Origin of the sequence: Streptomyces sp. NPDC048254 (assembly GCF_043201895.1) — a bacterium.
Classification (GTDB): domain Bacteria; phylum Actinomycetota; class Actinomycetes; order Streptomycetales; family Streptomycetaceae; genus Streptomyces.
In genome coordinates, this window is sequence record NZ_JBICZJ010000017.1 from 168408 (window position 1) to 224805 (window position 56398).

The 56398-nt window shown below is 71.8% G+C and carries 48 protein-coding genes, 1 pseudogene and 1 riboswitch (1 of these 50 running past the window's edge); of the genes and pseudogenes, 24 read left to right on the forward strand and 25 right to left on the reverse strand.

What is annotated here, in order from left to right:
* Nucleotides 1–13: 13 nt before the first annotated feature.
* From ACGFZQ_RS37855 to ACGFZQ_RS37880, 6 genes are all read left to right on the forward strand, one after another.
* The gene (locus ACGFZQ_RS37855) at nucleotides 14–2458 is read left to right on the forward strand and encodes a SpoIIE family protein phosphatase (RefSeq protein ID WP_393844201.1); all 2445 of its coding nucleotides are present in this window, start codon (nucleotides 14–16) and stop codon (nucleotides 2456–2458) included.
* Between the two features lie 69 nt (nucleotides 2459–2527).
* Complete coding sequence (locus ACGFZQ_RS37860) at nucleotides 2528–2803, forward strand: hypothetical protein (RefSeq protein WP_393844202.1); 276 nt, start codon at nucleotides 2528–2530, stop codon at nucleotides 2801–2803.
* Nucleotides 2804–2965: 162 nt separating this feature from the next.
* Nucleotides 2966–4033, forward strand: a complete 1068-nt coding sequence (locus tag ACGFZQ_RS37865) for a glucose-1-phosphate thymidylyltransferase (RefSeq protein ID WP_382537034.1) — start codon at nucleotides 2966–2968, stop codon at nucleotides 4031–4033.
* Nucleotides 4030–5028, forward strand: a complete 999-nt coding sequence (gene rfbB / locus ACGFZQ_RS37870) for a dTDP-glucose 4,6-dehydratase (protein WP_393844203.1) — start codon at nucleotides 4030–4032, stop codon at nucleotides 5026–5028. The genes ACGFZQ_RS37865 and rfbB overlap by 4 nt, the downstream gene beginning before the upstream one ends.
* Nucleotides 5028–5909, forward strand: a complete 882-nt coding sequence (gene rfbD / locus ACGFZQ_RS37875; protein WP_351744862.1) for a dTDP-4-dehydrorhamnose reductase — start codon at nucleotides 5028–5030, stop codon at nucleotides 5907–5909. Before rfbB ends, rfbD begins: the two co-directional genes overlap by 1 nt.
* Before the next feature lie 280 nt (nucleotides 5910–6189).
* The gene (locus ACGFZQ_RS37880; RefSeq protein WP_393844204.1) at nucleotides 6190–6927 is read left to right on the forward strand and encodes a hypothetical protein; all 738 of its coding nucleotides are present in this window, start codon (nucleotides 6190–6192) and stop codon (nucleotides 6925–6927) included.
* Between the two features lie 51 nt (nucleotides 6928–6978).
* Here the strand turns inward: ACGFZQ_RS37880 and rfbC are convergent, their stop codons facing one another.
* From rfbC to ACGFZQ_RS37905, 5 genes are all read right to left on the reverse strand, one after another.
* Nucleotides 6979–7572, reverse strand: coding sequence for a dTDP-4-dehydrorhamnose 3,5-epimerase (gene rfbC, locus ACGFZQ_RS37885; protein WP_393844205.1), 594 nt, complete (start codon nucleotides 7570–7572; stop codon nucleotides 6979–6981).
* Nucleotides 7573–7577: 5 nt separating this feature from the next.
* Nucleotides 7578–9605 (reverse strand): glycosyltransferase family 2 protein, encoded by a 2028-nt coding sequence (locus ACGFZQ_RS37890; RefSeq protein WP_393844206.1) that lies wholly within the window; start codon nucleotides 9603–9605, stop codon nucleotides 7578–7580.
* Between the two features lie 161 nt (nucleotides 9606–9766).
* Nucleotides 9767–10351 (reverse strand): hydrolase, encoded by a 585-nt coding sequence (locus ACGFZQ_RS37895; protein ID WP_382537020.1) that lies wholly within the window; start codon nucleotides 10349–10351, stop codon nucleotides 9767–9769.
* 8 nt (nucleotides 10352–10359) lie between these two features.
* Complete coding sequence (locus tag ACGFZQ_RS37900) at nucleotides 10360–11772, reverse strand: MFS transporter (RefSeq protein WP_393844207.1); 1413 nt, start codon at nucleotides 11770–11772, stop codon at nucleotides 10360–10362.
* On the reverse strand, nucleotides 11769–12206 hold the full coding sequence (locus ACGFZQ_RS37905) for a MarR family transcriptional regulator (RefSeq protein ID WP_351744879.1): 438 nt from the start codon (nucleotides 12204–12206) through the stop codon (nucleotides 11769–11771). Before ACGFZQ_RS37905 ends, ACGFZQ_RS37900 begins: the two co-directional genes overlap by 4 nt.
* A 90-nt stretch (nucleotides 12207–12296) precedes the next feature.
* Here ACGFZQ_RS37905 and ACGFZQ_RS37910 point away from each other — a divergent pair, with 90 nt between their 5' ends.
* Nucleotides 12297–12809, forward strand: a complete 513-nt coding sequence (locus ACGFZQ_RS37910) for a metallophosphoesterase family protein (protein ID WP_393844208.1) — start codon at nucleotides 12297–12299, stop codon at nucleotides 12807–12809.
* Between the two features lie 30 nt (nucleotides 12810–12839).
* On the opposite strand, the gene ACGFZQ_RS37915 is transcribed toward ACGFZQ_RS37910, so the two are convergent.
* Nucleotides 12840–14291, reverse strand: coding sequence for a hypothetical protein (locus ACGFZQ_RS37915; protein WP_393844209.1), 1452 nt, complete (start codon nucleotides 14289–14291; stop codon nucleotides 12840–12842).
* Nucleotides 14292–14572: 281 nt separating this feature from the next.
* Between ACGFZQ_RS37915 and ACGFZQ_RS37920 the strand changes: the two genes are divergently transcribed.
* The 4 genes from ACGFZQ_RS37920 (at nucleotide 14573) to ACGFZQ_RS37935 (ending at nucleotide 21602) form a co-directional block, all read left to right on the forward strand.
* Nucleotides 14573–16660 carry a GTP-binding protein gene (locus tag ACGFZQ_RS37920; RefSeq protein ID WP_393844210.1) on the forward strand — a complete coding sequence of 696 codons (2088 nt, stop codon included), beginning with the start codon at nucleotides 14573–14575 and terminating at the stop codon, nucleotides 16658–16660.
* 83 nt (nucleotides 16661–16743) lie between these two features.
* Entirely contained in the window at nucleotides 16744–18594 is a 1851-nt protein-coding gene (locus tag ACGFZQ_RS37925) for a cellulase family glycosylhydrolase (protein WP_393844211.1), read from the forward strand.
* A 161-nt stretch (nucleotides 18595–18755) separates the two neighbouring features.
* Nucleotides 18756–19421 (forward strand): TetR/AcrR family transcriptional regulator, encoded by a 666-nt coding sequence (locus ACGFZQ_RS37930; protein WP_393844212.1) that lies wholly within the window; start codon nucleotides 18756–18758, stop codon nucleotides 19419–19421.
* A 201-nt stretch (nucleotides 19422–19622) separates the two neighbouring features.
* Nucleotides 19623–21602: a ricin-type beta-trefoil lectin domain protein gene (locus tag ACGFZQ_RS37935; protein WP_393844213.1), complete on the forward strand. Its 1980-nt coding sequence runs from the start codon at nucleotides 19623–19625 to the stop codon at nucleotides 21600–21602.
* A gap of 97 nt (nucleotides 21603–21699) precedes the next feature.
* Here the strand turns inward: ACGFZQ_RS37935 and ACGFZQ_RS37940 are convergent, their stop codons facing one another.
* Together ACGFZQ_RS37940 and ctaD are read right to left on the reverse strand one after the other, a co-directional pair.
* Complete coding sequence (locus ACGFZQ_RS37940) at nucleotides 21700–22035, reverse strand: hypothetical protein (protein ID WP_393844214.1); 336 nt, start codon at nucleotides 22033–22035, stop codon at nucleotides 21700–21702.
* Nucleotides 22032–23627, reverse strand: coding sequence for a cytochrome c oxidase subunit I (gene ctaD, locus ACGFZQ_RS37945; RefSeq protein WP_393844215.1), 1596 nt, complete (start codon nucleotides 23625–23627; stop codon nucleotides 22032–22034). Before ctaD ends, ACGFZQ_RS37940 begins: the two co-directional genes overlap by 4 nt.
* Nucleotides 23628–23732: 105 nt before the next feature.
* Between ctaD and ACGFZQ_RS37950 the strand changes: the two genes are divergently transcribed.
* Both ACGFZQ_RS37950 and ACGFZQ_RS37955 read left to right on the forward strand, forming a co-directional pair.
* The gene (locus ACGFZQ_RS37950) at nucleotides 23733–24275 is read left to right on the forward strand and encodes an RNA polymerase sigma factor (protein WP_393844216.1); all 543 of its coding nucleotides are present in this window, start codon (nucleotides 23733–23735) and stop codon (nucleotides 24273–24275) included.
* Nucleotides 24268–25245, forward strand: a complete 978-nt coding sequence (locus ACGFZQ_RS37955; protein ID WP_393844217.1) for a CU044_5270 family protein — start codon at nucleotides 24268–24270, stop codon at nucleotides 25243–25245. The genes ACGFZQ_RS37950 and ACGFZQ_RS37955 overlap by 8 nt, the downstream gene beginning before the upstream one ends.
* Here the strand turns inward: ACGFZQ_RS37955 and ACGFZQ_RS37960 are convergent.
* From ACGFZQ_RS37960 to ACGFZQ_RS37970, 3 genes and pseudogenes are all read right to left on the reverse strand, one after another.
* Nucleotides 25246–26129: pseudogene (locus ACGFZQ_RS37960) on the reverse strand (bifunctional 5,10-methylenetetrahydrofolate dehydrogenase/5,10-methenyltetrahydrofolate cyclohydrolase).
* Nucleotides 26130–26155: 26 nt separating this feature from the next.
* A riboswitch (ZMP/ZTP riboswitch) is annotated at nucleotides 26156–26238 on the reverse strand.
* Nucleotides 26215–26421, reverse strand: coding sequence for a hypothetical protein (locus ACGFZQ_RS37965; protein ID WP_393844218.1), 207 nt, complete (start codon nucleotides 26419–26421; stop codon nucleotides 26215–26217). Its footprint overlaps the riboswitch before it by 24 nt.
* Nucleotides 26409–26774 carry a nuclear transport factor 2 family protein gene (locus tag ACGFZQ_RS37970; protein ID WP_351744911.1) on the reverse strand — a complete coding sequence of 122 codons (366 nt, stop codon included), beginning with the start codon at nucleotides 26772–26774 and terminating at the stop codon, nucleotides 26409–26411. The genes ACGFZQ_RS37965 and ACGFZQ_RS37970 overlap by 13 nt, the downstream gene beginning before the upstream one ends.
* Nucleotides 26775–26946: 172 nt before the next feature.
* On the opposite strand from ACGFZQ_RS37970, the gene ACGFZQ_RS37975 reads away from it, so the two are divergent.
* Nucleotides 26947–27243, forward strand: coding sequence for a hypothetical protein (locus tag ACGFZQ_RS37975; RefSeq protein ID WP_393844219.1), 297 nt, complete (start codon nucleotides 26947–26949; stop codon nucleotides 27241–27243).
* Between the two features lie 85 nt (nucleotides 27244–27328).
* On the opposite strand, the gene ACGFZQ_RS37980 is transcribed toward ACGFZQ_RS37975, so the two are convergent.
* Nucleotides 27329–29200, reverse strand: a complete 1872-nt coding sequence (locus ACGFZQ_RS37980; RefSeq protein WP_393844220.1) for an ABC transporter ATP-binding protein — start codon at nucleotides 29198–29200, stop codon at nucleotides 27329–27331.
* 125 nt (nucleotides 29201–29325) lie between these two features.
* On the opposite strand from ACGFZQ_RS37980, the gene ACGFZQ_RS37985 reads away from it, so the two are divergent.
* A complete protein-coding gene (locus tag ACGFZQ_RS37985; protein WP_351744919.1) occupies nucleotides 29326–30414 on the forward strand; it encodes an S-(hydroxymethyl)mycothiol dehydrogenase in 1089 nt (362 codons plus the stop codon).
* The gene (locus tag ACGFZQ_RS37990) at nucleotides 30414–31043 is read left to right on the forward strand and encodes an MBL fold metallo-hydrolase (RefSeq protein ID WP_393844221.1); all 630 of its coding nucleotides are present in this window, start codon (nucleotides 30414–30416) and stop codon (nucleotides 31041–31043) included. Before ACGFZQ_RS37985 ends, ACGFZQ_RS37990 begins: the two co-directional genes overlap by 1 nt.
* Nucleotides 31044–31067: 24 nt before the next feature.
* On the opposite strand, the gene ACGFZQ_RS37995 is transcribed toward ACGFZQ_RS37990, so the two are convergent.
* The gene (locus ACGFZQ_RS37995; RefSeq protein ID WP_393844222.1) at nucleotides 31068–31595 is read right to left on the reverse strand and encodes a hypothetical protein; all 528 of its coding nucleotides are present in this window, start codon (nucleotides 31593–31595) and stop codon (nucleotides 31068–31070) included.
* Between the two features lie 50 nt (nucleotides 31596–31645).
* Here ACGFZQ_RS37995 and ACGFZQ_RS38000 point away from each other — a divergent pair, with 50 nt between their 5' ends.
* Nucleotides 31646–32467, forward strand: coding sequence for an SDR family NAD(P)-dependent oxidoreductase (locus tag ACGFZQ_RS38000; RefSeq protein WP_393844223.1), 822 nt, complete (start codon nucleotides 31646–31648; stop codon nucleotides 32465–32467).
* On the opposite strand, the gene ACGFZQ_RS38005 is transcribed toward ACGFZQ_RS38000, so the two are convergent.
* A complete protein-coding gene (locus ACGFZQ_RS38005) occupies nucleotides 32453–33847 on the reverse strand; it encodes a pyridoxal phosphate-dependent decarboxylase family protein (protein WP_393844224.1) in 1395 nt (464 codons plus the stop codon). The genes ACGFZQ_RS38000 and ACGFZQ_RS38005 overlap by 15 nt on opposite strands.
* Nucleotides 33848–33988: 141 nt before the next feature.
* Between ACGFZQ_RS38005 and ACGFZQ_RS38010 the strand changes: the two genes are divergently transcribed.
* A complete protein-coding gene (locus ACGFZQ_RS38010) occupies nucleotides 33989–34684 on the forward strand; it encodes a L,D-transpeptidase family protein (protein WP_351696891.1) in 696 nt (231 codons plus the stop codon).
* A 29-nt stretch (nucleotides 34685–34713) separates the two neighbouring features.
* On the opposite strand, the gene ACGFZQ_RS38015 is transcribed toward ACGFZQ_RS38010, so the two are convergent.
* Complete coding sequence (locus ACGFZQ_RS38015) at nucleotides 34714–35916, reverse strand: Gfo/Idh/MocA family protein (RefSeq protein WP_393844225.1); 1203 nt, start codon at nucleotides 35914–35916, stop codon at nucleotides 34714–34716.
* A gap of 141 nt (nucleotides 35917–36057) precedes the next feature.
* Between ACGFZQ_RS38015 and ACGFZQ_RS38020 the strand changes: the two genes are divergently transcribed.
* Both ACGFZQ_RS38020 and ACGFZQ_RS38025 read left to right on the forward strand, forming a co-directional pair.
* Nucleotides 36058–37206, forward strand: coding sequence for an ROK family protein (locus tag ACGFZQ_RS38020; RefSeq protein WP_393844226.1), 1149 nt, complete (start codon nucleotides 36058–36060; stop codon nucleotides 37204–37206).
* 141 nt (nucleotides 37207–37347) lie between these two features.
* Nucleotides 37348–37536 (forward strand): hypothetical protein, encoded by a 189-nt coding sequence (locus tag ACGFZQ_RS38025; RefSeq protein ID WP_351744937.1) that lies wholly within the window; start codon nucleotides 37348–37350, stop codon nucleotides 37534–37536.
* A gap of 80 nt (nucleotides 37537–37616) precedes the next feature.
* Here the strand turns inward: ACGFZQ_RS38025 and ACGFZQ_RS38030 are convergent, their stop codons facing one another.
* Nucleotides 37617–38990 (reverse strand): S1 family peptidase, encoded by a 1374-nt coding sequence (locus ACGFZQ_RS38030; RefSeq protein WP_393844227.1) that lies wholly within the window; start codon nucleotides 38988–38990, stop codon nucleotides 37617–37619.
* Nucleotides 38991–39181: 191 nt separating this feature from the next.
* Here ACGFZQ_RS38030 and ACGFZQ_RS38035 point away from each other — a divergent pair, with 191 nt between their 5' ends.
* A complete protein-coding gene (locus tag ACGFZQ_RS38035) occupies nucleotides 39182–40354 on the forward strand; it encodes a MalY/PatB family protein (protein WP_393844228.1) in 1173 nt (390 codons plus the stop codon).
* A gap of 37 nt (nucleotides 40355–40391) precedes the next feature.
* Nucleotides 40392–40787 (forward strand): PPOX class F420-dependent oxidoreductase, encoded by a 396-nt coding sequence (locus tag ACGFZQ_RS38040; RefSeq protein ID WP_351744945.1) that lies wholly within the window; start codon nucleotides 40392–40394, stop codon nucleotides 40785–40787.
* A 63-nt stretch (nucleotides 40788–40850) separates the two neighbouring features.
* On the opposite strand, the gene ACGFZQ_RS38045 is transcribed toward ACGFZQ_RS38040, so the two are convergent.
* The 3 genes from ACGFZQ_RS38045 to ACGFZQ_RS38055 form a co-directional block, all read right to left on the reverse strand.
* Complete coding sequence (locus ACGFZQ_RS38045) at nucleotides 40851–43616, reverse strand: hypothetical protein (protein WP_393844229.1); 2766 nt, start codon at nucleotides 43614–43616, stop codon at nucleotides 40851–40853.
* Nucleotides 43617–43800: 184 nt separating this feature from the next.
* Entirely contained in the window at nucleotides 43801–44235 is a 435-nt protein-coding gene (locus ACGFZQ_RS38050; RefSeq protein WP_351744949.1) for a zinc ribbon domain-containing protein, read from the reverse strand.
* 190 nt (nucleotides 44236–44425) lie between these two features.
* Complete coding sequence (locus tag ACGFZQ_RS38055) at nucleotides 44426–45172, reverse strand: TetR family transcriptional regulator (RefSeq protein WP_393844230.1); 747 nt, start codon at nucleotides 45170–45172, stop codon at nucleotides 44426–44428.
* 175 nt (nucleotides 45173–45347) lie between these two features.
* On the opposite strand from ACGFZQ_RS38055, the gene ACGFZQ_RS38060 reads away from it, so the two are divergent.
* A complete protein-coding gene (locus tag ACGFZQ_RS38060; RefSeq protein ID WP_393844231.1) occupies nucleotides 45348–46109 on the forward strand; it encodes a peptidoglycan-binding protein in 762 nt (253 codons plus the stop codon).
* Nucleotides 46110–46397: 288 nt separating this feature from the next.
* Here the strand turns inward: ACGFZQ_RS38060 and ACGFZQ_RS38065 are convergent, their stop codons facing one another.
* The 6 genes from ACGFZQ_RS38065 to ACGFZQ_RS38090 form a co-directional block, all read right to left on the reverse strand.
* Entirely contained in the window at nucleotides 46398–48764 is a 2367-nt protein-coding gene (locus ACGFZQ_RS38065) for a SpoIIE family protein phosphatase (RefSeq protein ID WP_393844232.1), read from the reverse strand.
* A gap of 106 nt (nucleotides 48765–48870) precedes the next feature.
* Complete coding sequence (locus tag ACGFZQ_RS38070) at nucleotides 48871–49254, reverse strand: hypothetical protein (RefSeq protein WP_393844233.1); 384 nt, start codon at nucleotides 49252–49254, stop codon at nucleotides 48871–48873.
* Nucleotides 49255–49678: 424 nt separating this feature from the next.
* Complete coding sequence (locus tag ACGFZQ_RS38075; protein ID WP_351744960.1) at nucleotides 49679–50602, reverse strand: MurR/RpiR family transcriptional regulator; 924 nt, start codon at nucleotides 50600–50602, stop codon at nucleotides 49679–49681.
* A 186-nt stretch (nucleotides 50603–50788) separates the two neighbouring features.
* Nucleotides 50789–52477: an ArnT family glycosyltransferase gene (locus ACGFZQ_RS38080; RefSeq protein ID WP_393844234.1), complete on the reverse strand. Its 1689-nt coding sequence runs from the start codon at nucleotides 52475–52477 to the stop codon at nucleotides 50789–50791.
* 90 nt (nucleotides 52478–52567) lie between these two features.
* Entirely contained in the window at nucleotides 52568–54499 is a 1932-nt protein-coding gene (locus tag ACGFZQ_RS38085; RefSeq protein WP_393844235.1) for a phosphatase PAP2 family protein, read from the reverse strand.
* A gap of 276 nt (nucleotides 54500–54775) precedes the next feature.
* Nucleotides 54776–55681, reverse strand: a complete 906-nt coding sequence (locus ACGFZQ_RS38090) for an N-acetylglucosamine kinase (RefSeq protein WP_393844236.1) — start codon at nucleotides 55679–55681, stop codon at nucleotides 54776–54778.
* A 569-nt stretch (nucleotides 55682–56250) separates the two neighbouring features.
* Here ACGFZQ_RS38090 and ACGFZQ_RS38095 point away from each other — a divergent pair.
* Nucleotides 56251–56398, forward strand: partial view of an ROK family transcriptional regulator gene (locus ACGFZQ_RS38095; protein ID WP_351744969.1) — the 5' end (the start) only. 986 nt of this gene lie beyond the right edge of the window; only the first 148 of its 1134 coding nucleotides appear in the window; it begins with the start codon at nucleotides 56251–56253; the stop codon falls past the right edge of the window.

Genomic DNA, 56398 nt, shown 5'->3' on the forward strand with positions numbered 1-56398 from the left:
CTGTAATGGCGGCGTGGTCAGTGAGGGCGCTGCGGTACGCGGAATCAGAACGGAGCGCGCCGAAATAGCCCTCGAAACGCTCACGGGCGATCCCGGCGCACCCGACCGGCTCCGGCGTGTCCTCGAACAGGCGCTGGTGTTCGCCGGCGCCGCGTTCGCCGGGGTGTACACACCCGGCGACGACGGCACCGTGCTGCGGCTGGCCGAGTCGGCCGGACTGCCCCGCACCTTCTTCGGACTGCGTGACGCCTACCCGGCCGTGGGGCGGTCCCTGGCCGCCGAGGCCTACGGCACCGGGCGGCCCGTCTGGCTGGCACCCGAGGAACTGGCCGACTGCCCGGACGCGCGGCGGACCCCGTCCCAGGAGTTCTCGCTGGCCGTCCTGCCGGTGCCCGGCCGCGCCGGACTCCTGGTCGTGGTCGGCGAACGGGACGGCGGGTTCGGCCCCGAGGACCGCGCCTGCCTGGAACTGATCGCCGACGCGATCGCCCTGCCCACCCCGCTCCCCACCGTCTCCGACACCGGCGAACTCCCCGCCGACGCGTTCAGCCTCGCCATGGACACCGGCCGGATCAAGGTCGGCGACGGCATCCTCGGCCTCTTCGGCATGAGCCGGGACGACTTCGACGGCAAGGTCGAGACCCTGCTGGGCCGCACCCTGCCCGAGGACGTGCCCGCCCTGATGTCCGTGGTCGAGGCCGACCACATGTCCATCGGCGACCGCGAGCTGGAGTTCCGGATCCTGGAGCCCTCCGGCTCGCCCAGGTGGCTGCGGCTGCGCGGCCGCATGGTGCCTGCCGCCGAGGGGCGCCCCGCCCGGCTGGCCGGCACCGTCGCCGACGCCTCCACGCTCCGCTCCGACGTCACCGACGTGGCCCGGGTGCAGCGGCTCGCCGCCGCGCTGGCCACCGCCGGCACGGTCAAGGACGTCAGCCAGGCCGTCGCCACCGCCCTGCGCGGACCGCTCAAGGCCGACCGCATCGCCCTGGCCGAACTGGAGAACGAGCGTCTGGTCGTCACCGTCCTGGACCCGCCCGCCGCCGAGTCCTGGCCCGAGCTGTGGCGCACCGAATGGCGCACCGAATGGCCGGACGCACCGGTGCGCGCCATGCCCACCCTGGCCACCGCCCTGCGCGAGGGCCGCCCCCGGATCTGGCCCGTCACGACCGCCCTGGAACCCGCCCTCGCCGAGGTCGGCCCCGGCGGCCTCGCCGTCCTCCCGCTGCCCGCCGGCGGCCGGATGGCCGGGATCTGCCTGATCGGCTGGGACAGCCCGCACGACTTCGGATCCGACGAACGCGCCCTGCTCACCGCCGCCGCCGGCCTCGCCGGGCAGGCCCTGATGCGCGCCCACGCCTTCGACGCCGAGCACGAACTGGTCGGCATGCTCCAGCGCGCCCTGCTGCCCCGCCGGCTGCCCCGGCTGCCCGGCGCGCTCGCCGTCGCCCGCTATCTGCCCCCCACCGAGGGCCTGGAGGTGGGCGGCGACTGGTACGACGTGATCCCGCTGACCGACAACCACGTCGCCCTCGTCATCGGCGACGTCCAGGGCCACAGCGCCGCGGCCGCCACCCTGATGGGCCAGATGCGCACCGCGCTGCGCGCCTACGCGGCCGAGGGGCACACCCCCGACGTGGTCGTCTCGCACACCAACCGGCTCCTCATGGACATGGAGAGCGACCTCTTCGCCACCTGCTGCTACGTCGACGTCGACATGGAGGCCGGCACCGCCTGGTGCGTGCGCGCCGGGCATCTGCAGCCGGTCCTGCGGCACCCGGACGGCACCACCGAGATCGCCACGGCCGAGGGCGGCCCCCCGCTCGGCGTGGTGGACCAGGCCGACTTCCCCATGACCCAGCTCAGCCTGCGCCCCGGCACCCTGCTCGCGCTCACCACCGACGGTCTGGTCGAGTCCCCCGACACCGACATCGACGACGGCATGGAACGCTTCGCCCGCCACCTCGGCGCCTCCGATCCCAGCCACCTCGGGCTGGTCGCCGACGGCCTGCTCGGCAACGCCCACCGCACCGACGACGTCGCCCTGCTGCTGATGCGCTACGACGGCATGGCCGTGCGCCCGCTGCGGGAGAGCTGGACGGTGTGGCGGGTCCCGGAGGCGGCCCGGCACGCCCGCCGCTTCAGCCGCCGCACCCTGCGCTCCTGGAGCGTCACCGACGACGCCATGGACACGGCCCTGCTGGTGGTCTCCGAACTCGTCACCAACGCCCTGATCCACACCGACGGCCCGGTCCGGCTCGACCTGACCCTGGTCGACCACCGGTTGCGGATCGCCGTCGCCGACGCCTCACCGCGCAGCCCGGTGAAGCCCGCCAGCATCGGCTGGGAGGCCACCGGCGGGCGGGGGATCCTGCTCGTCGAGGCCGTGTCGGCCGCCTGGGGGACCGTGCCGGTCAGCGGCGGCAAACAGGTGTGGGCGGATCTCGTCCTGGAGGACTGAGGGGCACGGGGGCGGTCACCCGGCTCTCTCGGGAGGCGCGGTGAACCGACCGTCCTTAATGTCCTTGATGTGGCACACACCTTCGAAGAACTCGTGGCGAAGCACCGCGCGGCCGACGCGGCCCACGACAAGGTCCTGGAACTGCGGGACACCTATGGACCGCCGGCCCTGCAACAGCCGGGCGGCGCCCAGTCCGAGACCTACGAGACCGCCCTGCGCGCCTGGCGCGACCTCGCCCGCGACGAACTGACCGCGTTGAGCGAGTACGCCCGCGACGAGGGCCGGGTGCGGTCCGAGGTCGAGGCGGAGGTGGAACGCGCGGCCGCCTGGCCGGAGGGCTCCTGAGCCGCGCCGGAACGTGCGCCGAAATCATCGTACAAAACGGACGAGATGCCACTTCGGGGCGCCTCGTGGCCACATGGCATCAGCACCAAGGCCATACTGTCGTAACCCAGCAGGAAAACAGAAGAACGTCTCAACCAGATGTTCACCTATAAGGTGTAGTGAATGAAGGCTTTGGTGCTCTCCGGCGGTGCCGGTACACGGCTGCGGCCGATCACCCATACATCGGCGAAACAGCTCGTGCCGGTGGCGAACAAACCCGTGCTGTTCTACGGGCTCGAATCCCTTGCCGCCGCCGGTGTCACCCAGGTCGGGATGATCGTCGGCGACACCGCCGCCGAGATCGAGGAAGCGGTCGGCGACGGGTCGAAGTTCGGCCTCGACGTCACCTACATCCCCCAGGAACGCCCGCTGGGCCTCGCCCACGCCGTGCTGATCGCGCGGGACTTCCTCGGCGACGACGACTTCGTCATGTACCTCGGCGACAACTTCATCGTCGGCGGCATCAGCGGACTGGTCGGCGAGTTCCGCGACACCCGTCCCGACGCCCAGATCCTCCTCACCCACGTGCCCAACCCGCGGGCTTTCGGTGTCGCCGAGCTGGACGCCGACGGCCAGGTGATCGGCCTGGAGGAGAAGCCGCAGGAACCGAAGAGCGACCTCGCCCTGGTCGGCGTCTACCTGTTCACGCCGGCCATCCACGACGCCGTGCGCGCCATCAAGCCGTCCTGGCGCGGCGAGCTGGAGATCACCCACGCCATCCAGCACCTCATCGACCAGCGCGCCGACGTGCGCTCCACGGTCATCAAGGGCTACTGGAAGGACACCGGCAACGTCGTCGACATGCTGGAGGTCAACCGGACCGTCCTGGAGGCGCAGGAGCCGCGCATCGACGGCGAGGTCGACGAGACCAGCCAGATCGTCGGCCGGGTGGTCGTCGAGGCGGGCGCCCGCGTCACCAACTCCCGGATCGTCGGCCCGGCCGTGATCGGCGCCGGGACCGTCGTCGGCGACTCCTACGTGGGCCCCTTCACGTCGATCGCCGAGAACTGCCGGATCACCGAGAGTGAGCTGGAGTTCTCCATAGTGCTGCGGGACTCCTCCATCGACGGGGTGGGCCGGATCGAGTCCTCGCTGATCGGCCGGCATGTCGAGGTGACTCCTGCCGCCGGTACCCCCAGCGCCCACCGCCTCGTTCTCGGAGACCACAGCAAGGTGCAGATCCGTTCATGAACCTCCTCGTCACCGGCGCCGCCGGCTTCATCGGCTCCACGTACGTCCGCGGCCTGCTCGCCGACAACGCCCCCGACGCGCCGCACATCACCGTGGTGGACAAGCTCACCTACGCGGGCACCCTCACCAACCTGCCCGAGTCGCATCCCCGCCTGACCTTCGTGCAGGGCGACATCTGCGACGCCGAGCTGGTCGACAGGCTCATGGCCGAGGCCGACCAGGTGGTGCACTTCGCGGCAGAGTCGCACGTCGACCGCTCCATCGACGGGGCGGGCGCGTTCGTCCGCACCAACGTCGTCGGCACCCAGACCCTCCTCGACGCGGCCCTGCGGCACGGCGTCGGCCCGTTCGTGCACGTCTCCACCGACGAGGTCTACGGCTCCATCGAGACCGGCTCCTGGCCCGAGAGCCACCCGCTCCAGCCGAACTCGCCGTACTCCGCCTCCAAGGCCTCCTCGGACTTGCTCGCGCTGGCCTTCCACCGCACCCACGGCCTGGACGTCCGCGTCACCCGCTGCTCCAACAACTACGGGCCGCACCAGTTCCCCGAGAAGGTCATCCCGCTCTTCGTGAGCAACCTCCTCGACGGCAAGAACGTGCCCCTGTACGGCGACGGCAGCAACGTCCGCGACTGGCTGCACGTCGAGGACCACTGCCAGGGCATCGACCTGGTCCGCACCGGCGGCCGGGCCGGCGAGGTCTACAACATCGGCGGCGGCACCGAGCTCAGCAACAAGGAGCTCACCGGCCTCCTCCTGGAAGCCTGCGGCGCGGGCTGGGACCGCGTCGACCGCGTCGCCGACCGCAAGGGCCACGACCAGCGCTACTCCGTCGACTGGAGCAAGATCCACGACGAGCTGGGCTACACCCCCAAGCACGACTTCACCTCCGGCCTGGCCGCCACCGTCGCCTGGTACCGCGACAACCGGGACTGGTGGGAGCCGCTGAAGGAACGCGCCGCTCTGGAGTCCCGCAAGGAGCAGGAGAAGCACTGATGAAGTGGCTCGTCGCCGGCGCGGGCGGGATGCTCGGCCACGACATGGTCGAGGAACTCACCCGCCGGGGCGCGGAGGTGGTGGCCCTGGGCCGCGCCGACCTCGACGTCACCAGCGCCGACTCGGTGGCGTCGGCACTCGCCGGGCACCGGCCCGACCTGGTGGTGAACTGCGCCGCGTACACGGCCGTCGACGACGCCGAGACCGACGAGGAGCGGGCCCTGCTGATCAACGGCGAGGGCCCGCGCCTGCTGGCCCGCGCCGCCGCCCGGCACGGCGCCCGCCTCGTCCATGTCTCCACGGACTACGTCTTCGACGGCGACGCCCGCACCAGCCCGTACCCGGAGGACCACCCCACCGCCCCGCGCACCGCCTACGGGCGCACCAAGCTCGCGGGCGAGCGGGCCGTCCTGACGGAACTCCCGGGCGCGAGCGCGGTGGTCCGCACGGCCTGGCTGTACGGCACGCACGGAAAGAACTTCGTGCGCACGATGATCGAGCTGGAGTCCCGCCGGGACACCCTCGACGTCGTCGACGACCAGCGCGGCCAGCCCACCTGGAGCGCGGACCTGGCCGCCCGGATCGCCGACCTCGGCCCCCGCCTCGGGCGGGACGCCCACGCGCACGGCGTCTTCCACGGCACCAACTCCGGCACGGCCACCTGGTGCGAGCTGGCCCGTGAGGTGTTCCGCCTCCTCGACGCCGACCCGGAACGGGTGCGCCCCACCACCAGTGCGGCGTTCGTCCGCCCGGCACCCCGCCCCGCGTACAGCGCCCTCGGGCACGACCGGTGGGCCGAGGTCGCTCTGGAACCGCCGCGGGACTGGCGTGAGGCCCTGGCGGAGGGGCTGCCGCACATCCGCAAGGAGATGTCCGCATAAGGCACTTCGCACCTACCCGCCTACCTGCCGCAGGGCGGCCGACGGTTCACCGAGCCTGTCGGCCGCCCTGCGGTGTATGGAAATTCCGGAGCCCGCCGGGCCTTTTTCACAGGCCGTCGCGTTAGCCCCTTGTGGATGGCCCCGGTTCACTACGATGATGCTTTGAATGTCTTGTGGGTCGGGTAGGGAAAGGATTTGTCCCGCGATGTCGATGCGAGCGACCGTAAAGTCCGTACTGGGTGAGAAGAATGTGCGGGTCCTGCGACGACTGAAGCGGCGCTTGTCCGCCCAGCCGGCCAAACCGGCCAAGCCGACAGGGCTGGACGCGATCTCCGGGGATCTCAACAAACTCGCCCAGCACTTCAAGACGGACAAGTGGGGAATACACCGCTACACCCAGCACTACCAGCGCCATCTCGGGCACCTGAAGAACGAGTCGTTCAACCTGCTGGAAATCGGCATCGGCGGGTACAACAGGCCAGGTCAGGGCGGTGCGTCCCTGCGCATGTGGAAGCAGTTCTTCCCGAAGGCGCGGATTTTCGGAATGGACATCCAGGACAAGTCATTTGTCGACGAGGACCGCATCACGACGTTCATCGGAGACCAGTCCGATCCGTCGTCCCTGAACGCCGTCGTCGACAAGATCGGTGAGCTGGACGTCATCATCGACGACGGCAGTCACCGTAGTCCGCATGTGCTCACGACGTTCGCCACGCTCTTCCCCCGGCTCAAGGACGGTGGCATCTACATCGTCGAGGACACGCAGTCGTCGTACTGGCCCGAATGGCAGGGCAGCGAGGATCTCGACGCCGCGCACACCAGTATGGGGATGCTGAAGCGGCTGGTGGACGGGCTGAATTACGAAGAATTCGTGACCGAGAACTATCAGCCGACGTACACGGACCTCAATGTCGTCGGCGTGCACTTCTACCACAACCTGGTGATCATCGAAAAGGGCAGGAATGCCGAGGGCAGCAACAAGCGCAGCGCGCTGAAGCAGCGCTACGCCAAGTCCTGACACCGCCCACCCGAGGGGGGCCGAGCCACGGCTCGGCCCCCCTCGGCGTGTTCAGGCCCGCAACCGCTCGTAGTACGCCAGGCAGTCCGCGTACGCCGGCAGCAGCCCGGACGCCTCCGCCTCCGCCAGGGACGGCGCCTCGGCGTCCTTCTCCGACAGCACCGGCTCGATGCCCTCCGGCCACTCGATGCCCAGCCCGGGGTCGAGCGGGTCGATGCCGTGCTCGCGGCCCGGCGCGTACCCGGCCGAGCACAGGTACACCACGGTGGCGTCGTCGGTCAGCGCCATGAACGCGTGCCCGAGGCCCTCCGAGAGGAACACCGCGTGCCGGTTCTCCTCGTCCAGCCGTACGGCCTCCCAGCGGCCGAACGTGGGGGAGCCGACCCGGATGTCCACGACGACGTCCAGCACGGCCCCGCGTACGCACTTGACGTACTTGGACTGGCTCGGCGGCACGTCGGCGAAGTGGATGCCGCGCAGCACGCCCCGCCGGGAGACCGAGCAGTTGGCCTGGGCGAGGTCGAGGTCGTAGCCGAGGGCCTCACGGAACTCCCCGGCCCTGAACCACTCGTGGAAGCTGCCACGGTCGTCGGGGAAGACCTTCGGCTCCTGGACCCAGGCGCCTTCGATGTCCAGCGGTCGCACGGTTCTTACTTGCCTTCCTGTCGTGCGGGCTTGCCCCTGCCCAGGACCCTGACCAGTGCGCGGCGCACCGGCAGCGGGAGCTTGCGGGCGAGACGGCGGGCCGCGCTCGGCCTGGGCTTCGGCTTGGCGGCGGGCTTGGGCGCGGCCGCCCCGGGCTTCTTCGAGGCCGGCTTGGCCACCTTCAGGCCCTCGGGGGAGTTGCGGACGACGAGCGGCAGCGTGAAGAAGCGCGGCTCGGGCGCGTCCGCGACCAGGCACAGCGCGAGCCGCCAGCGGCCCTCCTGGAGCGACCGCACCGGCAGCGGGGCGTCCAGCACCGCGCCGCCGCCCTCGGCGGGCGACAGCGTGGCCGGCACCTCCAGCACCTCGGTGGCGGGCTTCGGGCCGGTCAGCCGGACCGACCCCTTGACGTCACCGGCGACATGGAACGGCAGCACGGCGCGCAGCCGGTCGCCCGCGACGGTGAAGTCCTGGGGCTCGAACGCGCCGAAGCCCAGCCGCTTGCTCGCCATGTCGACGTCGAGCGCGAAGTTGTCCTTGACCGTCCAGTACGGCAGCACCCGGCGACCGCCGACCACGCCCGGGAACGGCATCGCGGGGAACGGCTCCCTGGACACCGGGAACAGCCGGTACTCCCGGGTCCAGCCGCCGATGGTCAGCCGGACGAACGCGTCCCACAGCCCGGCCGGCAGCGGGGTGCCGCTGGCGGCGGTGGCCGGGTCCACGGTGGCCGTGGCCCTGACCACGAGCCGGACACGGCCGGGCTCGCCCTCTACGGGCAGCGTCTCGCGGGTGATCTCGACCGGCTGGAAGAACTGCGCGTGGGTCTCGCGCTCCCGCATCATCAGGTCGACGTTGGCCTTCGCGAAGCGGGCGGCGGTGCCACGTTCCAGCCGCGCGACGGCGTCGGCGACGGTCTCCGGCGGCCCGTCGAGCGGGACGACGGCGGTGTCGGCCGGGTAGGTCTTGGGCGCGCCGTCCGCGCTGTACTCGGCAGTGAAGTCGACCTTCAGCGCGCCGCCGTCCCAGGTGATGCTCTCCAGGGCCGTCGAGGGGCCGATGGACGCCTCCCACTCGGCGAGCGCGAGCACGTCGTCGTAGCGGCCGGCGCCGGCCAGCTCGGTGACCACCCGGTGGGCCGGCTCAAGGAGGGCGAACACGGAGGGGCCCATGCGTTCGGCGATCACCTTGTGGATCTCGTCGAAAAGCTCCCTGCGGTAGTCGTCAGGCAGCTTCAGGAACCGCTTGCCGCGCAGCCGCTCGCCCATCTCGCTGCGCAGCCAGCGGCGGAACATGAGGTCGCGCCTGTGGCCGGGCTCGGTGTAGCGCTCGACGACGTCGAGGGCCTCACGGAGGTTGGCGAAGTAGCCGACCGGGTCGAAGCGCTGGAAGCCGGCGTTGGAGGCGTCGTCGCGCTTGAGGTGGTAGTAGCAGACGTAGTCGCCGAGCACGGAGATGTTCGACGCGCGCAGGTACGCCTCGGCGACGAAGACGTGGTCCTCCAGCCGCCTGCGGCCCTCGGGGAAGCGCAGCCCGATGCGGTCCAGGAAGGACCGGCGCAGCATCTTGTGCGGGGTCAGGCTGTCCATCAGCGGGGCGTTCTCGACGGTGGCCCGCGGGTGGTTGTGGCGGAACAGCTCCACCGGCACCGGGCGGCCCTTGCCGGCCATCTTGCCGATGATCAGGTCGGCCTCGTTCTCGACGCCGTAGTCGTACATCCGCTCCAGGGCTTCGTCGCCGAGGAAGTCGTCGTTGTCGACGAACATCACGAACTCGCCCTTGGAGGCCTCGATGCCGACGTTGCGCGGCTTGCCGGACCAGCCGGAGGGCTCCTGGTGGATGACGTGGACGTGCGGGTGCTCGGCGGCGAGCGCGTCGAGCCGGGCCGGGGTCCCGTCGCTGGAGCCGTCGTTCACGAAGATCACTTCGTACTCGTCGCGCGGCAGCGACTGCCGCAGCACCGAGGCGATGCAGTCCTCGATATAGGGCCCCGGATTGTAGACAGGGACGACAACACTGACCTTGACCGGCATCCGGCTTCCTAGCCCCCTGGGATAAGCCGCCCATTTGTCTGGACGGCATCTACATGTGGGCGAATGCTAACCCGGCCCTGTCCGCGGGCGGATCCCGCCTCCGGGTAAGACCGGGTTGTGAAGCGTCATCCGTGCGTCAAAAGACCTGCTCAGCAGCGGTCTCAGCCATGGGTCTTGGCGAGCAGCTCCAGAACCTCGGCCGTGCTGCCGGACTCGCCGAGCCGCGGGAAGACCCGCTCCACGCTGCCGCGGTGCGCCTCCGGGTCGGCGTCGGCCATGGCGTCCGTGGCGAGCGTCACGTGGTAGCCGTGGGCATAGGCGTCGCGGGCGGTGGACTCCACGCCGATGCTGGTGGCGATGCCGGTCAGGACGATCTGGGTGACGCCCCGGCGGCGCAGCTGGACGTCCAGGGCGGTGCCGTGGAAGGCGCTCCAGTTGTGCTTGGTGATGTGGATGTCGCCGTCGTGGCCGGAGAGCTCGTCGACGACGATGTCCCAGCCCTCCGGGAAGGCGAGACCGCGCGGCTGGCGCTCGGTGCGGCCCGGGACGGCGTCGGCGCCGTCGGCGGCGAAGGACACCCGGACCAGGACCACGGGCAGGTTCTGGGCGCGGAAGGCGTCGGCCAGCTCGACGCTGCGGGCCACGACCTCGGCTCCGGAGTACGGCTGGGTGGGCATCCCCACGATGCCCTGCTGGAGGTCGATGACGACAAGGGCGGTACGCGGGTCGAGGGTGCTCAGAGACATGGGGTGGATCAGGCCTTTCGGGGGGCTTGACGGGGTTGCGGGGTGAGCCGGGCCAGGGAACGGTCCGGCAGGGTGATCGCCAGCAGCAGTGCGGAGCCGGCGAGCATGAACAGGGCCAGGCCGTGCAGCCCGCCCGTGTCGGCGCGGTGCGGGAAGAACGTCGCGGTGGCGGCGGAGGCACCCAGCGCGCCGAGGTACATGAAGGTGCGCAGCAGCCCGGCGGCGGAGCCGATCCGCTCCGGGCCGGCCTGCCGGTAGAGCGCGTTCTGCGCGGCGAGGCCGAGCAGGCCCTGCGGTATGCCCAGCAGCACTCCGGTGGCGAGCAGCACCCAGACCGGGCTGTGGGCGTCGAACAGCAGCAGCGCGGCGCAGCCCGCGATCTGCAGCACGGAGCCGGTCAGCAGCTTGGCGCGGATCGCCTCGCGGCGGCCGGTGAGCGAGGCGACGACCAGCGCGGCGCCCGACAGCGGCAGCAGCACGAGCCCCGCGGTGGAGGCGCTGAGCCCGCGGCCCTCCTCCAGCCACTGCGTGTAGCCGTACAGGAAGGCGTAGGAGGTGACGTTGGCGAGGAACTGCCGTACGTAGGTGGCGATGAGCGGGCCGTTGCCGCCGAGGACGCGCAGGTCGACGAACGGGTCCGGGACGCGCAGTTCCCGGCCCGCGAAGGCGGCGGCCGCGAGGAGGGTCAGGGCCGGCAGGTACCAGCGGTCCAGCCGCGGGTCCATCAGGAAGAGCATGAGGGAGACCAGCAGGAAGGCGAAGAGGGCCATGCCGGGAAGGTCCATGCGCTGGTGCCGCTCGGCGGGTTCGGCCTTCGGCAGCCACAGCACGCCCAGGACCAGACAGGCCGCCGAGAGCGGCACGTTCACGGTGAACACCAGGTGCCAGCCGCCGGCGCCGATCAGCAGCCCGCCCAGCGTCGGGCCGATCACGGCCACGGTCTGCGCGGACACGGCGAGCGCGGTGAGCACCCCGGCCGGGCTGTCCTGCCCGGTGCGTTCGGCCTCGCTCCGGGTCAGCCGCATCGCCGCCGGGAACGCCGCCGACGTGCCGAACCCGAGCAGCACCCGGGAGGCGATCAGCACGCCCAGCGAGGGTGCCAGCGCGCCCATCAGGCCGGCGACGCCCACCAGGGCCGTGGCGGCGAGGTAGAGCCGGCGCGGCCCGTACATGTCCACCAGCCGCCCGATCACCGGCTGGCCCACGGCCGTCGCCAGGTAGAGCGCGGAGACCAGCCACACCGTCTCGGCGGGCGGGGCCCCGAAGGTGATGCCGATCGGCACCAGGGCCACGGCGATCATCGAGGAGTTGATCGGGTTCAGTACGGAACCCAGGATCATCGGCGCGATGAGCCGCCGGTCGAAGCCGTCGGGGGCGGGGCGGGTTTCCTGCGGGGTGCGTCCGGCGAGCCTCGGTATCACGGCCGCGAGAGCCGTTCCAGCAGTTCGAACGCGGTGAGCATGGTCTGGCGTTCCTCCTCGGTGTAGCGCTCCTGGAAGGCGCGGGCCAGCCACTCGTCGCGCACCTGCCGGTTGCCCTCGACACGGGCCTGCCCGGCCTCGGTCAGGGTGACCAGCTGGCGGCGGCCGTCGGTGGGGTCGGGGCTGCGGCGGATCAGTCCCTGCTGGTCGAGGGCGGCCAGTGTGGTCGCCATCGACTGCGGCCGCACCCCCTCGGCGGAGGCCAGGGCGCTGGCCGTGGCGGCGCCGTGCTTGGAGACCAGGGTGAGCGCCGATTCCTGGGACGGGGTGAGGTCCGCGTCCTGGGCGACCTCCCGGATGCGGCGGCGCAGTCTGCTGAACACCACGCGCAGGTTGCGCGCCGTGCGCGTCGCGGAGTCGGAGATCTGAGCCATGCGGGCCACCCTAGGACCGTCAGCAGAAACTGTCCAGCTGGAACTGTTAAGTTCAGGCTGAAGATCTCGTGCGGTCGTTAGGCTGGCCCCGTGCGTCTGCTCCTCACCTCCGACACGCACCTCCCGGTGCGCGCCAAGCGGCTCCCGGACCGGCTCCTTGCTGAACTCCCACGCGCGGACGTCGTCCTGCATGCCGGCGACTGGGTCGACGAGGCCACCCTCGACCTGCTGGAGAGCCACAGCCGCCGACTGATCGCGGTCTACGGCAACAACGACGGCCCCGGCCTGCGCGCCCGGCTCCCCGAGGTCGCCTACGCCGACCTGGGTGGCCTGCGCTTCGGCGTGATCCACGAGACCGGTCCCGCCCAGGGGCGCGAGGCCCGCTGTGCCGCCCGCTTCCCGGACCTGGACGTCCTGGTCTTCGGGCACAGCCACATCCCCTGGGACACCACGGCCCCGGCCGGCCTGCGCCTCCTCAACCCCGGCTCGCCCACCGACCGCCGCCGCCAGCCGCACTGCACGTACCTCACCGCGACCATCGCCGACGGCGCGCTGACGGAGGTGACACTCCACCGGCTGCCGCAGCGCCGGCCGGCGCCGTGAAAGGGCGCGCGGAGGATCTCCCGGGATCCGTCAGGGTGCGATCCCCACCCCGTCGGTCCTGCTCCACCGCTTCTCCTGCGCCGCCGTCATGGCCGGCCAGCGCAGTCCGCCCGGCCTCGGGCGGACCCGGGAGGCGTAGGAGGCGGGGTGGAAGTCCGGGTCGTAGAAGCAGCCTGTGGCGTAGACCCGGTCGAACGCGGCGCACGAGTCCGCGATCGTCCTGGGGGTCGGCTTCCGGCCCGTGCGCACCCAACCGTCCAGTGCCGCGATCGAGTTGGCGTACTCCGCGTCGCTCAGCGCACTGTGCTCGGACTCGTGGGTGAACGTCTGCACGAGGTGGCGGTCCCGGTGCGCGCCGCGCAGGGTGGCCAGGTAGGCCGCCTCGTGCTCCACGAACGCCGTCGGATCGTCGATCGCGTGCATCGTGAGCACCGGGATCGCCACCTTGCCGGTGAGATCGCTGTCGTAGGACAGGTCGCGGACCGCCGTCGGATCGGCGCCGAACCGCTCGACCCCGGCGTTGAGGGCCTTGTCGTCGTGCGACCCCGAGTACCGAACACCCTGGTTCGAGAACGGATTACGGCCGCCGAGCCGGTCGCGCACGATGTCCCGGAACGTGAAGACCGCGAACCGCAGATGCGACTCCAGGGTGCGCTCGGGAACGCCGGTGACGGCGAGGATGTCGTCGAGGTTGTGCTGCTGGAGGGCGGTGCGTTCCTGCGGGGCCGAGGCGTAGCCCGTGCACTCCTGGAGCCGGGCGCGCAGTCCGGCCGTCGTCAGCGTCGAGTCCGCGCGCAGCCCCTGCCACAGCGGGTACTGGGGTTCGGTCGGCCGGGGCATGTTGTGGCAGTAGTACTGGTAGACGACGCGGAGGTCGACGCGGTAGTCGTAACCCCGGGACCCGCCGCCGAGGACACCGCTGGTGAGCAGTGCCCCGTCGTACGGTCCGCCCCGCCTGCCGTACACCTCGACGACCTTGGCGGCGACGTCTCCGCCCCAGGACTGGCCGTGCACAAACGTCCGCCGCGGCTTCCCGAAGTTCCCGACGAACAGCCGGCGCACGTTCTCGGTGTCCTCGGCGGCCATGCGGGTGCCGTAGCCGCCCCTGCGGTAGGACGAACCCGCCCAGGCGTAGCCCTCCTTCACCATCACCGACCAGCGGGCCAGGTCGTCGACGCTGCGCGCCGGGTCCGAGCCGGTGCCGAGGTCGGGGCCGCCGTGGGCGTGCACGACCAGGGAGCCGTTCCAGTGCTCGGGGACGGCGATGGCGTAGTAGGCGCCGTGGGTGTCCTGGCCGGTGTAACAGGTGGCCTTGCCGTCGAGTTCCGCCGGGCACGAGACGGCGGCCGGCGGTGGCGTCTCCGCCTGTGCGGGAGGGGCGCCGGCGAAGGCGGCGGTGAGGGCCGCCGCCAGCGAGGCGAGCAGTCCGGTACGCCGGCGGCTCGCCCGGCGGATCCGTGCGGGGGTTCTCGACCTGTCCAAGGCGCGGCTCCCTGTCCTCGTCGGCGCTTCGTCGCGCCGTCCGCGGCGATGCTAGGGAGCGGGCCGGGACCGGAACCATGGCCCGGGCGTTGTGTTCATAGTGTTCGACGGACGGAACAGGTCTTTCGTTGAACGTTAATCCGTTGCCGTCGGGTGAGGCGCCCTGCTGCACTTCCCACTGACCTGATGCCCCGACAGCTCACCGAGAGGACCACCGATGCGCACTGCGTGCATGTCCACCCAGGAAGGAACCCCACCCATGCCGAAGGACATCACACTCAGTGCATCTGCTCAATCTCGGAATTCTCGCGCATGTCGACGCAGGTAAGACCAGTCTGACCGAACGGCTGCTGCATGCGGCCGGGGTCATCGACGAGATCGGCAGTGTCGACGACGGCAGCACCCGGACCGACACCCTCGCCCTGGAGCGGCAGCGCGGCATCACCATCAAGTCCGCGGTCGTGTCGTTCCCCCTCGACGGCGTGACCGTCAACCTCATCGACACCCCGGGCCACCCGGACTTCATCGCCGAGGTGGAACGGGTCCTCGGGGTGCTGGACGGCGCGGTCCTGGTCGTCTCGGCGGTGGAGGGCGTCCAGGCGCAGACCCGCGTGCTCATGCGGACACTGCGGCGGCTGCGCATCCCCACGCTGGTCTTCGTCAACAAGATCGACCGGCGCGGCGCCCGGCACGAGGCCGTACTCGCCCAGCTCGCCCGCAGGCTCGCCGTCCCGCTCGTCCCGATGGGGCGACCGGTCGCGCTCGGCACCCGCGCCGCCCGCTTCGAGCCCGGCCTCGACCCGGGTGCGGTGGATGTGCTCGCCGACCACGACGACGCGTTGCTCGCCGCGTACCTGGACGGCGAGGTCCCCGACGGCCGGCTGCGCGCCGCGCTCGCCGACCAGACCCGTCGGACCCTGGTCCACCCGGTCTACTTCGGCTCCGCCGTCACGGGCGCCGGGGTACCCGACCTGATCACGGGCGTCGAACGGCTGCTCCCCGCCGCGGACGGCGACCCGGCCGGACCGCTGTCGGCCACGGTCTTCAAGGTCGAACGCGGCCCGGCGGGCGAGAAGATCGCCTACGCGCGCATCTTCACCGGCGCCCTCCGGGTCCGCGACCGGATCCCCTTCGGGGACGGCGGCCGGGAGGCGCCGGAGGACGGGGCGGTCGGCCGGGGCGGCGGTGCCCGTGAGGAAGGCCGGGCCGTGGGCGTCCGCGAGGGGGGCCGGGCGGGCGGTGGCGGGGTCCAGGCCGGGCGGCCGGAGGGGCGGGTCACCGCGCTGAGTGTTGCCGAGCGGGGTGCGGAGCTACGGCAGGACAGTGCCGGTGCCGGGCGGATCGTCAAGGTGTGGGGGCTCGGAGGCATCCGTATCGGCGATGCGCTCGGCGCGCCGGGACGGGCTCCCGAGCACCACTTCGCGCCCCCGACCCTGGAGACCGTCGTCGTCCCCGGACCGGCCACCGACCGCCGCGCCCTGCATGTCGCGCTCACCCAGCTCGCCGAGCAGGACCCGCTGATCGACGTCCGGCACGACGAGGTACGGCAGGAGACCTCCGTCTCCCTCTACGGCGAGGTCCAGAAGGAGGTCGTCCAGGCGACTCTCGCCGACGAGTACGGTCTCGACGTCACCTTCCGGGAGACGACCACCATCTGCGTCGAACGCCTCACCGGCAGGGGAGCCGCCGTCGAGTTCAACAAGAAGGACGGCAACCCCTTCCTGGCGACGGTCGGCCTGCGGGTGGAGCCGGCCCCGCCCGGCACCGGCGTCGGCTTCCGGCTGGAGGTGGAGCTGGGCTCGATGCCGTACGCCTTCTTCAAGGCCGTCGAGGACACCGTGCGCGAGACCCTCGGGCAGGGGCTGCACGGCTGGCGGATCCCCGACTGCACGGTGACCATGACCCACTCCGGTTACTCGCCTCGGCAGAGCCATGCCCACCAGGGTTTCGACAAGAGCATGTCGAGCACGGGCTACGACTTCCGGGGGCTGACCCCGCTGGTGCTGACCGATGCGCTGCGGCGGGCCGGTACCCGGGTGCACGAGCCGATGCACCGGTTCCGGCTGGAGGCCCCGGCGGACACGCTGGGCGCGCTGCTGCCGGTGCTCACCCGGCTCGGCGCGCTGCCCCAGCAGACAGTGGCGCAGGGGCCGCTCTGCCTTCTGGAGGGTGCGGTGCCCGCCGGCCGGGTGCACCGGCTGGAGCAACTGCTGCCAGGGCTGACCCGGGGCGAGGGCGAGCTGGAGAGCGCGTTCGACCACTACGCGCCCGTCTCGCACGGAACGGTCCCCGAACGCGCACGGACCGATCACAATCCGCTCAGCCGGAAGGAGTACCTGTTGAACGTGACGGGCCGGGTCAGCGGCTGAGCCACAAGTGCCAGGCAGGTATTCAACTTACTCATGAGTCAGAAGTATTGACGGTGTCCGGAAATCACCAGACTGTAGTGGACATGACTACTATCCGGGCGCGTTTGATCGTTGTCCTGGTTGTCCTCTGTGGATTCCTCGCGGTGGCGGGCACCCCGTCCGCCACCGCAGCCACCCCGTCCGACTCCCTATGGTTCGACGGCACCTCGCTCACCGTGCAGAACGGCCGGTTCGTCGACGGCCAGGGCCGTGAGGTGGTGCTGCGCGGCTACAACGTCTCCGGCGAGACCAAGCTGGAGGAGAACAGCGGCCTGCCGTTCGCCTCCGTCACCGACGCGAAGAAGTCCGCCACCGCACTGCGTGCCCTCGGCGGCGGCAACGCCGTGCGCTTCCTGCTCTCCTGGGCGCACGCCGAACCCGCCAAGGGCCAGGTGGACACCGCCTACCTGGCCGCCGTCACCGCGCAGATGCAGGCGTTCCTCGACGCCGGCATCCGCGTCTTCCCCGACTTCCACCAGGACCTGTACTCCCGCTACCTGTTCAACTCGGGCAGCTGGTACACGGGCGACGGCGCTCCCGCGTGGGCGGTGGAGCTCGGGGACTACCCGACCGAGTACTGCGGCATCTGCCTCCTCTGGGGTCAGAACATCACCCAGAACGCGGCAGTGCAGGAGGGCCAGTACGACTTCTGGCACAACAACTACGGCCTCCAGGACGCCTTCCTGGCCACGGCTCAGACCACCATGACCTACCTGGCCCAGCACCTGACGTCCGACCAGTTCGCGGGCGTGGTGGGCTTCGACCCGTACAACGAGCCGTACGCCGGCTCCTATGACTCCGGTGAGACCTCCCGCACCTGGGAGCAGAACCGGCTGTGGCCCTTCTACCAGAAGTTCCGGGCACGGATGGACGCGGCCGGCTGGAGCAGCAAGCCCGCCCTCGTCGAGCCGAACCTCTTCTGGAACGGCAACGTCACCAAGGAGGAGGGCGGACTGCTCGACGCGGGCACCCTCGGCTCCCGCTATGTCTTCAACACCCACTTCTACGACCAGAAGGCCATCTCCGGCATCCTGATGTGGGGCAACGCCTCCGACGGCCAGTACAAGACCGACTTCGGCACCGTCCGCGACCGCGCCTCGGCCGCCGGAACCACGGCGATCGTCAGCGAGTTCGGGCATCCGCTGTCGGGTACGACCGCCGGCAAGGCGCCGACCGTCGACAAGGCCATGTACCAGGCCCTCGACTCCCGCCTCCCCGGGTCCACCTGGTGGTCCACCCCGGCGTCCTCCGGCCCGGTGCTCTCCGGCACCCAGTGGCAGTGGGACATCTACAACGGCCGCCACCACGAGCTGATGAACGACAACCCCGACAAGGTCCTCACCTCCGGTGACGCCTGGAACGACGAGGATCTCTCGGCCGTCGCCATGAACGACTCCGGCACGGTGACCCTCCGGCAGGACGCCAGGCTCCTCGACCGGATCTACCCGGGCGCCACCTCGGGCTCCACCCTCGCCTTCACCTACGAGGACCGCTCCCGGGACGGCTCCACGACCCTGACCTGGAACCCGGTGCCCAGCTCGCTGCCGAACGTGGCCGCGCTGGTGGGCTCCGGGCAGTACGCCGTCCAGGTCTGGCGCTCCGGCAGCGCCACCGCACCCACCGAACTCCACCTCCCCGCGTCCTTCCCGACCGCGTCCACCACGGTCGTGTCCGACCTGGGAACCGTCTACGCACCCCCGTCGTACACGTCCTCGACTCCGGTCGGTGTGGCGGCCGAACCGGGTGGCACGGGCAGCCGCCGACTGCTGCTCAGCGACTCGGACTCCGGCGTGCTGCACTTCGCGCTGGTGACGAACGGGGCGACCTCGCCCGGCTCCACCCTGCTGAACGCGGCCAGGTCCGAGCTGGCCGCCTGGGTGGCGGCGAAGTTCTGAGTCATGCCTCGGCCTCCGGTTGCGGTACCGGTCCGGAGGCCGAAGGTGCGACACAGGTGCGTTCACCGAGGACTTACTGGAAAGCAAGGAGGGGGCGGTTCGCCGAACAAGAGGCGTACACGACAAAATTGGTCATCGGGCGGATGACGGAGGGGGCAATCTTGCCGGGCAGGATCAAGGCACCGACGGGACGCTACGGCGGCCGGTCCGCCGAGGAACGCAAGGCCGAGCGGCGTCGGCGCTTCCTGGACGCGGCGCTCCGGCTCTTCGGCGACACACCGGGATATCGCGCCACGACCGTCGCCGCGCTCAGCCAGGCGGCCGGCCTGTCGACCCGGCAGTTCTACGAGGAGTTCCACACACTGGAGGACGTGCTCGCCGCGCTGCACCTGGAGGTCAACGGGTGGGCCGAGGAAGCGGTGCGGGACGCGTTCCCGGAGGCCAAGCCGCTGCCGCTGGTGGAGCGGGTGACGGTGCTCTTCCGGGCGTACGCCAGGGACGTCACCTCGGATCCGCGCCGTATCCGGATCGCCTTCGTCGAGATCATCGGCGTCAGCCCGCGGCTGGAGGAGCAGCGCCTCGCACGGCGGGCGCGGTGGGTGGAGCTGATATGCGGCGAGGCGAACGCGGCGGTGGCGCGCGGTGATGCGGCGCCGCGGGACTACCGGCTGGCGGCGACGGCCTTCATCGGCAGCGTGAACGGATTGCTGCACGACTGGAGTGCCGGGTGGGTGGACGCGACGCTGGACGACGTCGTGGAGGAACTCGTGCGGTTGTTGGTGGGGATGTTGCGCCCGGAGGACTGGACGTCGAGCGGCGCCCGGTAGCCGGGTGAGCCCGGGTACGCGCGCGGTCGGCATGGGGTGAACGGCCCGTGGAGCGTGGCGAGTTCACCCCTGTCACATCCGTTGACTTCACCCTCCGCCGGCTCTACGGTCGGCGCGACATGTTCGGAAGGCCGATCTCCGTTCGGAATTTCGAACATGACGGAGCCGTAGACCCTCGTGCACCCCCCGTGGAGGAGCCGCATGTATCCCCCGCCCAGACCGACCGACAGCGGTCTCGTACGCCACCTGTGGGCCACCGCCGTACGCGCCCTCGCCCTGGCCCTGACGGCCGCCGCCGCGCTCCTCTTCGCCACCGCCGGACCGGCCCAGGCGGCGACGACCCGGCAGATCTCCGTGCCCACCGCCCCGATGGGCTGGGCCTCCTGGAACAGCTTCGCCGCGAAGATCGACTACGACGTCATCAAGCAGCAGGTCGACGCGTTCGTCGCGGCCGGGCTGCCGGACGCCGGATACAAGTACATCAACATCGACGAGGGCTGGTGGCAGGGCACCCGGGACAGTGCCGGCAACATCACCGTCGACACCGGTGAGTGGCCCGGCGGGATGAGCGCCATCGCCGACTACATCCACAGCAAGGGCCTGAAGGCCGGTATCTACACCGACGCGGGCTACAACGGCTGCGGCTACTACTACCCGACCGGCCGCCCCGCCGCCGCGAACACCGGCAGCGAGGGCCACTACGACCAGGACATGCTCCAGTTCTCCGAGTGGGGCTTCGACTTCGTGAAGGTCGACTGGTGCGGCGGCGACGCCGAGGGCCTGGACGCGGCGACCGCCTACAAGTCGCTGAGCTCGGCGGTCACCAAGGCCACCGCCGCCACCGGCCGCCCGCTCACCCTGTCCATCTGCAACTGGGGCTACCAGAACCCGTGGAACTGGGCGCCGGGCCTCGCCCCCATGTGGCGGACCAGCACCGACATCTACTACTACGGCGGTACGGCGTCGCAGGCGAGCGTGCTGTCCAACTTCGACCAGACGCTGCACCCGGCCGCCCAGCACACCGGCTACTACAACGACCCCGACATGCTGACGGTCGGCATGACAGGCCTCACGGCGGCCCAGAACCGCACCCACATGGCCCTCTGGGCGATCTCCGGCGCCCCGCTGCTGGCCGGCAACGACCTCACCACGATGACCAGCGAGACGGCCGCCATCCTCAAGAACTCCGACGTCGTCGCCGTCGACCAGGACCCGCGCGGCCTGCAGGGCGTCAAGGTCGCCGAGGACACCACCGGCCTCCAGGTCTTCGGCAAGGTCCTCTCCGGCACCGGCAACCGCGCGGTCGTGCTGCTCAACCGCACCTCCGCCGCGCAGAACATCACCGTCCGCTGGTCCGACCTCGGCCTGACCGGTGCCTCCGCGACGGTCCGAGACCTGTGGACGCAGTCGAACGTCGGCTCGTACGCCACGAGTTACACTGCCAGCGTCCCGGCCGGCGGCTCGGTGATGCTGAAGGTGAGCGGCGGTACGGAGGCGTCGAGCACCGGCTACAGCGCGTCCTCCACCGGCAAGTACACCGGCGTCAGCGCCGCGAGCACCGGCCTGAACGTGGTCGACGTCGCGTACACCAACACCGGCTCCACCGCCGTCACCGGCACCCTCCAGGTCAACGGCCAGACCTCGACGACGGTCTCCTTCCCGCCGACCGGATCCTCGCAGGGGACCGTGTCGGTGCAGGTCGACCTCAGCAAGGGATCCGGCAACTCGCTGACCTTCACCGGGAGTTCGCTGCCGGCGCTCGGTTCCGTCGCGGTGAGTCCGGTGCCGGGCACCAACGGGACGCTGCTCGTCGGCAAGCAGTCCGGCCGGTGCGCCGACGTCTACAACAACACCATCACCAACGGCACCCAGGCGGAGCTCTGGGACTGCAGCGGCGGCCAGAACCAGGCCTGGACGTACACCTCCCGCAAGGAGCTGGTGGTGTACGGCAACAAGTGCCTGGACGCGTACAACCTGGGCACCACCAACGGTACCAAGGTCGTGATCTGGGACTGCAACGGGCAGAACAACCAGAAGTGGAACGTCAACTCGGACGGGACGATCACGAACGTCAACGCCGGGTTGTGCCTGGACGCGTACGGCGCGGCGACCAGTAACGGGACGTCGCTGATGCTGTGGGCCTGCAATGGCGGGACCAACCAGCAGTGGAGCCAGAGTTGACGCGGTAGTTGTTCGGGCGCGGGTGGGCTGTGGCTGGTCGCGCACACGCGGCGGTAGCCGCATATCAGACACAGCCCCGCGCCCCTTTCAGGGGCGCTCATGCCAACGGTGTCAGCAGTGCTGTTGCCGTCAGGAAGGCGCAGAGCAACAGGAACCCTGCCAGAAGACGTCGCCGAAGCATTCGGTACCGGGACTCGTACGCCAGGCTCAGTTCCTCGGCGCGCTTCGCCGTAAGGCGCCAGGAGGTGCGCGCCAGCGCCAAGTACTCGACTTCGAACCGGCCCTCCAGATCCTCCCGTTGGCTGTCCGTCAGCCACCCCATTCGGTCCGCCACCCGGGCCGCCGCCCTCCGGGCCTCCTCGCGGGTCGCCGCCAGCAGCAGGTGACCCTCGATCTGCGTGACCAGTGCCCGTTCCCCCTCCCGTGCCGTCATCGCGTGCTCAACTCCCGTTCCACGGTGTGGTGCAGGTCGAACGCCGGTGACTCGCTCCGTATCTGGGGGAGCGACACGAAGTTGTGGCGCGGGGGCGGGCACGATGTCGCCCACTCCAGGGAACGCCCGTACCCCCACGGGTCGTCCACCTCGACCTTCTCGCCGTACTTCGCGGTCTTCCACACGTTGTAGAAGAACGGGAGCAGCGACGATCCCAGCAGGAACGAGAAGATCGTCGAGACCGTGTTGAGCGTGGTGAGGCCCTCCACCGCCAGGTAGTCGGGGATCCGGCGCTGCATGCCACCCGCGCCCAGCCAGTGCTGGACCAGGAACGTGCCGTGGAAGCCGACGAACAGCGTCCAGAAGGTGATCTTGCCGAGCCGTTCGTCGAGCATCTTGCCGGTGAACTTGGGCCACCAGAAGTGGAAGCCGGCGAACATCGCGAAGACGACCGTACCGAAGACCACGTAGTGGAAGTGGGCCACCACGAAGTACGAGTCGGAGACGCTGAAGTCGATCGGGGGCGACGCGAGCATCACGCCGGTCAGACCGCCGAAGACGAACGTCACCAGGAAGCCCAGGGTCCACAGCATGGGCGTCTCGAAGGACAGCGAGCCCTGCCACATCGTGCCGATCCAGTTGAAGAACTTCACTCCCGTCGGGACCGCGATCAGGAAGGTCATGAAGGAGAAGAAGGGGAGGAGCACGCCTCCCGTGACGTACATGTGGTGCGCCCACACGGTCACCGACAGGCCGGCGATCGCGATGGTCGCGGCCACCAGACCCATGTACCCGAACATCGGCTTGCGGGCGAAGACCGGGATGACCTCGCTGATGATGCCGAAGAACGGCAGGGCGATGATGTACACCTCTGGATGGCCGAAGAACCAGAAGAGGTGCTGCCAGAGCAGCGCTCCGCCGTTGGCCGCGTCGAAGACGTGGGCGCCGAACTTGCGGTCCGCCTCCAGTGCGAACAGTGCGGCGGCGAGGACGGGGAAGGCGAGCAGGACCAGGACGGCGGTCAGCAGGACGTTCCAGACGAAGATCGGCATCCGGAACATGGTCATGCCCGGGGCACGCATGCAGATGATCGTGGTGATGAAGTTGACCGCGCCGAGGATGGTGCCGAAGCCGGAGAAGGCCAGACCCATGATCCACATGTCGGCGCCGACGCCCGGCGTGCGCACCGCGTCCGAGAGCGGGGCGTAGGCGAACCAGCCGAAGTCGGCCGCGCCCTGCGGGGTGAGGAAGCCGCCCACCGCGATGGTCGAGCCGAGCAGATAGAGCCAGTAGGCCAGCATGTTCAGGCGCGGGAAGGCGACATCGGGTGCGCCGATCTGGAGCGGCATGATCCAGTTCGCGAAGCCCGCGAACAACGGGGTCGCGAACATCAGCAGCATGATCGTTCCGTGCATCGTGAACGCCTGGTTGAACTGCTCGTTCGACATGATCTGCAGGCCCGGCCGGGCCAGTTCGGCTCGCATGAACAGGGCCATCACGCCACCGACGCAGAAGAACGAGAACGCTGTGACCAGGTACAGCGTGCCGATCGTCTTGTGATCCGTGGTCGTGAGCCACTTGAGGTTCCTCATACCCCGCCTGTGTCCGGGCTGAGCGAGGCGGTCACACTCGACGGATGCGACGAGCGTCACGGAAAGGGGTGTGACGATCGGGAAGGTGCCGGACAAGAACCGAACATGAGCAACGACGAGATCTTCGCCGCTGCCTATCGCGAGCACTACTGGGCGGTCAGCCGTTATGTCGCGCGGCGACTGGACGGGCGGACCAGCGAGGTGGAGGAAGTGGTGGCGGAGGTGTTCACGGTGGCCTGGCGCCGCCGCGCCGACCTGCCGGCGGTCCCGCTGCCCTGGCTGTACGGCGTGGCGCGCAACTGCCTCGCCAACGCGGTACGCGGATACGGGCGCCGGCGCCGGCTGGTGGACCGGCTGGGCAACGACGAGACCGCGCACGGACGGGGGACCGTGGCAGGCCCGGACACCGACCGGCCCGGCTCCTGGGTGCACGAGGCGCTGGGCCGGCTCTCCCCGGCCGACCAGGAGGTGCTGCGGCTGACCGCGTGGGAGGAACTCGGCGTCGACGAGGTCGCGGTCGCCCTGGGCTGCGGCAGCCGGGCGGCGGCGATGCGGCTGCACCGCGCCCGGCGCCGGCTCAGAGCCGAGATCGACCGACTGCGACCCCCTGCCGCCGAGGCTCTCCCCGAGGAACACCGCCATGGCTGACGATCTCGACCTGCTGCGCGCCGCCGACCCCGTGCCCGCCGACGCCCCCCACTTCGGCGACGGCCCCCTGGACCACACCGCCGAACGGCACCTCGCCCGGTTGCTGCACGGCGCCCCTCACCCCAGGCGCCGGACCCGGCCGCGACTGGTGTGGTCGCTCGCCGCGGCCCTCGTCGCCGTGGCCACCGTCCTGACCGTGCTGCTCGGCGGTCCCGCCGGCACTCCGGCGGTCGCCGCACCCCGGCCGCTGGCCGTCCGCGTCCACTCCACCCCGGTGCCCCTCGCCGAGGTCGCGAAACTGGCCGCCGTGGCGGCCCAGGACGGCTCCCCGGCGCTGCTTCAGGGCACCCATGTGCAGTCCTGGAGCCTCGGCATGAGCGACGGCAGGCCGCCGGTCACGCTGCCCGAGGAGCGGGTGGTGCGCTGGGCCGCGGACGGCAGCCACACCGAGGTGGTCGTGGCGACCGACCCGGCCCACCCCGGCCGCCCGGTCCTGACCGACGACGGTGACCGGTCGCGGCTGGTCGAGGACGGCCATGTGCTCAGCCGGCGCACCTTCCCCCCGATGTGGGGGGACGCCCCGCCGCTCGCCACACCCCCGCACGACCCGGTGAAACTGCGCACCTACCTGACCGAGCTGATCTACAGCCACACCCTCACCACGTCGGAACTCCTGGACGCCACCGGCGAGTTGCTCGACAACTGGACGCTCGGCGCGCGGGAGTCGGCGGCCCTGGCCGATCTCCTCGCCGACGCCGAGGGGCTGCGCCCGGCCGGCCAGGTCACCGACCGGCTCGGCCGCACCGGGCAGGCGTACGTCCACGACGACGCCTCGGGCGCCCGGCGAATGCTGATCCTGGACCCGGCCACCGGTGCCGTACTCGGCCTGGAGACCACGTTCACCCGGGACGACCCCGAGTACGGGGTGCGGGCCGGTGACGTCATGGACTACAGCGCCTGGATGCGCTGATCACACCGCGAGCTGCCGGGCCGCCGCGGTCACCGTCTGCTCCAGCAGCACGGCGATGGTCATCGGGCCGACCCCGCCCGGCACCGGCGTGATCAGCGAGGCCCGTTCGATCGCGGTGTCGAAGTCGACGTCACCGACGTTCCCCTCGTTGTAGCCCGCGTCGAGCACGACCGCCCCCGGCTTGATGTCCTGGCCCCGGATCAGCCGGGGGCGGCCGACGGCGGCGACCACGATGTCGGCCTCGCGCACGGCCGCCGAGAGGTCGGCGGTGCGGGAGTGGCAGTAGGTGACGGTGGCGTCACGGGCGAGCAGCAGCATGCCGGCCGGCTTGCCCAGGATCGCGCTGCGGCCGACGACCACCGCCCTCCCCCACGCTCGGCTTCGCTCGCGCGGGGGGACCCCCATCCGGCCGGATCCACGTCGTACGCGTCGAGCAGGCGCAGGATGCCGCCGGGCGTGCAGGAGACGAAGCCCGGCAGGCCGAAGCTCATCGTCGCGAACGACGCGAAGGTCACGCCGTCCACGTCCTTCTCCGGCGCGATCGCCTCGAACGCGGCCCGCTCGTCGATGTGTTCGCCGACCGGGTGCTGGAGCAGGATGCCGTGCACCGTCGGGTCGGCGGACAACGCCCGCAGGGTGCCGACGAGTTCCTCGGTGGTCGTGGTGGCGGGCAGCGCCACGTGCCGGGCGGCGATACCCGCCTTGCGGCTGCGGTTCTGCTTCATCCGGACGTAGGTGACGGAGGCCGGGTCCTCGCCGACCAGCACCGTCGCCAGGCACGGCGTGGTGCCGGTGCGTGCGGTGAACTCGGCGGCCCGCTGTGCGGTCTGCTCGACGATCCGGCGGGCGACGGCGGTTCCGTCCATGAGACGGGCAGGGGTCATGCGGCACGCTCCTGAGCTGGTTCGACCTTGATCGCCCAGGCGCACGGCATCGACAGTGCGGGCCGCTCCCCGGTGGGGCTCCACCTCAGCGCCAGTCACGGCCCGCGCCCAGGGTAACCGAGGCGCTCAGCGTTTCCCACGGCGGTGCCGCCCGCAGGGCCGTCCGCAGCAGTACGACGGACGCGCGCGGAGGCGTGCGGCGGCTGTGCCCCAGTCCGGCCCGTGCCGAGAAGGTCCAGGTCAGCCGCGCGCTGACCTGGACCCTCGCGGTCCTTCCGGCTACTCGTCCCATGCCTGGATCATGATCTGGTCGGCGATCTTGCCGTCGCGCAGCGTGATCATCGACTCGGCGAGCACCCGGACGCCGTCCTCGTACTCGCAGGACTCGCTGTAGGCGGCCTTGTCGCCCTGCACGATGCACTGGTCCAGCTTGTGCGTCATGTCCCGGCTGTAGACGTCGTCCAGCATCGCGGCTATGTCCCTGCGGCCGTGCAGGACCTTGGGGTGGCTGGGCTGGGCGGTGCGGTCGACGATGCGGATCTCCGCGTCGTCCGTGTAGAGCGCCAGCAGGGAGTTCCCCGTGTTTCCCTCCACGGCCCGGCGCAGTGTCTCGGTGTCGAACGTGGAGCCTGTAGCGGTGCCCATGGTGACCTCCTGCGGGAGCCCGCGGCCCGATGCGGAGCGGGCCGCGAGAGCCCCACCTTCGAGCGTCCTCCGCCCCGCCGGGCTCGGCAAGCGCAGGCCGGGCGCTCCGCCTGACGGGTGAGGGGGACCGGCCGCCCGTGTCCGCCCGCACGTCCGGGCCGTTGCTGGAGACATGATCTCAGCACGACGTATCGTCGCCGCCGTCGGCCTCGCGGTCGGGGTCACCGGCCTCGCCGCGCCGCTGGCGAACGCGGCCGCCGCGGACGCGCAGCATCCCGGGAAGCTCAGCCCGCTCGGCGTGCTCGACTCGCTGGCCAGCAGTGACATCCCGGCGGAGTACAAGGACGAGATCCCCAAGGTCTCGGAGCAGCTGCAGGGACTGAACGGACTCCACAAGCTGGGTGAACTGCACCAGCTCACCGACCTGGCCGCGCCCGCCATGGGGCTGGTGCCGGGCATCGAGTCCTGACCCCCGGCAACACCCCCGAGGGCCGTCCCGGAAAGGGGCGGCCCTCCGCCGTACCCCGGCGGCTCGGCGGCCGGGTACCGGGTGCTCAGTGCTCGGCGGCCAGGAACTGCGTCGCCGCCAGCTCCGCGTAGAGCGGGTCCGCCGCCACCAGCTCCCGGTGCGTGCCCACCGCACGGACCTGGCCCGCGTCCATCACCACGATCCGGTCGGCCATCGTCACCGTCGACAACCGGTGCGCGACCACCAGCACCGTCGTCGTCCGCGCCACATCGGCGACCGTGTCCCTGAGCGCCGCCTCGTTCACCGCGTCCAGCTGCGAGGTCGCCTCGTCCAGGAGCAGCAGCCGGGGCCGGCGCAGCAACGCCCGCGCGATCGCCACCCGTTGCCGCTCCCCGCCGGACAGCTTGGTCCCGCGGTGCCCGACCAGCGTCTCCAGGCCCTGCGGCAGCCGCGCCACCAGACCGTCCAGCCGCGTCGTCTTCAGCACCCGCGTCACCGCGTCCTCGTCCGCCTCCGCATTGCCGAGGAGCAGGTTGTCCTTGAGCGACCCCGACAGCACGGGCGCGTCCTGCTCGACGTATCCGATGGCCGAGCGCAGCAGGGGCAGGTCCCAGTCGGCGAGCGGGCGGCCGTCGAGGGTGATCGTGCCGGACTCAGGGTCGTAGAACCGCTCGATCAGCGAGAAGACGGTGGTCTTGCCCGCGCCGGACGGGCCGACGAACGCCGTCATGCCCCGGGCGGGTATCGCGAAGCTCACTCCGTGATGGACGTACGGCAGGTCGTCGGCGTAGCGGAAGCGTACATCGGTGAAGGTGACGGCGGCCGGTTCGGCGCCGGCGGACGGCAACTCGGCGGGCGCGGACGGGGGTTCGGCGGGCAGCCGGAGCGCCTCCTGGATGCGGGCGAGCGCGCCGGCACCCGTCTGGTACTGCGTGACCGCGCCGACGACCTGCTGGATCGGCGACATCAGATAGAAGACGTACAGGAGGAAGGCCACCAGGGTGCCGATGCCGATCGCGCCGGTCGCCACCCTCGCCCCGCCCACCGCGAGGACCGTGATGAACGCCAGCTGCATCGCGAGCCCCGCCGTGTTGCCCGCCGCGGCCGACCACTTGGCGGCCCGCACGCTCTGCCGCCAGGACTCCTCGGCGGCCTCGTGCAGCGCGCGCTCCTCGCGGGGCTCGGCGCCCGAGGCCTTCACGGTGCGCAGCGCGCCCAGCACCCGCTCCAGCGAGGCCCCCATCACCCCGACCGCGTCCTGTGCCCGCCGGCTGGCCCGGTTGATGCGCGGCACGATCGCGCCCAGCACCATGCCCGCCCCGGCGATCACCGCGAGGGTGACACCCAGCAGCACGGGGTCGACCACGCCCATCATCACCACGGTGGCGACCAGGGTGAGCCCGCCGGTGCCGAGTGCGACCAGCGAGTCCGTGGTGACCTCGCGCAGCAGGGTGGTGTCCGAGGTGATCCGCGCCATCAGGTCACCGGGTTCGGTGCGGTCCACGGCGGTGATCCGCAGCCGCAGCAGGTACGACGACAGGGTGCGCCGTGCCCCGAGCACCACCGACTCGGCGGTGCGCCGCAGCACATACGAACCCAGGGCGCCGACCACGGTGTTGGTGACCACCAGACCCGCCATCGCGAGGAGCTTCCCGCCGATGGAACGGTCGTGGGACAGGTCCTCGATCAACCCCCGGGCCACCAGCGGCAGCAGCAGCCCGGTCGCCCCGGTCAGCAGCGAGAGCACCGCACCCGCCAACAGGGCCCAGCGGTGCGGCCGTACATAGGAGAGGAGCAGCCGGAACGTGGACGGACCGGTCCGGTCTCCCGTCCGTCCCGGCGGAACTGCGTCTGCGGTGGTCACGGTGCTCCTCGTCCGGGCGGTGGGCGGCGCACCAAGGCTACGTCGGGCCGCCCCGCCATACGGCGGCACTCCTTTCCCCGACCCCGGTCGCATTACCCCTGTGGGGTATCCGCCCCGGAAAGATCCGCGACGATCGACGTGCTCCGTGCCGTTACCGATCGGTCGCGCGTAGGGTCGGAAGACAGGCACGTCAGCACAGCGACGAAAGGGTCAGGTCCATGGCGCAGGAAGTACGCGGCGTGATCGCACCGGGCAAGGACGAGCCGGTGCGGGTCGAGACGATCGTGGTGCCGGACCCGGGGCCGGGCGAAGCCGTCGTACAGGTACAGGCCTGCGGGGTCTGTCACACCGACCTGCACTACAAGCAGGGCGGAATCAACGACGAGTTCCCGTTCCTGCTCGGTCACGAGGCCGCCGGAGTGGTGGAGTCGGTCGGCGAGGGTGTCACGGACGTGGCGCCCGGGGACTTCGTGATCCTCAACTGGCGTGCCGTGTGCGGGAACTGCCGGGCCTGTCTGCGCGGCCGCCCCTGGTACTGCTTCAACACCCACAACGCCAAGCAGAGGATGACCCTCGCCTCGACCGGACAGGAGCTGTCCCCGGCGCTGGGTATCGGAGCGTTCGCCGAGAAGACGCTGGTCGCCGCCGGACAGTGCACCAAGGTCGACCCGGCCGTCTCCCCGGCGGTCGCCGGACTGCTCGGCTGCGGGGTGATGGCCGGCATCGGCGCCGCCATCAACACGGGCAACGTCGGCCGGGGCGACTCGGTCGCCGTGATCGGCTGCGGCGGGGTCGGCGACGCGGCGATCGCCGGGTCCCGGCTGGCGGGCGCCGCGAAGATCATCGCCGTCGACATCGACGACCGGAAGCTGGAGACGGCGCGCACCCTGGGCGCCACCCACACGGTCAACTCGCGCTCCGGCGACCCGGTCGAGGCGATCCGCGAGCTGACCGGCGGCTTCGGCGCCGACGTCGTCATCGAGGCGGTCGGCCGCCCGGAGACCTACCGGCAGGCCTTCTACGCCCGCGACCTCGCCGGCACGGTGGTGCTCGTCGGCGTACCGACCCCCGAGATGAAGCTCGAACTGCCGCTCCTCGACGTCTTCGGCCGCGGTGGCGCGCTCAAGTCCAGCTGGTACGGCGACTGCCTGCCCAGCCGGGACTTCCCCATGCTGATCGACCTGCACCTCCAGGGCCGGCTGCCGCTGGACGCCTTCGTCACCGAGACCATCCAGCTCGACGAGGTGGAGAAGGCGTTCGACCGGATGCACCAGGGCGACGTGCTGCGTTCGGTGGTGGTGCTCTGATGACCACCCGCATCGAACGCCTCGTCACCTCCGGGCAGTTCACCCTCGACGGCGGCACCTGGGACGTCGAGAACAACGTGTGGATCATCGGCGACGAACGCGAAGTGATCGTCATCGACGCCGCCCACGATGCCCAGGCCATCGCCGAGGCGGTCGACGACCGTGTGCTGAAGGCGATCGTGTGCACCCACGCCCACAACGATCACATCGACGCCGCGCCCGCCCTCGCGGACCTCACCGGCGCCAAGATCTGGCTGCACCCCGACGACCTGCCGCTGTGGAAGCTCACCCACCCCGACCGCGAGCCCGACAACCATCTGACCGACGGGCTCGTCATCGAGGCGGCCGGCGCCGACCTGACCGTGCTGCACACACCCGGCCACGCGCCCGGCGCCGTCTGCCTCCACGAGCCCGGCCTGGCCGTCGTCTTCACCGGTGACACCCTCTTCCAGGGCGGACCCGGCGCGACCGGACGGTCGTACTCCCACTTCCCGACGATCATCGACTCCATCCGGGACAGGCTGCTCACCCTCCCTCCGGAGACGAAGGTCCTGACCGGCCACGGCGACCCGACCACCATCGGCGCCGAGGCCCCCCATCTGGAGGAGTGGATCACCCGCGGCCACTGACGTGAGGACAGCCGGCGGGGGCCGTCAGGCCTCCGCCAACGGCAGGCGTCCCGAGTGACCGGGCGGCAGCGCCAGGTCCTCGCGGACGGCCACGTAGAAGTCGTCGCGGCCGTCGCGCTGCCGCTCCAGCAGAATCCGCCACGCCTCGGGATCCCGCCGCTCCTCCCGCAGGAACCGCTCCATCGCCATGACCGCGAGCACCCACTCCTGGCCCTTCGCGACCACCGCGGGGCTGCCCAGCATGATGAGCTTCTCGCCGTACGGATCACGGGCCAACTGGGCCGCGGCCAGCAGGGGTTCGGCCTCCTGCGGGGAGAGCGGGTGGGGATGCGGGTCGTTGCCCAGATGGGCGGCCACCCGGTAGTCGACGGAGACGGTCTTCTTCAACGCCTGCGCCCACTCCGCGTACACGGTCAGCCGGCGCTCGTCCCAGCGCGCCTCCTGTTCCCGCCGGAACCGCACCCGGTCACCCCGCACCACGGCGAGATAAGAACCGAGCGCGCCGATCACGACGCCTATGAGGGCGGGGAGTTGCTGCAAGAACGCGGACATGCCCGCACGCTATCTGTCCTGTTGATCCTTCCGCCCGTACGGTCGTTGCCATGACCGGACTCAATCGCTTTGCGGGACACGGGGTTCTCGTCACGGGCGCCGCCCGCGGCATCGGCGCGGCCGTCGCCCGGCGGCTGGCCGAGGAGGGCGCACGGGTGCTGGCTACCGACCGGGACCTGTCCGAGGCCGAGCGGACGGCGGCCGCGCTGCGCGAACTGGGGCTGGCCGTCGAGGCGTTCGGCTGTGACGTGGCCGACCGGGACTCCGTGGCGGCCGCCGTCGACCGGGCCGTCGGCTCCTTCGGCGGACTCGACGTGCTGGTGAACTGCGCCGCGCACTGCACCCCGGACGTCCCGCTCTTCGAGGACCAGCCGGACGACGGCTGGGACCTCGACCTGGACATCACCCTCACCGGCGTGCACCGCTGCTGCCGGGCCGCCCTGCCGCACCTGGCCGCCTCCGGCCGGGGCGCCGTCGTCACCATCGGCTCGGTCAACGCGGGGGCCGACTTCGGCAACCACGCCTACAGCGCCGCCAAGGCCGGCCTCGGCTCGCTGACCCGCACCCTCGCCGGGCACGCGGCCGCGCGCGGGGTCCGGGTGAACCTGGTGGAGCCGGGCACGGTCCGCACCTCGGCGTGGGCGGGACGCGAGGACGAACTCGACGCCCTCCGGCCGCTCTACCCGCTCGGCCGGGTCGGCGAGCCGGCGGATGTCGCCGCGGCCGTCGCCTTCCTCGCCTCCCGCGACGCCGCCTGGATCACCGGCACCACCCTCCGCGTCGACGGCGGCCTCACCGCCGTCCACAGCGGTTTCCACGCGGCGCTGCGGCCGCACCGGGAGGCCCGGCATGCGCCGTCACAGGGCCGTTGACGCGGCCGCGACCGCGGCCAGCACCCGCCGGGTGTCGTCCTCGGTGGTCCGCCAGTTGCTGAACGCGGCCCGCAGCGCGGGCACCCCGCCGAACACCGTCGGGGTGAGGAACGTCTCCCCGGACGCGGCCAGCGCCCGGGCCAGGGCGTCCACCCGCTCCTGCGTGGGGTTCTCGGCGAGGGTGAAACAGACCACGTTGAGCCGGACCGGGGCCAGCAGGCGCAGGTCCGGGAGGGCGTCGATGCCCGCGCCGAGGCGCCTGGCCTCGGCGACGTTGCGCTCGACGATCTCGCGGTACCCGGCACGGCCGTACGCCGTCAGGGAGAACCAGGCCGGCAGCGCCCGCAGCCGGCGGGAGGTCTCCGGGGTCAGGTGCAGGAAGTCCGGTTCGCCGGTGGGCGGACCCAGATAGGGGGACTCGTTGTGGAAGACGGCCACCTGGAGGTCGCTGCGCCGGGTGAACTGCACGGCCGCGTCGTAGGGGACGTTCAGCCACTTGTGCAGGTCCACACAGACCGAGTCGGCCGCGTCCAGACCGGCGACCAGCGGGGCGTGCGCGGGGGAGAGGGCGGCGAAGGCGCCGAACGCGGCGTCGACGTGCAGCCAGAAGTCGTGACGCTCCTTGAGCGCGGCGATCGCCCGCAGGTCGTCGAAGTCGACGGTGTTCACCGTGCCGGCGTTGGCGACGACGATCGCCGGCCGCCCGTCCAGCGCGGCCAGCGCCGCGTCGAGCGCGGTCACGTCCACCGCCTCCCGGTTGCCGGGCAGCAGCGGCACCGGCCGCAGCCGGTCCCGCCCGATGCCGAGCACCGACAGCGCCTTGCCGACGCTGGAGTGCGGACTGCCGGAGAGCACGTCGACCGGACCGAGGGCGGCCGAACCCGCCCGGGAGACGTCCACCCCGAGCCGCTCGCCGAGCCATTCCCGGGCGATCGCCAGACCGACCGTGTTGGACATCGTCGCCCCGGTCACGAACGCCCCGCCGTGCGCCTCACCGAGCCCGAACAGTTCGGCCAGCCAGGCCACCGTCTCGCGCTCCAGGGCGGCACCCCAGGAGCCGACGGCCCCGGCCGCGTTCTGGTCGTAGGCCGAGGTCAGCCAGTCGCCGGTCAGGGAGGCGGGCGTCACACCGCCCGTGACGAAACCGAGGTAGCGTGGGCCGGCCGAGGCGGACAGACCCGGCGCCCACCGCTCGGTGAACCGGGCCAGCGCGCCCTCCCCGCCCTCCCCCCGCTCGGGCAGCGCCGCCCGCGCGGGTACGGGGCCGAGCGCGGCCACCGGCCGCTCGCCCAGCCCGGCCAGCGCACGCGCGGCCACGTCACGGGCCGACCGCAGAAGTCCGGGGAACCGGGCGAGATCGTCGGCAAGCATGCGGTGCATGGACGGCAGCCTAGGCCGCCCGCGCCCACGACGCCGAAGTTAACCGTTTCGTCACAGCCTGGCCGGTGCTACAACCAATGCCCTCGATCGGCCGGTCTAGGTCCACGAGATCTGAGGACACAGGAAGGAGACAGACTTCACATGGGGGACATACGCAGACGAGGTGCCGTCGTACTCGGCGTCACCGGACTCGTGGCGCCGCTCACGCTCGCGCTCACCTCGGCTCCGGCGCAGGCCGCGAGCTGTACCACGCAGGCGGGGCCGTACCAGAAGCAGGTGGAGAAGTTCCTCGGCCGGCCGGTGGACGGCAAGCAGTCCGCCGCCGACTGCAAGGCGATCAAGGCCTTCCAGGACAAGCACGGCATCACGCCCGACATCGGCTACGCCGGCCCCGTCACCTGGGGCGTGATGGACCTGATGAACAAGCAGAAGGCCGTCGGCGACAAGCCGAACAAGGACGGCAAGTGCCCCACCAACAAGGGGCGCATCGCCTGTGTCAACCTCACGCTCCAGCTGAGCTGGGTCCAGGACGGCAACAAGCTGGTCTACGGCCCGGTGCCGGTCCGTACCGGCCGCAACGGGTACGAGACCCGGACCGGTCTGAAGAAGATCTACTGGCGTGACATCGACCACGTCTCGTCCGTGTACAACGTGCCGATGCCCTACAGCCAGTTCTTCGACGGCGGCCAGGCCTTCCACTCGGTGGGTCTCAGCATGTGGAACCCGCCGGGCTCGCACGGCTGCGTCAACATGACCACCAAGGACGCCAAGAAGTACTGGTCCCTGCTGAAGAACGGCGACGACGTCTACGTGTACGGCCGCAAGCCGGGCACCTGACGGCGCCCGGCCCCGGCCGGCGCCCCGGCTCAGCTTTCCGGGGCGTCCCCGAAGTCCGGGATCTCCAACCTGGCCCCGCCCTGCCGCGCGGACTCGTGCGCGATGATGCCCGGCAGGGTGTAGCGGGCGGCGACCCACGCGTTGACCGTCGGCATGGCGCGGGTGCTGACGGCTGTCACGAAGTCGTCGACCAGGAAGTGGTGGCTGCCCTCGTGCCCGTTGTGCAGCGTGTCGAACTCCCGCGGCAGCCGCGCCCGGTCGTGCACCGGCGCCGACCCGGAGGTGAAGGCCGCCCGCAGCTCCGGCGCGATGTGCTGGAGCGAGGGATCGTCGGGCGACATGGTGGGCTTGGGCTCGAGGAGCTCGCTGATGTCCTGCACGCCCTTCTTGTCCTGCCACAGCGCCACCGTCGCCAGCTGCTCCATGCTGGCCTCGGTCCCGAAGAACCGGAAGCGCGATTCGCGGATGTGCGACGGATATCCCACCCGCCGGAACTCGTTCGTCCGGAACGACCCGCCGCCCGCGACCTCGAACAGCGCGGTGGCGTTGGACACGTCGTTGCCGAACTGGCTGACGTCCTTGTCGAAGACGCCGTCGCCGCGGTCGTCCACCACCCCGATCGCCGACACGCTCACCGCGTGCGTCTGCCAGGCGCCGAGCACCCCGCCCACCGCGTGCGTCGGATACAGCAGCGGGGGATAGCTGGCGGTCGCCTTCCAGTTCTCGCCGCCGCTGTAGCGGTACGCGTCGTAGAAGCCCAGGTCCATGTCGTGGACGTAGTCGCCCTCGGCGTAGAACAGCCGCCCGAAGGCGCCCTCGGCGATCTGGTTGCGGGCGTGCACGGTCGCCGGGTTGTACTGGCTGGTCTCACCCATCATGTACGTCAGGCCGGTCGCCTTGACCGCGTCGATGATCGCCGCGATCTCCTCGGCGGTGATCGCCATGGGGACCGCCGAGTACACGTGCTTGCCGGCGTTCAGGCCCGCCAGGACCAGCGGGCCGTGCGTCCAGCGCTGGGTGAAGATCGCGACCGCGTCGACGTCCGCCGACTCCAGCATCGCCTCGTACGACGGGAAGGTCCCCGCCAGGCTCTGGGCGGCGGCGAGCCGCTCCGCCCGCTCGGGCAGCAGGTCGGTGACGTACACGTCACCGACGCCGGGATGGGCCTGGAACAGGGTGGCGAACTGGCCGGAGAACTGGCCGGCGCCGACGATGCCGAGTGAGAAAGTCATGGTGGTTACTTTTGCTTCGGAAGAATCTCGCCGTCAAGGGGCGGACAGAAGTAGGAACGACGTCAGAAGGGCGCTTCTGCGGCGCACCCGGCGCACGATAGGGTGGCCGAGTTACTTCAGTTCCGAAAGGAAAGGGGTGCCGTGTCCGACTGGCTGCCGCTGAGCCCCGCGGAGCGCTCCGTGGCGATCGAGGTGCTCGTGCACGGCCCGCTCTCGCGCACCGAGCTGGCCCGCCGGCTGAACCTCTCCCAGGGCAGCCTCACCCGCCTCACCAAGCCGCTCATCGAGTCCGGGCTGCTCGTCGAGGCCCCCTGGGCGGGCGCCCCCGCGGAAGCCCGCCAGGGCCGCCCCTCCCAGCCGCTGGACGTGGTCGCCGACTCCCGCTGCTTCCTCGGCTTCAAGGTCACCGACGAGACCGTGTACGGCGTCGTCACCACCCTGCGCAGCGACATCGTCGCCCGCCTCGACCGCCCGCTCACCAGCCACGACCCGGAGGAGGTCGCCGACCTGCTGGCCAGGATGGCCGCGGAGCTGGCCGCCCGGCACCCCGCCGTCGCGGGCATCGGCATCGGCGTCGGCGGGTTCGTGCGCAAGCACGCGGTGGTCGGCGAGTCGCCGTACCTGCGCTGGCGTGACGTCCCGCTGGCCGAGCTGGTGCGGCGGCGCACCGGGCTGCCGGTCGTGGTGGAGAACGACGTGGCCGCCCTGGTCGAGGCCGAGACCTGGTTCGGCGCCGGCCGGGGACTCGACCGGTTCGTCGTCCTGACCATCGGCGCCGGTATCGGCTACGGGCTGGTGCTCGGCGGCCGGCGGGTGCCGTACGCCGAGGAGGACCGGGGCTTCGGCCGGCACTGGATCATCGACCCGCAGGGCCCGCTGACCCCGCAGGGCGAGCGCGGCAGCGCCGTGTCGCTGCTCACCATCCCCAGCATCCGCTACCAGATCCGGGCCGCAACCGGCCACGACGCGTCCTACGGGGAGATCCTCGCCCGCGCCGCGAAGGGCGAGCCGATGGCCGCGCGGGTGATCGGCGAGGCAGGCCGGGCGCTGGGCACCCTGCTCGCGCACATCGCCAACTTCGCCATGCCGCAGAAGATCCTGCTCGCCGGGGAAGGGGTCGGCCTGATGGAGGTGGCCGGGGACACGGTGCGGGACACCGTCCGCGCCCACCGGCATCCGCTCGCGGCGCCGATCGGCCTGGAGACCAAGGTCTCCGACTTCCACGACTGGGCGCGCGGGGCGGCCGTGCTGGCGATCCAGGTGCTGGTGCTCGGCGGGGACGGGCGTTGAACTGCCGTTTCCGCCCGGACGTCCGCCGCCGCGCCGTGGCGAACTCCCGCTTCTCCCCGACTCATTGACGTGATGATTAACACGGTCCGTTATGTCCGTATCGGTCGTACTTACTCACGGCGCCTTCACGTCGACCGGCATATGCTTCACACCATGTCCACCAGTGTTGAAGCCGTCACCGAGCGATCGGCCGACGAGGTCAACGAGGAGATCCGGGCCTTGTGGCTCCGGTCGGGCGGGACACTGAGCACCGAGCAGCGCGAGGAATACCGGCGGCTCGTCCTCGAATGGGCGGCCGCGTCCCCGCACCAGCCGGACCAGGCGGCCTGACCGCCCGTCCCGGGCACCCGTCGGGACGGGTGCCCTTCTCGTAGACCCGTGGGTCCTTCCACAGCCCCCGGTCCCCGCCGTCAGCCCCAAGTAGCCGAGTAGTAGCGCTGGTACGCCTTGCGGTCCTGCTCCGCCCGGAAGTAGCGGGTCGCGACCAGGGCGACCAGGCTGCCCCCGATCACCAGCAGCCCCGGGCCGACATTACGGGTGTCCGTCAGCCGGGCGACCAGACTGGTGTCGTCCGAGGCGACCGGCGCCGCCGAACCCGGCGAGGCCGCGCTCGGCGCGATGGCACTGTGGGTCGCCGCCGCCGACGGCGCCGGCGAGGCACCCTGGCCCCCGGCCGCGTTCTGCGTCGCCCCGATCAACTGCACGTTCAGCGCCGCCATCGCGCGGGTCACCGGCTGGAAGAACGTCACCCCGCCCGTGGTGCAGTCACCGCTGCCGCCCGAGGTCACGCCCAGCGCGATGCCCTCCGAGAACAACGGACCGCCGCTGTCGCCCGGTTCGGCGCACACGTTCGTCTGGATGAGCCCGGTGACCGTGCCCTCCGGATAGTTGACGGTGGCGTTGAGGGCGGTCACCGTGCCGTCGTGCAGCCCGCTGGTGGAGCCGCTGCGGAACACCTTCTGCCCGACCGTCGGATCGGCCGCCCCCGTGATCCGCACGCCCTGGCCGTTGCCGATGGCGACCACGTCGGCGTTGTCACCGGCCTTCCCGCCGGCGTACTGGATCAGCGAGAAGTCGTTGCCCGGGAACTGCGTGTTGATCGTGGTGCCCACCTGCTGGTTGTTGCCCTCGCCCTCGTCGAACCAGATGGTGTCGGCCGGTCCGCAGTGACCGGCGGTGAGAATGAAGTCGGTCGTTCCGTTGGTGACGTTGAACCCCGCCGAACAGCGGCCGCCCGTCGACAGGATCGGCTGCGCCCCGTTGAGCCGGGTGGTGAACGTGCCCTCCGAGCGCTGCATCTGCACAAAGGTGCCGATGCCCGCGGCGACCCGGCTCAGGTCCGACCAGTTCGAGGCGGAGACCGTGCTGTCGGCCTCCACCATCACCCGGTTGGTCCGGTAGTCCACCGCCCACGCGGTGCCGGCCACCCGCGGCGCCCCACGAAGCGTGGCGGTGGCCGCCTTCAGCTCGTTCATGCTGTGCGACACCATCTTGGGCTCGGCGCCCGCCTGCTTCACCATCGTCGCGGCCCGCTCGTCGGTCACCGCGACCACCGGCTTGCCGTCGGCGCCGATCCAACTGCCCGCCGTACGGGCCGTACCGAGCTTGGCCACCAGTGCGGCGCCGGTGTCACCGGCCTCCGTCGCGGAGCTGAACGGGACGGCGGACGTACCGGGAGTCTCGCTCGCCATGGCCGTGGTGACCATCGCGCCTCCCAGAAGGAGTCCGCCGACCGCCGCCAGCTGTGTCCCCCGCCGGACGACCCGTCGTCGTGCGTGCCTCATCCATGGCTCCCGAAACCCCGAACGCGCGGTGCGGACACCGCGGGGCCCTCCGGTCGTCGAGCGCCCTGCTCTTCATACGGGGCCGGGCGCGGGGGTGTTCACCGCGACGGTGATCTTTGCGATCCCGTGGCGGTACGACATGGCCGTCCGGGCGCGTTCCCGGGCACCCCGGGGCCGCCTATCTTGACCCCATGACCAGCATCCAGCAGGAGAACCCGGACGAACCGAACCCGCTGCGCGCTCTCACCCTCGACCGACTCCGACGCCGTACCAGCATGAAATGGCGCACCTATCCGCAGGACGTGCTCCCGGTGTGGGTGGCGGAGATGGACGTGCCGCTCGCCGGGCCGGTCGTCCGCGCGGTCACGGACGCGATGGAACTCGGGGACACCGGCTACCCGGCGGGCACCGGCTACGCCGAGGCGCTCGCCGCGTTCGCCGCCAAACGCTGGGGCTGGCACGGGCTGGACGTGGCGCGCACCGCGATCGTCCCCGACGTGATGCTCGGGGTGGTCGAGATGCTGAGACTGGTCACCGGGCCCGGCGATCCGGTGGTCGTCAACTCGCCGGTGTATCCGCCGTTCTACCAGTTCATCGCGCACATGGACCGGCGGGTGGTGGAGGCCCCGCTCGGCGCCGACGGGCGTATCGACCTCGACGTCCTGGCGGCAGCGTTCCGCGGGCTCGGCGGCGGGCGGGCCGCCCATCTGCTGTGCAGCCCGCACAACCCGACCGGCACCGTCCACACCGCCGGGGAACTCACCGCCGTGACCGAACTCGCCGAGCGGTACGGCGTCCGGGTCGTCGCCGACGAGATCCACGCCCCGCTCACCGCCCCCGGCGTCGACTTCGTGCCGTATCTGAGCCTGCCGGGCGCCGAGCGCGGCCTGTCCCTGATGTCGGCCTCGAAGGCCTGGAACCTGGCGGGCCTCAAGGCCGCGCTCGCCGTCGCCGGACCCGGGGCCGCCGCCGACCTCGCCCGGATGCCGGAGGAGGTGAGCCACGGCCCCAGTCATGTCGGCGTCATCGCGCACACGGCCGCCCTCGCCGACGGCACCGCCTGGCTGGACGCCCTGCTCGTCGGGCTGGACGAGAACCGGCGTCTGCTGGCCGGTCTCCTCGAACGCCACCTGCCCGCGGTCCGGTACCGGCCCGCCGAGGCCACCTACCTCGCCTGGCTCGACTGCCGCGCACTCGGACTCGGCGACGACCCGGCCGAGGTCTTCCTGGCGCGCGGCCGGGTCGCCGTCAACTCCGGGATCCCCTTCGGCACGGGCGGCGCCGGACACGTACGGCTCAACCTGGCCACCTCGCCCGAGGTGATCACGGAAGCGGTACGGCGGATGGCTGCGGCCCTGGTCTGAGGCGCAGCGCGGCGGAGGCGACCCCTACACTTCCCGCATGGACGACACCACCGGGACCGATCTCGACCGGCTCGGCGCCGGCAAATACCTGCTCGTCACCAGCTATCGCAAGGACGGCAGCCCCGTCCCCACCCCGGTCTGGGTGGTGCGGGACGGAGACACCCTCGGCGTCTGGACGGCCGCCGACACCTGGAAGGTCAAGCGCATCCGCCGCCGCGCCGATGTCCGGGTCGGCCCCTGCGACCTGCGCGGACGCCCGACCGGCGACCCGGTCCAGGCCACCGCCGAGATCGCCGACGAGGCCACCACCGCCCGCTACCGCGACCTCATCGCCCGCAAGTACGGCATCACCGGCCGGCTCACCCTGCTCGGCAGCAGGCTGCGGCGCGGCCGCGAGGGCACCGTCGGAATCCGGGTGACCCTCGCGCCCTGAGAAGGCCGTATCTCTCCAGGGCGCGAGGACCGCTACGAAACGCGTCCGGCAGCGTGAGGAGCGCTACGAGGCGTCCAGCACCGTGCCGTTCAGCGCCAGACCGCCCGGCAGCGGTTCGCCGTCGTCGGCGGTCTGCCGGAAGCTGACCGACTCGGCCGGCTCACCGGTCCGGTCCTCGACGGTGGGCACGGTCACGTCGAGGCTGGTCTGCCCGGCCGGGACGTCCAGCCACAGATAGAGGCCGTCCACCGAGGACAGCGGCCGCTCCGGGTCCGGTTCGGCGCCGGAGGCGTCGGCCAGCCAGTGCGGATCGACGTCCTTGGTGGACAGCTCCGGAGCACCGCCGTCGGGCCGGACCGGGACGAAGAGCGTACCGATGTCCGTGTCCGCGGCCTCCGACAGCGAGATCCGCCACTTCAGCGCCGAACCCTCCGTCACCTTGTCCGCGAGCGGGGTCACGGTGACCGTGGGCGCCGGGTCGTCGTCGTGCACGGTCAGGCCGCCCCGGTAGGAGCCGACGACCGCCCCGTGGACGGCCTTGACCAGCACGTCATACGACAGGTCGGCGCCGTAGCGGGTGTTGCCCCGCACCTCGACCGGCACGTCGACCGCGTGGCCGCCGGGCCGCACGGTGACCAGGCGGTCCTTCGCGGTACCGGTCGCCGGGTCCACGACGTACATCCGGACCTGGCCGTTGCCCCGCCCGGACACCCGCACCGGAACGTGGTAGGTGCGGACACCCGAGTCGCCCTCGTCGACCGTGAGACGGCCGACGTCGACGCGCGGCAGCGCCGCCGCCCGTACCGCCGGGGTGCCCGGCCGCCAGCCCCAGGCGTCCATCAGCCAGGCCTGCCCCGAAGCCGAACGAGGGGTCAGTTCAAGGGACTTGACCGAACGCAGGTCGACCCCGGCCCGGCGGGCGGCGGTCAGTGGTACCCGCAGTTCACGCGCCCAGTAGGACGCGGTGCGCTCGCTGCCGGGCAGCCCGTCGACCCGGACCCGGCCCAGTGTCGCCGTACGCCCGTGGGTGTCGGTGACGGCCGCGTCGAGTCGGGTGCCCTCGGTGTTCGGGGGCACGAAGACCCGGAGCGCGAGCGCGTCGGCGCCCCGGAGGGAGACCGGCCGCGCCACCTGGACGCGGGTCGCCGCTCCCGCGGCCGTCCAGCGCAGCGCGACCGCGTTCCGCCCTGTCTCCCGTGCCGTCTCCCACTGCGCGAAGTGCGGCGAGCCGCCCACGGTGCCCTCGCCCAGACAGGCCACTGCCGGGTCCGGATCGGCCGCGGCGCACAGCCGGCCACCGGTCACCTTCACCTTGCCGTCCGGCAGGAACCCGGCGCCACGGTTCGCGCCGACCGCGTGGCTGAGCACGCGCGCCGGATCCGCCGACGGCGCCCGCCGCCCCGAACCGTCCAGCAGCGGACGCACCTTGTCGTCACCCGCGACGAACAGCCGGGCCGCCGCGGCGATGTACGTCGAGCCCGCCCGGTGCTGCTGGTCGGCGGTCAGCCGGGTCGCGGTCCCCTTGGAGCAGACCGGGTCCCGCTGGTCCGGGTCGTCGTAGAAGTCGTCCTCCGCCGGGGCCTGCGCCTGTCCCGGCGTCCACTCGGTGTTGAAGAAGTTGTGGTTGGCGCCGATCACGTAGACCGCGCTGTGCAGGGCTTTGCCGGCGCCGACCGCGCGGGTGCCGTCGACGTACACCTCTCCCTGGAGGTCGGAGACATCGCCGTCGCAGCCCGGCAGGACGGTGAGCGACGGCACGTCCGGTACCGGGTTCTGGCCGAAGACGGTGGGGCCGATCAGCACGGTGCCGCTGATGTGCCAGCGCACCTTGCCGTGGTAGCCGTCCTGGTCGGCCGGCGGCGGGTAGAGGCTGTCCAGCGCGGCCCGGTTGACGCCCTCGCCGCCCCGGGAGTGGCCGATCAGCAGCACCCGGGACAGGTCGGCGCGCGGTGCCTCGCGGACGATCCGGGGTGCCAGCCGCGGGTTTCGCGCCCAGTCGGCCCAGTGCGCCAAGTGCAGCCGGATCAGCGAAGAACGGGCCTGGGCGCCGCCGTCCTCGGCCTGCCAGTCCTGGCCGTTGATGCCGTTCGCCGAGATCGACACGGTCACATAGCCCTGGGACGCCAGCAGCCGCTGGTCGCGGAGGTAGCCCCGATGGCTCGGTATCGGGAGCGTCCCGGCCGGGCAGGGCCAGGCGCCGGACGCCTGCCCGTCGTCGCCGTGCGGGGCGTAACAGGTGGCGTGGCGGCCGTGCAGGAACAGCGCGAGCGGGCGCGGGCCGGAGGCCCCGGTGGGCGCGACCACCACGGCGCTCATCTCGACCGGGACGGAGAACCCGGGCAGGCGCGCCGACTTGAGGTGGTACTCGCCGGTGGTCGTGCGGTAGCGGCCGGGCTTGCCCGGGTCCACCGGGCCGGCCGGCAGTGGAGCCGGGGGACGGGCGGCCGACGCGGGTGCCTCGGTGGCAGCTGACCGGGTGTCCAACCGCCGTCCGCCCGACCAGACCTGAAGATCCGTCAGGTCACCGGCGCGGGTTCCTTCGAGGCCGAGCCGGAAGGTGTGCCCGTCCCGCTCCGGCTTCGGCACCCCCAACAGCCGTCCGTCCGAGCGGAATTCCACCCGCGCGTCGCCCATCGGCACCTGTCTGCCGGACCGCCACACCAGTTGGGGCGCCGAGCGCCCGTCGTCGATGCGCCAGCCCGGCGGCAGCTTCCCGCCGGACTCGGCGGCCGCCGGGGCCGGCCGGGCGTGCGCGGCGGTGCCGGACACCCCTCCCACGAGCGCGAGCACCGCGGCAGCGGTGACCCATATGCGCCGGGTACGGACCAATGTTCCCTCCTCGGAAGGCGAGGACGGGAGCCCCGGCCGTCCCGAGGAACCCCTCGCGCCCCGGAGGACGGGGAGCAGGGTCTGTGGGTTGCCTGTGAAGGAAGAGGGATTGGTTACTTGCGGGAGGGGAGGTGGAGCAGCCTCGCCCAGGGCGTCGGCTGCCGCGTGACGGGATACCCGACCGTCAGCTCCATGCCCGGTACGGCTCGTCGAGCAGTTGGAAGACCGGCTCGCCCCGCACCGGGTCCTTGGCCGTGGAGAGCTTGACCCGGTCGCCGCTGTGGATGCCGATCGGCGGGCCCATGACCCGGCCCCGCACGACGAATCCCTCGGCCATCTCGATCAGGGACACATTGCGCGCGGCGGGCGTGTTGCGGTGCACCACCGTGGAGTGGCGGACCGTGCCGGTGCCCTCGCTGCGCTCCGTGCGCAGTTCGCTGCCCTGGCAGACCGGACACAGCAGCCGGTGGTAGGTGGCGGTGCCGCACCAGGTGCAGCGCTGGAAGACGATGGCGTCCTTGTGGTGGTCCGCGTGGCGGTGGTCCGCGGGTGCGGGGTCGAGAACGCTCGTCGCGAATCCGACCGCCGACTGCGCGGCGCTCGCTGAGTGGTGGTACACGCTGGTCAACTCCCTGCGCTCGCCCGGAAACCCGAATCCCGCGTGCCCGGACCCGGCCGCGCACGCATGTGCCCGGTTCGCCGTGCCACCGTGCACGCCGTCAGCGTATGGCACTGAGTGTCAGTCGTAAAGGCACTGCGTACCCCTAAATTGCGAGGATCCTGCGGATGGTCACCGGATCCCGGGCCCGTCAGGCACGGCCGAACGCGGTCTCGATCTCCTGGACCACCCGCCACAGCGGGGCGTCCCGCCGGGAGACCAGGACGACCACGTCGTCCGGGTGCTCCTCCATCGGCCCGCCGAACAGTGCGGCCGACGCGCCGTCCGGCGCGGGCCCGGCGTCCTCGGTGCCGAACGCGGCCTGTACGTACCCGAGGGCGTGGTCGACCGTCGCCGCCGCGTCGCCCTCGCCGTCCGAACGCAGCCAGGAGCGCAGGGCGTTGTTGTGCGCCGCGACCACGGCCGCCGCGATCACGTCCGCCCGCAGCGTCCCGTCCGGACGGCCGGCGTACCGGCCGCGCAGGTACTCGGCCAGCGCGCGCTCGTAGCGCCACACCACCGACAGCTCGTACGCGCGCAGCCCGGGCACCTTCTTGGTGAGCCGGTAGCGCTGCACCGAGAACGTGGGGTTCTCCGCGTACATCCGCAGTACCAGTCGCGCCGCGTCGCACACCCGCCGCACCGGCTCGCACCCGGGCTCGCTCGCCGCCAGGAAGGCGGTCATGTCGGCCAGGCAGCCCTCGTGGTCGGGGAAGACCACGTCCTCCTTGGACGGGAAGTAACGGAAGAACGAGCGCCGCCCGACCCCGGCCAGGGCAACGATGTCGTCGACGGTCGTCTGCTCGTAGCCGCGCTCCAGGAAGAGCCGGAAGGCCGCCGCGACCAGGGCGTCCCGCATGGGTGGCTTCGCGGGCGGCGCCGTGCTGCTGGAGCTCATGGACGCGAACGTAGCACTCCATCGCGCTCATGGCACTCAGTGCACGCCGGGTGGGGAACTGAGTGCACTCCCCTTCTGCTGGTCCCGCTCGGGCTGAACCGGCCGACCGGTTCTGCCGTATGTGTTCTCGGGGATCGCGGACACCCGTGCGTACGGGACGTAGAAGGAGAGCAGTGTGTCGACACCGCCCGACCCTGAGCAGCCGCACCGCGGGCCGATCCTGGAACCGGTCCGGGTCCTGCGCCCCCGCCGACTCGACGCTCTCGCGGAGCTGATGCGCGAGATCCGGGAGGAGGCGGAGGCCGACGAGAAGGCGAGAGAGACCGGGAAACAGGCCGGCAGGCAGGCGGGGAAACAGACCGCGAAGCAGCCGGGGCCGGCGGACTTCGAGGCGTTCGACGCGGACCGCTGGCCCGCCGCCGGCACGGAGGACGAGACCCAGGAACTGCCGCCGGTCGCCGACGGCCCGCGTGGCCACGGCCATGGCGCCCGTTCGTCGCACGCCTTCGGCTTCGGCCCGGGACTGCGCCGGGCCGCCGCCGTGGTGGCCGTCGGCGCGGCCGTCCTGGTCGGCTTCGGCTGTGCCCTGCTGCTGCCCGGCCGCGAGGGCACCGCCGCGGCCGCCCAGCCCTCCCCGTCCGCCACCACGGCACCGGCCTCCACCCCACCGGCCTCGGACACCTCCACCGATCCCGACGGCGCCGGCACCCTCCGCGAGGGCGACACCGGCCCCGAGGTCGTCGACCTGGAGCAGCGCCTCCTGCGCATCCCGGACGTCTACCGCGACGGCTCCACCGGCGGAACGTACGACGCCGCCCTCACCGCGGCGGTGGAGCGCTTCCAGATCTGGTACGGCATCAGCGGCGACGAGCGCGGCGTCTACGGCGACGACACCCGCAGCGCCCTGGAGTCGCGCACCAGCCCGACGGACGGCTGAGCGGGGACGAACGGCCCGGTGACCGGTCCGGTCGGCCGGTCCGGGGAGCGCCTTCGAACGCCGGGCAATGGATCAGGAAAACGCCGGGTTCGTGCGAGGAACGGGCGTCACCATGGGCAGCCACCCGGCAGCTCCGTGCCGCCGTGTCCCCACCGTACGACCCCGAAGGCCATGCCGATGAACGGCTCCCGCATCCCGGGCCTGCTGCTGCCCGCCGTGTTCCTGCTGGCCCTGGTGGTGGGCCTGTTCTGGTACTGGCGGCACCGTGACGACGACTGACCGCTGCGGCTACTCCGCGTCCGTCACCGGCACCCGGATGTCCAGCACGCACACGTCGTCCCGCCGCTCGCCCTCCAGCATCGCGGCGAGCAGCGCGTCCAGGGACCCGGGTTCGGAGGCGCGGACGGCCTCGGCCAGGCGGGTCAGGCCCAGGTCGATGTCCTCGCCGAGCCGCTCCACCAGGCCGTCGGTGTACAGCAGCAGCCGGTCGCCGGGCTCCAGCCGGAACTCGGCGGACTCGTAGACCGGGTCCGCCGAGGCCCCGAGCAGCATGCCGTCGGGGCGGTCGAGCCGCCGCACCTCGCCCGCGCGCACCAGAAGCGGTGGCAGGTGACCCGCCTGGGCCCAGACGAGACGGTGCTCGGCGGGCTGGTACCGGGCGAGCACGAGTGTCGCGGTGGACTGGCTGTCGCGCGAGTGCAGGAGCAGGAAGTTCAGCCGGGCGAGCGCACCGGTCAGCGAGGAGCCGGTGGTCACCATGCCCTTGGCGGTGAACCGGAGCTGGGCCATCGTCGCGACGGCGTCGATACCGTGGCCCGCCACGTCGCCGACGACGAACAGCGCCGAGTCGTCGGGAAGTTCGATGGCGCTGAACCAGTCGCCGCCGACGTGCACCCCCGCCTGCGCGGGCAGATAGGCGACCTCGACGCGCAGCCCGCACAGCCGCACCGGCCCGCTGGGCAGCGGGAGCAGCGCGTGCTGGAGCCGGGTGGCCAGCGCGCGCTCGGCCTCCAGGACGCCGCGCTGCGTCAGGATCGCCCGCTCGCTGTCCACCAGGGCGAGTTCGGCGCTGCGCTGCGCGGTGAGGTCCTGGACGAAGCCGTGCACCTCCACGACCATGCCGTCCGCGGCGGTCACCCCCTCCGCGACGGCCCGCAGATGCCGCACCGTGTTCCCGGTCCTGATCCGGAACGGGACGTCGAACGAGCCGCCGGTGCGGGCGAGTTCGGAGACCGCGCGGGCCAGCGCGTGGGCGTCCTCGGGCAGCACCAGGTCCGGCAGCAGGTCCAGCGCGACCGCGCCGCGGCCCGGGTCGCGGCCCAGGATGGTGTACACCTGGGACGACCAGGTGACCTGACGAGTCATCAGGTTCCAGTTCGCCCAGCCGAGGTTGCCCAGCCGCTGCATGTCCGCCAGCCGCTGTTCCTGCCGCTCCTGCAGATCGTGCCGCAGCCAGGTCACCAGCAGTCCGTCGCCGAGCCGGGTGGCCCGCACCGAGTAGGCGGCCCGCACGGCCGCCCCCGCGACGACCTCCTCGTGGACGAACGGCTCACCCTCGTACGGCTCCCCGTCGAGCGCCTTGAGATACCCCTGCCACAGCGACTCGCCGGCGACGGAGGGATAGCTCTCCAGGATGTGCGAGCCGACCAGCTCGCGGCCGGTGCGGCCGAGGATGTCGACGGCGTTCGGGGTGGCCGCCTCGATGCGGTAGTCCTCCACCTCTCCGACGGCGGTGCGCAGCGGGGTCAGCAGGACCGCCGCTCCCGGCAGTGCGTCCAGCACCGTCTGCACCGTCCGGGAGAAGTCCGAGGCCGGCGGTTCGGCCGGGGCGTCGAGGGCGGTGAGCCGGCCCGCGCACAGCCGGGCGACGGCGCGCAGCAGCTCGCGCTGCGCCGGCCCGAAGACCGCATCCTGCCGGCGCAGCACACCGAGTGTCACATCGGTCGTGTCCCCGGTCGTGACCGGCAGCCAGGCCCGGGACAGCCAGCGCCCGGGCGGTTCGTCGATGAGCCGGTAGTCCTGCCGGTCCCGGGCGAAGTGCTCCAGCCAGCGGGGCTCACCGGTCTTGAGGGTCTCCAGCGGGGCGAACCCGCTCAGCGGCGGTACCCGCTGCCACTGGGCGGCGAGTGTCGCGTCGACACCGGCGTACCCGATGAGTTCGAGCCCGTGGCCGGGCGGCCGCCGGTACAGCAGCACCGCGTCGGCGCCGACCCCGGGCGCCAGGTGGTCGAGCAGCGTCCCGGCCAGCTCCTGCGGGGAGCCGACGTGCACCAGGGCCGTGCCCAGGCGGCCGAGCGTCTCGGCGGTACCGGGCGGGACGGGCGACTTGCGGGAGGCCACCGGGGCGGGAAGTTCGGTGACGGGGTCGACGGCCGGGGGCGCGGTGGGCATCAGGGCGCCGAGGGTGAGCCAGCACTCCTCCAGCAGCGTGCGGTTCCCGGCCTTGGCCCGCTGCAGAAGCGCCTCGTGCGCGGCGTCGGGGGAGCAGCCCGTGGTGGCCATCAGGGCGCCCTTGGCCCGCTCCACCACGGCGGAGACGGCCACCTGGTCCCGCAGCCGGTCCAGCTCGGCACGCTGCCGGGACACGACCTTGGCCAGAGCCGCCGGCTCGGCGACGGCGCCGGTGCCGACAGGCGGCGCTTGCTCGCTGGTCACGGATCGAGCATGGCACAGGAAGGCGCGTCCGATCACACCCGTGCCGGATCAGTGAAGGTTCTGAGCATCCCCGGACCAGAACCGGACCAGGACCGAACCGGAACGGTCAGCGGCCGGTACTGTGCCCGACGAGCGCCTCGGTGACGGCACGGACGCTGCGCGCGATGTGCTGGAGTTGCAGCACCTCCGCCGCGTACAGCTTGATCGTGTGCTCGATGACCGACTCCGGCAGTCCCAGCAGGGGCAGTTCGGCCCGCGCGGTCTGCAGTGCCGTGCGGGCCACCCGGATCTCGTGCTGGACCTGGATCTGCGCGTGCCGGGCGAGCAGCACGGGGTGCCGGATCAGCGCCGGGTAGCTGGCGTAGCGGGCCGGCACCAGCTCGCGCAGCCACTTGGTGGCGGAGCGCTCCCAGTCGTAACTGCCCGGCGTCCTGACCTGGCAGGGCCAGTCTGGAGTGATGCGGGTGGTCGTCGTCAGGGTCATGATCATCGCTTCCGGGATGCGGCGTCGGAAAGGGTGGTCGACGGATGTCTGGGCGGCTCCGGCCTAGGGGATGGCCGGAGCCGCCGCGGGCGAATCGCGCAGGCGATGCCCGTTCGAACACCCCGGGCGCCGACGCGGGTAGGAGACGGCGGCTGGGGGTGTCCGTGCAGGGACCCCGGGCGCCGGCCGCCGGCACTGCGGATGGTGCTGCGTGCGCATGGGCGGTCCGTCGGCTTTCTCGGGGCGGGTGCGAGCGGTGCGTCCTCGGTGCGGAACGTGCCCGGAGGGTGCCGGGGAGATCCGTCAGCAGTATTTATATATGCCATCCGGTTTGCAAGACGTATGAAAACATTCATGCGTGAATTGCGGTGAATGATCCCCCTACGTGCTGCTGCGGAGAGGGGGGAGGGACGGTCCGGTGGGCCCCGGGTCAGTCCTTGAGGAAGAACTGGTGCTGCTCGGCGACGTGCTCGTACTCCTCCAGGCGTGCCTGGGTGCGCTCCGGGTCGGCGTCGGTCATGGCCTGGAGCAGGGCGGCGGCCATCAGGCCGGGCGCCGCATAGGTGTCGAAGACCAGGCGGGACCCGATGCCGGTGCTGAAGGTGACGTCGGCCTCGTCGGCCAGCGCGCCGAGCGCCAGGTCGGTCACGAGCGCGACCCGCAGACCCGCGGTGCGTGCCACCTGGATCGCGGTGAGCGTCTCCTGCGCGTGCCGCGGCATCCCGAACGCCAGCACCCAGGTGCCGCCCGCCTCCCGCGACTGCAGCAGCGCGTCGTAGGCCACGCTGCCGCCCCGGGTCACCAGCCGGACATCGGGGTGGATACGGCGGGCGGCGTAGGCGAAGTACTCCGCCAGCGAGACGGAGATGCGCAGGCCGAGCACGGTCAGCGGGGAGGACTGGGACAGCTCGCGGCCGATCCAGATCACCCGGTCCGGGTCGGCGAAGTCCCGGCGCAGGTTCTCCAGGTTCTCGATCTCGGCGTCGACGGCCGCCTGGAGTTCGTTGCTGCGGTGCTCGGTGGCGGCCCCGGTGCCGCCCGCCAGGGTGCGCAGCGCGATCGACTGGAGCCGCTCGCGCAGCGCGGGGTAGCCGTTGAAGCCGACCGCGCCCGCGAACCGGGTCACCGACGGCTGGCTGACCCCGACCCGCTCGGCGAGATCGGTGATCGACAGGAAGGCCGCCTCGGTGATGTGGTCGATCAGGTACTGGGCGATGCGCCGCTGGCCGGGGGAGAGCCGGGGGCCGTCGAAGAGCTCGCGGAGCTGGGAGGTGGGCGCGGCCTCCGCCTCCGGCACCGTCTTGCCCGAGGTGATCGCGGATGCCTGTGCGCGAGCCTGCTGCGGCGATGGCACCGAAGCGCCTCCTTTGTCTCCCACGAGGACTCAACATAGCTCACGGACCGTGGTGACCAGGGGTTGTGCGGTACGCCGGACCGTCCCGGTGCCGAACGCACAGGATGCGGAAACCGCACCGGGATTCCGGTGCTCACCGGCGACGGTTGCGGTGGTCGTCGCCGGTGGATCGGATGGATCGTACGGTCACCGCCGATAGATGGTGATCGAATGCCCGACATCATCGACCGGACGGCTGGTGTCGATCAATTCGGCCAGTCTGCCCCGTGCCTTGGCGACCGACGAGTCCGAGACGACCAGCAGCCCGTGCACCTCGCGGGGCGGCACCGTGCGGGGATCGGTGGCGTGGATGCCGTAGTACGACGGGATGCCACTGCCTTTGTAGACCAGCCAGATCCGCTCGCCCGGGTAGCGCTCCCGCAGCCGGTCGGCGAGCCGGCCCAGGTCCTGGCCCCAGTCCACGTTGGAGTCGTGCAGTCGCAGATGCGTCTTCGCCGGACCGCCGAACGCTTCGTTGGAGTACGGCAGATAGAACGGGAACGTCCGCAGCGAACTCACCGCGACGAACAGCAGCAGCGCCCCGCCCACCGGCCGTGACCACCGCCACCGCACCGCCAGCACCGAGGCCCCGCCCACCGCCAGGAACATCGGCATGAACAGCGCGTACCGCGTCCCGAAGTCCCGCGACCCGGTCATCGCCGAGGCCAGCAGCACGGCCGGCGGCAGCAGCACGTACGGCGCGGCCGGCCGCAGCCGCCGTACCGCCACCACCGCGACCGCACCGGCCCCCCACAGCGCCAGCATGCCCAGCGGGGTCTTCACCAGCAGGGCGGCCGGCAGGTAGTACCAGCGGGAGCCGGTGTAGAGGTGCCCGAACAGATAGCCCTGCCAGGGATAGTCCTCCAGGCCGAACTGCAGGCGCATGCCGTCCCGGTAGGCGTGCGGGAAGGGCATCAGATCCACCAGCAGGCCCCGCGGACCGTGGATCGCCGGGATCGGCACCGCGGACACGGAGCGCAGCCGGGGATCGACGGCCAGATAGGACAGCCACACGACGGCGACCGCCGTCGCCGTGACCACCACCGCGGCCGTGAGCGCGCGCCGCACCCGGCCCGGGCGCACGCCCCACACCGACAGCACCGCCAGGGCCGGCAGCACCGGGAGCGCGGGCAGCACGCTCATCTTCGTCGCCACCGCCGTGCCCAGAGCGGCCCCGGCGAGGGGCAGATACAGCCGGGGGCGGCGGCGTGCCCGCCACAGCAGCCAGGCCGAGGTGAGCACGAACCCGGCCGACGGCACGTCCAGGGTGGCCAGCGAACCGTGCGCGATCAGGTCGGGGGAGAAGCAGTACAGGGCGAGCGCGAGGAGCCCGGCGGCCGTACCGAGGACCTCGCGGGCGAAGGCGAAGACCACCAGGGCGAACAGCAGCGTCAGCGCGATCACCGGCAGCCGGGCCCACAGCATCAGCCGCCAGGGGTCGTTGCCCGAGGCGTACAGCAGATGTCGCCCCACCTGCCCCTGGTCGCCTTGGTACGACGGGTCGTAGTGCGGGTCGGCGACCGCGATCCCGGCCATGACGACGAGCTTGCCGAGCGGCGGATGCTCGGGGTTGTAGCGCAGCCGGTGCTCGTGGAGGTAGTCGGTGGCCGCGGCCACGTAGACCGGCTCGTCGATGGTGGGCGTCTGCTGGACGGCGGTGGTCACCATCGCGACCGCCATCTGGGCGAGCAGCAGCACCACCAGGACCGGCACCAGCCACCGGCGGCGGGCGCGCAGGGCGGCGGTCAGCCGGGCCGCGGCGGCGGGCCGTGGGGTGGGTGCGGGGTCGTCGAGGTGGCCGGGATCGAGGACCGACTGCTGTTCGCTTGCCATCATCCGCCCCGCGGGGACACCGGGCCCGCGGTGACGGGAGCGATCAGGAGGGTCATGGGCCCTACTGTCGCACCGCTCCCGCCACCGGGCGCGTCACCGCTTCACGAGTCGCACCGACAGACCGTCTGCCGTGTACACGGGTACGGCCCGCAGCTTGTCGGAGTTCAGCTCGATGTGGTCGAACTGTCCGCGCAGCCGCGGCGCGTCGAGCACCTGGAGGGTGCAGCCCGGGGCCGGCGGGTGTTCGGTGTCGAGCTTCAGGGACAGCGTGCTGCCCTTGCCGAGCACGGCCAGGTGCTTCACCCGGAGCGGCGCCCTGCGGCCCTTCCCCGGCGTCACCTCCAGGGTGCCCGCGTCCTGCGTGTAGGTTCCCCGCACGAACAGGTCCCCGGCCACCCGCAGGGTGCCGGCCTCGATCCGGACGTCGCCGCGGCCCAGCGCCTCGTCCGAGGCGGCGACCAGGGTGCCCCCGGCCACCACGGTGCCGCCGCGGTAACCGTTGCCGCCGGTCAGCGTCAGCGTGCCGGTGCCCTTCTTGGTCAGGCCGCCGTGGCCGTCGATGTCGTTGCGCCAGCTGTCGGCCGCCGAGAAGCCGCCGGCCGTCGCGTCCAGGGTGACCGTGACGTCGGTGTCGAAGGCGCCGTAGCCGTCCGCCGCGGCGAACAGGTTGAGGCGGCCCCACTGCTCGACGCCGTCCAGCAGCACATAGCCGGCGGGCAGGGCGGTGCTGCGCAGCACCTCGCGGCGCTGGTCGGCGGTGAGGTAGGGCTGGCGGGTCTCCAGGAGCACCTCGGCGCCCTTGGGCACGGTGAGCGGCTGGTCGCCGCCCTGCCGCCGCAGGATGTACGTCAGCCGGGGGGTGGCCGCGCGCTCGTTGGCGGTGCGGTCGGCGTACGGGTCGGCGGCGGTGCCGGCCGAGTGGGCGTAGGCGTACAGGGTGTCGGCGGTGCTGCCGGACCGCGCCTCGAAGTAGGCGAGGGCCTGGGCGCGGGCGGCCGCCTTGAGGGCGGCGTTGGCCGGGTCGGCGAGGGTGGCGGCGGCCAGGGCGGTGGCCATGATGCGGCCGCCGATCACGTCGACCGTGTTGTGCATACCGGCGATGATGCGGGTGTCGCTCAGCTCCAGGGCGCGGGCGACCAGCTCCTGGAAACGCTCCGGCACCGCGTAGGCGTAGGCGAGGCCCGCCAGGTGGAAGGCGTTGGTGTGGCCGGAGGGGAAGCCGCCGTCGTCGACCGGGGAGGTGCTGCGCTGGCGCAGCAGCTGCGGGGCGACGACCACCTCGGAGTCGTAGACCGGGAAGCCGTAGGCGTCGGTCCTGCCGGTGTCGACGACCTCGCTGTCCTCGTTCATGCGCCACGGACGCGGGTACTGGTAGGCGTACTTGGAGGGGTTGCCGGAGGCGTAGTTGCCGCGCAGGGTGTCGACCAGCTCGGCGACCTTGCCCAGCGCCGAGTCGTGCGAGCCGGCGCCGAGCGCCGAGCCCGCCGGGGCGTCGGCGGGGACGGCGTCGTTGACGGTGGTCGCGGGCGTCCCGTCGGGGGCGCTGGTGATCGAGGTGACCGCGAGGGAACCGGCCTTGTACAGGTCCGCCAGTGGGCCGAGGCCGGCGATCATCGCGTAGCTCTGGTGCTGGCGGTCGTAGAGGAACGCCTTCTTCGCCTCGGCCGCGGAGCGCTTGGCGGTGATCTTGGCGCAGTAACGCATGTTGTCGCGCAGGATGTCGGCGCGCAGCACGCCACCGGTGTTCCAGGCGGAACCCGTCTTCCATATCAGCGCGAAGCCGCCGAGGATGCGGACCACCGCGTTGGTGTCGGCGGTCTGGTTGGTGCTGATGTTCGTCTTGTAGTCGTCGACGAACGCGAGAGCGGTCGCGGCCTTGGCGTCCGCGGCGGCGAGCCACCCGGCGAACGTCGGGGCCGCCAGCACACCCGCCGACGCGCCGAGCGAGGTCTTGAGGAATCCCCGTCGGCCGACGGGGAGTCCACGGGCCGGTGAGGAGGTGCGGTGCCCGGCAGGTGACGGCATGGGTGTGCCTCTCTTGAGTTCTGGGGAGTTCACGCGGACGGCTGATGCTCCAGATGCGCGTGAGCGTGTGGGTTCGCGTGGGAGAAGTGTTGAACGAGCGCAGTTCTAGGGCGAGTTCGTGTCCCTGCGGTCATGGCCCGACGACCGCCATGTGACCCGGAGTTGAACGGCAGCCCGGTGGTTCACCGGAAGAACCGCCCGGGACCTGTGCGTTCGCAGCGTCGAACAGCCCGTGGTCCACGGCATACGGAACCGGACGGGCAGCGGACGGGTTTCTCACAGGATCGAACGTGCCAGCGCCACCGCGCCCTCGACCGGCGGGAGTCGCAACGGCTGTGGCCGCGCCCCGGGTACGGCGTCGGCGAGCGCGGCCGCGAAGGCGTCGTACAGGCGTGGCTGGGAGAGGATCGTGCCGCCCGCGACCACCACGTCGTCCACGGCGAGACCGCGGGCGGCGAGCCGGACCACGAGGCCGGCCAGGGCGCGGCCGCCGTCGGCTATCACGTCGGCGGCGAGCCGGGAGCCCGCGTCGGCCGCGACGAAAAGCACCGGGGCGTGCCGGCCCCACTCGGCGGAGACGTCGGAGGCGCCCTCCAGCGCGGCGCCGAGTGCGGGTACTTCGGCCACCTCGAAGGCGGCCACGAGTCCGGTCGCGAGGGCGTCGGGGGCCTCGCCGCGGTCGTGTGCGGCCCAGACGGCGCGGGCGGCCTCCCGGACCAGTCCGGCGGCGCCGCCCTCGTCGCCGAGGACCGCGCCCCAGCCGCCCACCTGCACGGGGCTGCCGTCGGGCTGCCGGCCGACGGCCACCGAGCCGGTGCCGGCGACCAGGCCGACGCCCTTGTCCAGGCCGGCGGCGGGGACGAGGAGCTCGGCGTCGCCCACCACCTGGACGGGCACGTCGAGGAGCTCCCGCAGCGCGGCGGCGATACCGGCGCACTGGCGGGGGGTCTCACAGGCGTGCCCGCCGACGGCCAGGGCGGCCGGGCGGGTGCCGGGAGGCAGGGCCTCGTGGACGAGTGCGGTCAGCCAGCGGGCCGCGGCGGCCGCTTCGTGCGGCCGCCAGCCACTGCTCGAACGGACGTGATCGGCGACCAGGTCCGCGCCGGTGAGGGCGCGGAGATGGGTCTTGGTGCCCCCCACGTCGATGCCGATCACAAGAGGGGAAGAAGACGCGTCCTGCACGGATCCTCTTTCGTCGTCTGGGCGAACAGCGCCGAAGAGCCTGGCACTCAGGGCCTGGCCGGCGGATCCAGCCGCGGGCGCGGGGCGTGGTACGCACTCCCCCACTGCCTTAAAGGCGTGGGGGGACCCCCAGCGGCGTTGTCGTCGGTCGCCGACGTCCCCCAGCCTTCGGCCGGGGGTGCCCCCACCGCGTCGACTCCCTCCTCCGCCTTGCAGCTGCACACACCACGCCCCGCTCACCGGCGTTGACAGTCGCCGCTGATTTTCTGCGTCTTGATCCGCCGGCCAGGCCCTAGCTGCGACGGCGGGCGAACCGTGCCTGGCCGGACAGGAGTTGAGGAAGTCGGGAAGCCCCGGGACGGGCTTCTTGTGGAGCACGGCAGGCGAGTACCGTGTACTTCGTTAGGAAGTTAACTAACGAAGTACAGTGCGTCAAGAGCCGCCGCGGACTCGATCAACGGGACGTTGTCGAGGCCAGAACCGCGCGGCACAAGGGCACCGCATCGCCGCATCCCGCGACACCCGGGGGAGCGCGGCCCCTGACCCATGGGGGAACTGTGGAACACGTCGTGACTGAGGCCCCCCGGCTCACCGAGAGCGCCGGCGCGGTCTTCGCCGTGCTGGCCCAGGCCGGCAGCGCCACCCGGCCGCAGCTCGCGAGCCTCGCCGGCCTTTCCAAGCCGACGGTCTCCGCCGCCGTCGCGGAGCTGGAGGGGG

What these genes read in the sequence shown, in the direction of transcription:
- ACGFZQ_RS37935 (WP_393844213.1), top strand. Translation starts at nt 19,623, where the DNA reads ATGTATCCCCCGCCCAGACCGACCGACAGCGGTCTCGTACGCCACCTG.
- ACGFZQ_RS37975 (WP_393844219.1), top strand. Translation starts at nt 26,947, where the DNA reads ATGATCTCAGCACGACGTATCGTCGCCGCCGTCGGCCTCGCGGTCGGG.
- ACGFZQ_RS37985 (WP_351744919.1), top strand. Translation starts at nt 29,326, where the DNA reads ATGGCGCAGGAAGTACGCGGCGTGATCGCACCGGGCAAGGACGAGCCG.
- ACGFZQ_RS37950 (WP_393844216.1), top strand. Translation starts at nt 23,733, where the DNA reads ATGAGCAACGACGAGATCTTCGCCGCTGCCTATCGCGAGCACTACTGG.
- ACGFZQ_RS38015 (WP_393844225.1), bottom strand. Translation starts at nt 35,916, where the DNA reads ATGACTTTCTCACTCGGCATCGTCGGCGCCGGCCAGTTCTCCGGCCAG.
- ACGFZQ_RS38055 (WP_393844230.1), bottom strand. Translation starts at nt 45,172, where the DNA reads ATGAGCTCCAGCAGCACGGCGCCGCCCGCGAAGCCACCCATGCGGGAC.
- ACGFZQ_RS37990 (WP_393844221.1), top strand. Translation starts at nt 30,414, where the DNA reads ATGACCACCCGCATCGAACGCCTCGTCACCTCCGGGCAGTTCACCCTC.
- ACGFZQ_RS38005 (WP_393844224.1), bottom strand. Translation starts at nt 33,847, where the DNA reads ATGCACCGCATGCTTGCCGACGATCTCGCCCGGTTCCCCGGACTTCTG.
- ACGFZQ_RS37955 (WP_393844217.1), top strand. Translation starts at nt 24,268, where the DNA reads ATGGCTGACGATCTCGACCTGCTGCGCGCCGCCGACCCCGTGCCCGCC.
- ACGFZQ_RS38010 (WP_351696891.1), top strand. Translation starts at nt 33,989, where the DNA reads ATGGGGGACATACGCAGACGAGGTGCCGTCGTACTCGGCGTCACCGGA.
- ACGFZQ_RS37940 (WP_393844214.1), bottom strand. Translation starts at nt 22,035, where the DNA reads ATGACGGCACGGGAGGGGGAACGGGCACTGGTCACGCAGATCGAGGGT.
- ACGFZQ_RS38085 (WP_393844235.1), bottom strand. Translation starts at nt 54,499, where the DNA reads ATGCCGTCACCTGCCGGGCACCGCACCTCCTCACCGGCCCGTGGACTC.
- ACGFZQ_RS37905 (WP_351744879.1), bottom strand. Translation starts at nt 12,206, where the DNA reads ATGGCTCAGATCTCCGACTCCGCGACGCGCACGGCGCGCAACCTGCGC.
- ACGFZQ_RS37925 (WP_393844211.1), top strand. Translation starts at nt 16,744, where the DNA reads ATGACTACTATCCGGGCGCGTTTGATCGTTGTCCTGGTTGTCCTCTGT.
- ACGFZQ_RS37980 (WP_393844220.1), bottom strand. Translation starts at nt 29,200, where the DNA reads ATGCGACCGGGGTCGGGGAAAGGAGTGCCGCCGTATGGCGGGGCGGCC.
- ACGFZQ_RS37895 (WP_382537020.1), bottom strand. Translation starts at nt 10,351, where the DNA reads ATGTCTCTGAGCACCCTCGACCCGCGTACCGCCCTTGTCGTCATCGAC.
- ACGFZQ_RS38030 (WP_393844227.1), bottom strand. Translation starts at nt 38,990, where the DNA reads ATGAGGCACGCACGACGACGGGTCGTCCGGCGGGGGACACAGCTGGCG.
- ACGFZQ_RS38080 (WP_393844234.1), bottom strand. Translation starts at nt 52,477, where the DNA reads ATGATGGCAAGCGAACAGCAGTCGGTCCTCGATCCCGGCCACCTCGAC.
- ACGFZQ_RS37965 (WP_393844218.1), bottom strand. Translation starts at nt 26,421, where the DNA reads ATGGGACGAGTAGCCGGAAGGACCGCGAGGGTCCAGGTCAGCGCGCGG.
- ACGFZQ_RS38070 (WP_393844233.1), bottom strand. Translation starts at nt 49,254, where the DNA reads ATGATCATGACCCTGACGACGACCACCCGCATCACTCCAGACTGGCCC.
- ACGFZQ_RS38040 (WP_351744945.1), top strand. Translation starts at nt 40,392, where the DNA reads ATGGACGACACCACCGGGACCGATCTCGACCGGCTCGGCGCCGGCAAA.
- ACGFZQ_RS37970 (WP_351744911.1), bottom strand. Translation starts at nt 26,774, where the DNA reads ATGGGCACCGCTACAGGCTCCACGTTCGACACCGAGACACTGCGCCGG.
- ACGFZQ_RS37890 (WP_393844206.1), bottom strand. Translation starts at nt 9,605, where the DNA reads ATGCCGGTCAAGGTCAGTGTTGTCGTCCCTGTCTACAATCCGGGGCCC.
- rfbD (WP_351744862.1), top strand. Translation starts at nt 5,028, where the DNA reads ATGAAGTGGCTCGTCGCCGGCGCGGGCGGGATGCTCGGCCACGACATG.
- ctaD (WP_393844215.1), bottom strand. Translation starts at nt 23,627, where the DNA reads ATGAGGAACCTCAAGTGGCTCACGACCACGGATCACAAGACGATCGGC.
- ACGFZQ_RS38035 (WP_393844228.1), top strand. Translation starts at nt 39,182, where the DNA reads ATGACCAGCATCCAGCAGGAGAACCCGGACGAACCGAACCCGCTGCGC.
- rfbB (WP_393844203.1), top strand. Translation starts at nt 4,030, where the DNA reads ATGAACCTCCTCGTCACCGGCGCCGCCGGCTTCATCGGCTCCACGTAC.
- ACGFZQ_RS37995 (WP_393844222.1), bottom strand. Translation starts at nt 31,595, where the DNA reads ATGTCCGCGTTCTTGCAGCAACTCCCCGCCCTCATAGGCGTCGTGATC.
- ACGFZQ_RS38025 (WP_351744937.1), top strand. Translation starts at nt 37,348, where the DNA reads ATGCTTCACACCATGTCCACCAGTGTTGAAGCCGTCACCGAGCGATCG.
- ACGFZQ_RS38000 (WP_393844223.1), top strand. Translation starts at nt 31,646, where the DNA reads ATGACCGGACTCAATCGCTTTGCGGGACACGGGGTTCTCGTCACGGGC.
- ACGFZQ_RS37865 (WP_382537034.1), top strand. Translation starts at nt 2,966, where the DNA reads ATGAAGGCTTTGGTGCTCTCCGGCGGTGCCGGTACACGGCTGCGGCCG.